Below are 55,889 nucleotides of genomic sequence, written 5' to 3'. Positions count from 1 at the left end.
TTCACTGATGAGGCCGGGCGACGCGTTGCCTCGCCACTTGTGGCGGATCAGGTCGGTTGGCAGTCGCCCATCCAGGCCCGTCGACCGGCCTGGGCCAATGCTTCCTTGCGCTGGCGCCAGTCGGGCATCCACAGGTTCATCTGGTGTTGCCAGGCTGGCCCGTGGGGCTGACCCGACGGGCGGGTGGCGTGGGCGAGTTCGTGAACGAGAACGTACTCGATCAGCTCGAGCGGTAGTCCGAATACCGGCCAGTGGAGGCTGACGAGGTGCTTGGCCGGGCTGTAGGCGCCCCAGCGGCGACGGCCGAGGCTGCGGACTTCATATCGCACGCCCTGGATGCCGCCGCGGCGTTCGTACCGCTCACCATGCTCCTTGGCCCACGTCAATCCACGGTCGCGGTAGAGCGTGATCACCGCATTACGGCTCGCCTCGAGCCGGGTGTGCGGAATGTAGAGGACGTCCGTGGCTCCCAGGTCGTGGACCACGCGCTCGGTTCGTGCAGGCGTACCGTCCTCGGTGAGCCGGAGCTGGTAGGTCCGGCCGAGCAGAGCGAACTCCTCACCATCGACGAATTCCTTGACCGCGAAATCTGGGGCGAGCTGCCGGGCTTCGGGTATGTTCTTCGCGAGCCAACTCCGGCGAACGCGGACGAAATTCGCGACTTGTTCCGGGGTGGCGTGCGGCGGCGCCAGCACCCTTACTGGTTCGCCCGGCTTGAGTTCGAGTCCGAGAGTGCTACGGCGGGGCCCGATCTCGACACGAAGGTCCCAGTCTTTCGGAAGGCCGAGGCTAGCCACCGCCTGCTCGATGTGGGCAGCCAGGTCGAAGTGTTCGGTCATCGGATGCCTTCCTGATGGGTGATGTGGTCGGCTGCGGCGACAGGAGTGGCAACGCCGGCCCGAAACAGGTCAGTTACGCCGGTCGATGCGGCGGAGGTGATCGGGCCGGGAACGCCGTAGACGCGACGCCCAGCGCCGCGGCGGTATAGGCAACGGCCACAGCACCGCTGCGGAGGCCGGCCTCTACGACGACGGTCGCCACCCCGAGGGCTGCCAGCAGCCGGCCCCGGGCTGCGAACCGGGGCCGAGTGGGCCTCGTACCGAAGGGGTACTCGCTGATCAGCAGTCCGTTGTGCGCGACCGAATCCAGCAACCGGGCATGTCCCTGGGGGTAGGCGACGTCGACGCCGCAGGCCAGGACCGCGATCGGAGGTGTGGGGCCGAGCAGTGCGCCGCAATGGGCATGGCCGTCGATGCCGTAGGCACCGCTGGCCAGGACGGTGACACCTGACCGGGACAGATCCATGCCAAGGGTCTTGGCGACGTGTTCGCCGTAGCCGGTGGCCGCGCGGCTGCCTACCACGGACACGGCCGCACATGTGCTTTCAGCCAGGCCGGCGTTGCCACGAACCCAGAGACCTAGGGGAGCACCGAGGCCGTGCTCCGACAGGCTGTGGAACCCACCATGCGGCCAGTCGGGATCGTCCGGAGTCAACAGCCGGAATCGGCCGGCGTCGATCGCCGCCAGGTCCTCAACGATACGAGGCTGGCGGTTGCAGATCTCCTGCAGGACCGCCTGCGGTGCAGCCCCGGACCGGATGCGTTCGACCGCTTCCACCGGGCCGTGTGCGACGACGAACGCACTGACAGCTGGAGCGGGCGGTTCGGTGGCGCGCAGCAGAAATGCACGAGCGGCAAGAGCGTCGGTGATGGTCATGGGGTGGCGCTCCTTGTTACGAAGCGAATAAGGACGAAACAGGACGCCGATGGGAAACCCGTGTCGGCGGAGCCCGTGTAAGCGAGAAGGAAAGGGAGGCGCAGGATCCTGCTTACTCGGCGCGGTCGTGCAGTGGGATCGGCAGCAGGTGGCCGACCAACTCAGCCCACCGGGAATCACCGGAGTGCAAGAAGGCACCTGACGCCATGAACCACCGGCCCAACGAGTCCGCCGGGCTCGCGACATGCCTGCGACGGCCGGGTGGCGAGTGTCCGAGCCGTGGGTAAGGATTTGCTGCAGAGTCAGCAGCTCTGGTACTGGCGGGCAAGCCAGTGGTCGCTGCGTCGCCGGGCCACGACGGGCCGCTCGTCACGGACGATGAACTGGGCGACGAAGCCACCGTCGTTTTCGTCGATTACGCGCACGTCGTATGTCAATGCGCAGTTGGTACACAAGGCCAGATGGACGGCGTGCACGAAATCGCCGCTGAGCCGCGAGATCCGGCCGCAGCACAGCACGATCACGTCGAGCTGGCCGACGGATGTGACGGAGGCGTAGCGGTACGCCCGTGCGCCGGGTACGAGTCGGTTGAGGTCGACGGCATCGGTGACTCTGTAGTTGACGACCTGATCGTCGTTGTGGGGGAATGGCATGGTGACGCTCTTCTCGCGCGGTTTGGTGAGCAGTTCCAGGAATCAGAAGTCCAGCGCCCAATGTATTGACAAAGCCAGCCGTCGTCCGGCGAATGCCCGGTGAGGCTAGGAAGACCGGCGCTCCTTGTGACGAGACAGTTGGAGATGGGTAGAAATCTCATCGGGCATTCCCTGTAGGGAGCAGGACTTCCTGCTGAAGCAGGTCGCCGCGTAGTGCCGCAAATCTGGAAGCCAGCGAACCGCCACGACCGTCTACCGGCTGCGCCGGGTGGACGATCGTGGCGCTCGACGATGGGACAAGCAACGCTACGACTGTCAGCGCTTGATGAAGTGAGCGTTGACAGTCGCTTCGGCTCGGGTGGGGTTTGCGGCGTCGACGACTTCGGCGAATCGGGTCCACTGGCCCCAGTCTCCGGATCTGGTTCGTGTTGAAACCTCCCTTGGGCGGCCGTCAAAGACGGCCGAAATGAGAACGGCTTTCGTCGTCTGGTTACGTAGACCGGTGACGGTGTACCTCGGCATCGTTCACTCCAGGGTATTGTCGTGTGGCGTGAAATCAGCGGGTTGCGTCACACCCGCTTCTCCCAGGGGTGCCAGCATTGGCAGGAAATACGGGGCCACCTGCAGCGCCGAGCTCCCGATATTTGGCGACATCTCGGTTGCTAGCTGGTTCAGGGCTAGCACGTAGACACTGGGGCTCATATTTCGCCGGCTGCTTCGTCTGCGTGTCGCTCCGCTCCCTTCTCGATGATCTCTTCGAAGTTGATGCCGAATGCGTCGCAGAAGTGCCATAGATCGGCCACCAGATCCTCAACCACGGTTTCGAGCGGTTGGTCATCCGACCCATGCACTTGCTCAATTCGGGCAGCTAGTGCGTGCGCTGCCCACTGCGCACGCAGCGTGTTGTCGTGCTGCACGTTCTTGGGGTCGTCGGGCCGTAGTCGCGGGTGCAAGTCGGTCGGCCGCGCAAGAATCGCCTTCACCGCGGACATCGGCGCGCCGTCGACCGGCTCGTCGGCCCACGCCAGTAGCGAACGATCTTCAGAACCCCCCACGGACGCCTCCCAGCTCGATCGTTTCTTCTGTCCATCGGCCGAGCCTGATCGCGGCCGAGGGCGGCAGCTCACGCATCGCGTCCTGCATCCTCCGTCGAAAGCCGTCTGTGTCGTGGCGCAGCAGCTGGTCATCCGGGGTGACCTGGATATCCCTGCGCAGAATGACCTCGATTCCGTTGAAAAAGAAGGACTGGACCGGCTGTCCATCTTGGGTGTAGGCGCTGATCCTGGTCAGCTCATCCATTGCGGCCATCTCCTGTGCTCGATACGGATCCAGTCAAACTCATTGCTACTCAATGTGATTTTTCCGATCAGATACGGTTTCTCGCCTAGTGCGGTGTGTTGGATGCTGCGTTGCTGCACGCGGCTCCGTGTCCTCACCGGCCTGCCAAAACGCGATCCCCGGGGCACACCACCACAAGCGGGTGGGCCGGCGCGGTGAAAGATTGCGAGCCAGTGGTGTGCAGATCTTCATGCGGAGCCAGCGAAACTGGACGACGCAAGCGGGTTGAGGGTGTGACGCGTCGGTGAGCGGCGGCTGGGTCCGAACCCGTGCGAAGCAGGTCATGTTCACCCACGGACGCAGTGGATGTGACGAGGGCTGGGATGTCGTAGAGGTGTCGTCGCCCTAGCGTGGTGGCGGTGTGGTCAACTCAGCTAGGCGGGACGCTGCGTCAGAAGAGCCCGAAAAGCCGCCAGGTGATCGGCTTGATCCGTAGGGGCCGGTTGTCGGCGTAGGACGCCATGAGGTGGCCGTGATTGGTGACGACCTGGTACGTGGTTAGCCATACGGCGAACCACGGCTCGGCTGGTGCGCCATGGCGCGCCGTTGCGTCCGGTGCCGGCATCATGGTCGAGTCGAGCTGTGGCAGGGTTGCCCGGTAGTGAGTGAGACGTCCACCGACCATTGGACAAGTCGTGACGGTGTATGCGGCGCACTGGGGATGCAGAGCCGGTTCGTTGGTGCACTGGCGCGGCAGATTGGACAGTCGCATCAACAGTACGAGGCGGTCGCCTAGCTGTTGGCCACACACTCCGCACCATCCGCGCCGAAGGGCATCTCTCATGCGAGTCCGGTCTACGGACCCGAAGAGGTATCGGCCGTCTGCGGTACGAGGGGTGATCCACGGGACTACCAAGCCGCCGACGGTCGGAAGATGTGCTAGCCACGCCGGAATCGGAGGAACGGTTGTGTCGGTCATTGTTGTGTTCCTGTGCAGAGCTTCACTTTCGTGTGCTTCCTTGTCGAAGGGGCCGAACACGGAAATCAGTGGCCCCAGAAGCTTCTCGGTCAGTGCAGTGGGATCGGCAGTCAGCGGCCTAGTAACTCCGATGCCACGAGGATCACTAGTGCGCAGGAAAGCGATCAAGGCCGGATGTCAGGGCACCAGCTGCCGGGGAACCTTCATGCCTTGCGGATTCATATGTTCGGGAAGTGCTCGCCGGGCGCCGCGCTGATCTGTCGGAGTGCCGTCCGGCAGGCCTGGAATTGGTGGTGGCGATCGTCTTGGGCGCGTTCCGTTGGCGGCTTCACAGCGACGACGTCGGCAACACTGTCCATGCGATCGCCGAGTTTCACAGGTCCGCAGGGGAGGCCGTGACCGCCCATTGCCCACCGTGACGAACCTTCTTGACTGGGCTCGCCATGGCGAGCCGTTCCCGAGCCCTTGCTGCGGTCGATGTCCATGTTGACGATGCCGTCGCCAGCTAGTCGGAGATTTCTCCGGGTACTCCCGCTGTCAGCGGTTGGTCCTTGATCGTCGACACCGTCAGGTTGAACACTCGGTCGTAGTAGTCGTGCTCGAATCCGTCCGACCAGCGCACCGAGACCCTCGCCGTGCCGTTGTACGCCGTGCCTCGCGTGACACGGACGAAGATCGCAGTCTCCCCGCGGAAACTCGTCACCTGGTCGCCGGCCTGGATCTCCCTGCCGTCCGCGTCAGTCACTCGGTACGTCGCGGCTGCCATGTCGGTCATTCCTTTCGGTTTTCGCGGAGCTAAGAAACCGCACACGCCCCAGCGAGCGGGTGTATTGCTGGCAGCTTGGGGCAGCGAGTGCTCATGGCGTCTCATTCGGGTAGATCCCGAGGACCACGCCGCTGATCGCTTCCAGGTGTACTCCGAGGGGCACGGTCCGTTCGGCGTGCTGGCGGTCGGTGAACAGCCACGGCCAGTTATAGGGGGCATCGACATCCTCCCAGTCGATCGACCAGGAGCCTGGCGAGCTGACCTCTCCATGCGTGTAGTCCCGGAGGGTCGGTCCGTCCTCTGGCATGCTCGACCGCCAAGCCTTCTTGACTTCGGCCAGCACCGCCTCCGCCAAGCGACGCGTCACCGGCCCCGGCCGCCGTACCTTGACCATTCCTCGGTCGGAACGCCGGAAGGTACGCACCTCACCGTCTGCACACTGAACCTCAAAGACCCGCCGACCCTGGTCGTCGGCCGATGGCGCGGCGTTGAGCACCACACTCCAGCCGTGCTGGTTGTTCACCCACATCATGTGCCCTGGCTCCAGGCTGGAGCCGTAGACGAGGCGCGTGTTCGTGTCGGTCATGCTGTTTCCTCCGCTTCCAGGTGTCGTCCTCGGCTCCTCAGGCCTGTCGGTGCCGCACCTTTGTTGTGAGTCGCGGCTGTTCGGTTCGTCTCCGGTCCCTCGTCGGCAAGCTCCCAGTCGTACTGGCCTGGGCCGATCCATGTGATGGAGTGTCCGCAGTATTTGCAGCGGTCGCCTTCTTCCGGAAGATCGTCGGGAACGTGGGAGTTGCCCTCCCGCCGGTAGCGTGGATGCTCAGACATTGCTCCTGCTTTCTGCGGCTTCCGGCCTTGTCGCCACCGGTGACCCGCTGCGAATCCTTAATGACCCCAGGGCTTTTATGTCTCCGCCAGAATGCCCAGCAGCCGCACCACTTCGTCAGCGCAGGCAACGAAGTACTCGAATTCGTAGGCGTCGGCCAACTCCGCTTCAGCCTCCACAGCCGCTACAACGTCGCTTTGGTGGAGGCCCGATCTGTAGTAACCGCACTCTTCGAACAGTTCTGCGGTGCTGTAGTCGTCAGCGTACTCGCCGGACAACGGAACGTGGGGATCGAAGACATCGAAGAAACCCGGGTCATCGTCCTCGTACATCCGGAGTGCCCGCCGCGCCGATTCGGCGCTTGCGTTCATATCCACCAGCCACGTCGCCTGCGCCTTGCCGTGTTGTTGACCCAACTCTTTCGCGCGCTCTTTGCAACTTTCGAAGGCGTCCACCTTCATCACTGTCATGCCCTTCCGGCTTCCAAAGCACTTCTCCGTGACAGAAGGCGCTGGACAAAACCGCAGGGTTGCCCAGCGCCAAAACTGCACGTCCGCGCCTTTCTGGAAATCTCTACACACGGGCCTGCGCGGCAGGCACATAGCAGCCGCACGACTCCACGTATTCTTCGCAGTCCACGCAGCAGCCGCAAATCTCGCAGAACCCGTAGATGTCAATCATCTCTGCGGCAGACTCGCAAAGCGGACACCCGTCGCCGAACTCGTCGAATGGATCGAGATAGCTCAGGTTTGAATACCAGACGCCGTCGTCCCAGATTCCGCACTCCTCGTTCAAGAGGTAGGAATTTTTTCGATAGCGTGGATCAACTGTCAAGATCGCGAGCTTGTTCCCTCTGCCCAGCCATTGAGTCAGGCGTCGTCGTCCCGCCCGGGTGGCGAATGACCCGAACGGACTGTTCGGCAGAAAATCTTCAGCGGCAACGCGAGTGTCGGATCTACTGTCTCCTCTTTGGGGGTGCACTTCTTTTGGCAGGATGCCGTTATGTGCAACGACAGTACGTCGATCGCCTCCCACGAAGAATGGGTGACAGTTCTGGACTCCGATAGAGCCGTGTGTGCTGAGGCGACTGTGAAACAATGCGGGGCCGTCGAGGTTCTTCTTGCGCATGCGTTCGAAGGATGCCACTAGCTGTTCGGGATCCATGCCGCGCCGGGCCACGATTCGATTGTCTGCAACAATGGCAAAACCGTGACCATCGTTGTTGAGCTGCGCGCCGTTCAAAAGTGCGTCCGTTTGCGGTGCCGCACCCTGCGGGTAGTAAGTCAGGAGGCACATGCCAGCTCCTCAAGCTCGCTCGAAAGCGGCGCATACTCGGCGTGGTCGCGGAGCCATGACACGAAAGCACGCCAAGTCCACCCGCCACGGTGTACGACATCCGAGACACGGAGAGTTCGCGTATACTCCACCGATGCCGCCGACAACCCCAACGCTGCTTTTACTTCACGCGGCTCCACCGTGCTAGCGAAAACACGAAGCTCGAATGTGTGATCATTTTGCGTGTTGATCGCACGGTATCGATCACCTTTGAAGCCCTTGGCATAGTCCTTGATATTCCTTCGATCGGACTCGTAAAAGGCTGCCCACTGCTCCGAGGTGCGGCGCGCAAGAGTTGTTACTTGCTTCGCGTTCCTGTGTAGAAATTTCATCCAGCGGTACACATGGGACGGTGAATCAAAAGCATCACGGCTGATATGGACGTGCATGCCGTTTTCGAAACCATCGGCTCCATCGTCTGCGAGATCAGAGAGCATTCGCCAGGGGAAATGGTCCATTGCCCAGGCGTAGGACATTGGATGTGTCACGATCTCGAAACCACAGTCTATTGAACAATCCTCTTTGAGGTATCCCAGACTGCCCACGTGGCGCAATGCCATTTCGGCGCAGTCCCGCTTTTCGCCGCTCGGGGTGTTGATCTCCAGCTCTAGACCAAGAAAGACTGGACCGTGGCCGTGAAACCTCGGTGCGGGTTTGTACGAGTAGCGTTCGATCAAATCGGAGCTGTCGTTGTCGTCCCTTTCGCATGCCTCGCAGAGGGATGCGTAGCGCGTCAGGTCTCCGCATCCCTCGCAATCCCAGAAGTCGGCCGCGCACGAATCGCACACGTCGGTTCCGTCGGTGGTCCACCGAAGGTCGCGGGCGAATAGACCACAGTGATCGCACCGCATGTAGACCATTCGGGCACAGTGGGCGCAAATATTGCCGCCGTCTATCGTCTCGAACGTATCTTCCGAACGTCGATCGCAGTACTCACAGACCAGGTAATCATCGGCGCAAACCGCGCACATGGTGGAGCTATCCACCAAGCACGTTTCTGAGACCTGATCACCGCATTGATCACACTCGGTACGGTCATCTATAATGGTGGCGGGCATAACAGAGCTACCTCTCTGGTATGTCAAGAGCTCTGGCAGGGACCGGAATTCCCTGTCAGGGCTCGCCTTTACGTGCGCGACGCTCAATTGTCGACGCGCGCAGTGACGCGAACGGGGCGTGAACCCGTACACCCCACGATGCAAGATTGACCATGCGGAGGAAGGTTTCGCGAACGTTCTGCGAACCCTCTCCTTGGACCTGCTAATCGTGCATGTGGGATGGCTCTCAACACTTTCCGAGCCGCGCCATCAGTTCAGGTGCGCCGCATGGCCATTGGCTAGCGCGCGAAGAGATGCCCGTTTGCTTCTCTGCCATGCGATACTCCTGTTGCGATGTTTGTTGGCCTACTGTCACTAGGCCGGTGCTATCCGCCCCCGCTGCATTCCTGTCATCCTTCGGATCACGACGTTGTCACTAGGGTCTTGGCGTGAATCACGCTCGCCTAGGTATCCCCACGGGTGCGGCGCTTTAGCGCATGGTCACGGTGCCCACACCGGCCACGCTTTTCCGTGCCGAAAATTGGCACGTCGGCCAGCCCCATTAATCTGTCCCGCTCACGCGGTGGACGCTCTGCGCGTCCGTTGACCTCTTATCGGACCCGGCTCGCTGATGCTGGCTTATGCGCTTAGGGGCGGCATTCCACCCGTGGACGGGTGGCGCAAGCACACCTAGCACTCACAAGCGCGGATCACGCCGGGAACGTGGGCTAGTCGCTCTGTTATCGCACGGCCCATGCGGGCCGCATGACTGCCCGAAGCAGTCGTTATGCCATTCAGGAACTCCGCAGTGGAATTGACTCGCAGAGCATCGTGCCCTGGTCCTCGTCAACTCCCACCGCCTCTGTCCTGTTGACATGTCTATTACACATCGAACTAGGACACTGCACAAGTTGGAATCGCTCCCGTTATATGTTCGTAACCTGGCGTGCAGAAAGCGAATGGCGCTCGCGGTTGGGGTAGCACTATGCGAGAAGATCTCAGGTGCCCCGCCTGGAGTTCATGAGGGCAAGTGCGACCGAAATTGCAGCCGGGTGCAGGTGCGTGGAGTGTCCGTGCAGGCCTGCTAACGCGCCGAGCGGGAGAACCGAAAAGGGAAGAAAAATGGCTCTTTTGGGTTATTGACAGGCGTCGCCAGGGCGGGGAATTGAATGGTGACGGCTGCGCTCGATGCTGCTCGGGTTGCCAGGTTAATCAGCGCGCAGAGTCGCCGCCTGGCTCGTGATCATCGTGTCGGATCGGATCTGGCCGGCAGAGAGTCGTCAAATAATGATGCCTATGTTGCCGTCTACTTTCGTTGTTCGAGAACTATTTGCTGCCTCTTTTTTCTTCAGTCGTCAACAGGTTCCCGTGGGGTACCGAGGCTGGGTGGGGAGAGGTAGGGGCGGCGGCGCCGCGACCAGCGACAACGCGACGCGGCGTTACTTCCTGGTTAAGAAGTAGGTGGACGGGCGCATGGGCGGGCACATGATTAGGCCGATGAGTCGACCAAAGGTTTCTGCTCATCGGCTGGCGCGAATTGATAACGTGATGATGCTGTGGGATTTTTGAGGCAACGTGAACGCCAACAAGAAGTTTCGGGCTGGTGTGCTGATGGTGATGGACGTTCGCGCTTTCAAGGATGCTGATGGTGAGATTTAGTTACGACATTGTCTCGTCCGCGTTTCGTGGGGCGCTGAAGAATAATAGACCATTGCGAATAGGTTTCTCTCATCTAAGTGGCGTGTGGTGTCCCAATGCTAGAGGCGTCTCGGAACTCCTTTAGGGCACTGTTTGCTGGTGTCGGTTCTGCAGTGTTCGGGCGAGCGTTAGTGTGCTGGGGTTTGGTCGCTCGCCGATTTCGGCGAGGTTGGTGGCAAGTAGGTGGACGGTGCGGCTGATGGCGTCGGTGAGTCCGAGTTCGGCTTGGACGCGCATGATGTCGCGGTAGATGGCTTCATTTTCGGGGTTGAGCAGGCGTGCGTGTTCGAGGAGCTGGAGTCGTCGGTGAGGGTCGCGTCCACGGTAGTGGGCGGCCATGCCGGCGAGAGCGTCGAGGACGGTGCGGTGGGCGTCTTCGCGGGGCCCGTCCAGCCACAGCGCGGACATTCCGTCGGCGAGTTCTCCGCGGTAAGTGGCCGCGATGCGTGACCACGCTTCCATTCGTTGCTCTGCGGTGGTCGCGATGTTGCGATCATGTTCGGCGTGGCGCAGCTGCCAGTAGTCGACGTCCACGCGGTCTGTGTTGAGTGCGACCGTCTCCTCGTGCTGAACGATCACGTCAGCAGCGTGGTCATCGCTGGCTTCCGAGAGGGCCTTGCGGATCTGGGAGAGACTTGCGTAGAACGCGTTATAGGGGCGGTGACCGCGGGAATCCGGCCAGAGGGCTTCACGGAGTGCCGCGCGGGTTGTGCCGTTGGGATGTAGGGCGAGGAACACCAGCAGGGCTTTGTGTTTGGGGGCCAAGGCTTGGGTGAGGTCGTGGTTCTCGCCGTCCGACGTATGCCAGGTCAGTGTGATTGGGCCGAATACCCCGAGCGTCACAGGGCGATCGTCCTGGTCGGCGTGTGTGTTTACGGGATCGGCCCGTTCGGCAGCGGTGACCATCTCAGTGGTGTTCTGTTCGTGGTCCTCTCTGCTGTTCGAAGGCGATTCTGCATGGTCGTCCGCGCCGTCAGCACTGCTGTCGTCGTGGGTGTCGACCGCGCGAGCGCCGCCTCCGGCCGCGTGCTTAGCCGTGATCTCCTGCTCTATGTGCTTGGTGTCGTTGTTCGGGTGGACCGTCGTGGTGTCGGCGAGCAGGTCGATGAGAGCGCGGGTGTCGGTGGCGTTGAGGTGGAACAGGCGAGCACCGCGCAGCTCGTCGACGGCTGGGCTTGTTGCGGAGACGAGTCCGTCTGCCAGCACGCACACGGTGGCTGCGGTCTCCCAGCTACCTAGCAGGATCCCCGCGATGCCATGTGCGGTGCCGTTGTCGAGAAGCACCTGCAGCCGTTGGCATTGCCGTTCGGCGCCGGCGACCAGCACGAGCTCCAGCTTCCCCCGCTTGCGTGTGTCGTCGGCGGTTTCTTGGTGATTGGCAAGGTACGTGGTTGCTTCGGTCAGGTCCTCGGTGATGCGCAGACGCGGTGAGGTGGGCAAGCCATCCGAGATCAGCGAGCGGGCGTCACGATCGGGAATGACGATGGTGGCGTTCGTGGTGGCAAGAAGCTGAACCAGGAGGGCGCGTGCGGCGGCCTCGGCGCCAGGACCAGTCAGGCCCAGCCCGTGGACGGCGGCGAGGTCAAGAGCACGAGCCTGGCCGTCACGAACTCCGACCTCGATGTCCCGCGCTGACGGGCCAGCCCCGGAAATGCCCGGACCGCTCTCGGGCGAAGACGTGATCGGCTCGGTCTCGACGTGGCCGGCATGGCGAGTCGAAGGCTGAGCTCCGTCGAACGCCAAGCGCAGCGCGTGCACGGATGGTGCGAGAGTCGGCAGCGGAGGGCGATCGCCACTTCCCGGCCTGTATGCCCGCATCCGGCGTCGGCGGCGCACGAGCAGGCCCAGTGCCACGGCAGCGGCCAGACTTGTGGCCACGAGCCCGCTGCTACCAACGGAGAGTGCGGTGCCAGAGGTTGTGGTGACGGCGCGTCCTGAGGGCTTTTGCCGGTCAGGTGCTGGTTCCGGCTGAGTCTTGGGATCGGTTTGCGCAGCCGCGACCTCTGGGCTGATGTGCGGCTGGGTGCGACGGTGACTTTCGGTGGTGGGGAGGGCGAGCTGCCAGCCGGAGAAGATCAGGTCGGGGTCGCGTAGGACACGTCCGTCTGGTTGTGGGTGGTGGGCGTTGAGCCGGAAGATCTCGTCCCATCGATCGGCGTTGCCGAGGTGGTGTTCGGCGATGGTGGTGAGGGTGTCGCCGGGAGCGGTCGTGACCCACTGAGCGTCCTCGGGGATGGCTGACGGGGTGGGCGCCTGGGCGGCATCAGGTGGTAGCAGGAGAACCCAGCCTGGCTGGAGGTGGCGGGGGTCGCCGACGCGGTCGGCGTTGAGGTCGAGGATTTCCCTCCAGCGGTGGGGGCTGGTGAGGTGGCGCTGGGCGAGGCCCCAGAGGGTGTCGCCGCGGGCGACGCGGTAGCGGGGGCAGTCTGGGCGCACGGTGTCGTCGACGGTGGTGGGGGTGCTGGGTTCGGGCGGCGGCGTGGGGTCGGCGTAGCCGCCCGAACCCAGCGTTGTGGTGTCCCTGCTGGGGACGGGCAGGACACCACCGGAGGGATGCTGTGGTGCGGTGACCGCGGCCCGATCGGCTGCGGGTGCCGCGGAGGCGGGCGGCCCGCTCAGGGAGATCACCATGCTCGCGAGCACAGCGGCGATCCACCCACGGGGCCCGGATTGTGGAAGGCGTTCCCGTAGGACGCGAGTTCCGTAACGCAAAAGGAGAAAGAGGTCGCTGAGGGTCCACCACATCAGGCACGCCCAGGTGATCCACCCGGTGGTGAGGATGACGAGCAGGAGCGCACCGTCGGCGCGGAGGTCTAGGCGCAGGGTGTGCCAGGTGTCTTCGGCCCAGACCGTGAGTTGGTCGCGGATCGGCGGCGCCCAGTACGAGGTGTCCAGCGCCGGCCAGGTCAGGTTGGGAATGGTGACGAGGCGGCCGGTGAGGGTCAGGATGACCGGCATCCCGGCCAGCAGGGCGAGGATCCCGAGCCCGGCGAAGACGATGCGCACCCGGCTCATGACAGGCCACTCACGCTGTGGGTGCCGGTGGCGAGTGCGGCGGTGGAGTGCCCGGTGACGGTGTGGGTGGACCACAGCAGCCCGATCTTCGCGGGCTCGGAGTAGGTGACCGTGACGCGCACGGTCGTGGCGCTATCCAGGGTGACTGTGCCGGTGTGGCTGGTGTCAGCGAGGTATCGCCGCGCGGCCGCGGTGGCGGTGTGGGCGTCGATGCTGAGGGTGGTGCCGCGGGTGTTGAGGGCTGTGAGCGCGGCGCGGGCCGCTTCGGCTGCGACGGCATCCGCGCGCGCCAGGACGCGGAGCCGGTCGGCGCCGTCGACGAGGAGCGCGAACACCAGCAGCAGGCAGGGCACCAGGACCGCAACGAGTACGCTCACTGATCCCGCATCGCCCGGGTGTCGGGTGTGGAGGCTCATGACCGGCTCCGGTACGGGTCGACAGGACTGGTGAACACCGCGCGCAACGGGATGCTGGCCGGCAGGCCCGGGATGCCGGTGAGGTCGGCCAGCGACACCGAGCACCGCAGGGTCACCGTGACAATCCCCAGGGCCCCAGGGCGGCCGAACCCGCCGGTGTCCGCGGTCACCTGGAGGCCGGCGCAGGTGAGGTTCCGCTCGGCAAGGGCGCGGGTCCCAGCACTGATTGCATTGGAATGGGCTGCGGCGGGAGTGCGGGCCAGGCTGGCGGCCCGGGCGGCGGCTGTCGCGGCGTGTTCCACGGCAAGGTCGGCGGTCACGATGCGCCCGCCTGCGATGACCAGCACTACCAGCGCCAGCAGCATCGGCATCAGGATCGCCAGCTCCACGCTGACCGAGCCCACATCAGAGAATCGGCGGCTCACGGCATCTCCCCGGGGACGGTGAAGCGTTCTTTGGCCGCGCGGGCTTCCTGCTCGACGCGCTCGAGCCCGGGAATGGGCAGGATCCGCGGTGCGGTGGCCGCGACCTGCACGCGCACCTGGCGGGCGTCGACGCTGGCGGTGACGACCGGATCACCCACGAGGCCGCCGGCTCGGTGGAGGAAGCTTGTCGCGGCGGTGTGGGCGTCACCGGTGGTTCCGGTGACCGTGCGGGCGGCCTGCACGCCGTGTTGGGCGGCCGAGTGGCAGAGGGTGCGGGTGTGCCACCACAGCCCGGCCTGCAGGACCGTGACGAGCAGGATCAGCGCCAGCGGCGCGAGCACGGCCAGCTCCACCGCCACCGACCCCGCATCCCGGTCCCCAGATTCCTGGCGGGGATGTGTGTGGCGCATAGGGGTTTTCATCGCTGACGCCCCATTAAGCTAGTGGATTTGGCCTTGGTATTTCTGGACGACTGCGGTGATGGCGGCGCCGAGCCCGAGCGCGGCTGCCAGTCCGATCGCGGTGAGCACGGCTTTTTCGGTGCTCTCCGATCCGGTGTCGTCGAAACGGGCGTGGCCCCAACGCTGCTGGGCGTTCTGTCTGGCGAGCGTTATCCAGGCCGAGAGCAGTAGTAGCGCGGTCGTGGCGTTCCGGTGGAGGTGGTGAAGGACAGACATGATGACCTCTTTCGCATTCGATGGGACTGGGTTTGCGGTGGTTAGCCGAGGAGTCGGGTGACGGCCGGGTAGAGGACCAGCAGGAGGATGCCGAGCATGAGCAGGGTGACCGGCAGGGTGAGGCGTTCGGTGCGGGTGTTGGCGTCGGCCTTGTCGGTGCTGATCGCGGCGGTGCGAAGGCTGGCGGCGTGGGTGGTCAGGCTGGTGTAGATCGCCGCACCGTCCGCGGCGGTCGCCGCCAGGTCCGCCACCGCCGCCAACTCCGGCAGCCGGATCGTGGTGCCGAGTGCGCGGAGTGCGTCCCACGGTGAGTGTCCACTGTGCTCGGCGTGAGTGAGGGTGCGATGCAGCCGGGTCAGTAGCCAGTGGTCGCCGACTGCGGCGGCCTCGCGCAACGCCGGGCCGGGCGCGTGGCCGGCAGTGCGCTGCTGGGCCACGAGGTCCAGGTAGACGGCCAGTGCCCGCTTCGCGTCCTCTCGTGCCACCGCGGCCTGGTCGCGGAGGCGTGAGACCGGCACCACGGCGCCCACGAGTCCGCCGGCGGCGACGAGCCCCACCGATACCCCGACCGGCACGCCCGCGACCGCGAGGGAAACAGCGAGCAGTGTGGCGGCGGCGAGGCTGCTCACGGCCCACCGCAGCCGCGTGGTCATGTAGTCGGCAGTAGTGCGTTCGAGAAGGCCGAGGTCGTGGGTGGGGATGCCTAGCCAGGGGTGCCGGGCGTGGTCGGCGCGGTCGGTGGCGTAGGTCACCAGGCGCGCTCGCCAGGCCCGCCACCCGGTTGCAGGGGTGGAGGCGGTGGTCCGGGTGGCGAGGTGGTCGAGCGCGGCGGATACGTCCATCGGCGCGGGTCCGGCGATCGCGCGCAGTCCGAGGGTGAGGCCGGTTCCGAGGACGATACCCAGTCCGGCGGCCAGTGTGAGTGCGGTGTTCATGAGGGTTGCCCGTCGTTGAGGTAGCGGGGCCTGGTGGGCAGTGTGGAGAGCTGGTGCATTCGCCATAGTGACAACGCGAAAATGCTTGCCACGACGGCCAGAACGCCTTGCCCGGTCCAGGTGTTGAAGGGGGTGAGGAATTCGCGGGCGAAGAGCACCAGCCCGACGACCATGGCGGTGGTGATGGCCACGAGGGTGCGCACGGTCGTGCGGGGTTTGGCGCGGTCGGCCTCGACTTCGCGGGTCGCGGCGGCGCGGGCGCGCAGCGCGGCGGCTTGGGCGTGCAGGATCTCCACCAATCCACGTCCACCGGTCCGCAGGCGCAACAGCAGCGCCAGCACGACCTCATCCACCACCGGATCACTGAACTCCGCGGCGAAGGCCCGCAGCGCTGTCTCCGGGTTGTCGGTGCGCAGCCGGTCCGCCAGACGCCGAACCGGTGCGGCCAGCGGTTCGGGGGCGGTGTCGGCGGAGCGCGCGACGGCGTGGTGCAAGCCTCCGGCGCCCGAGGTCAGCAGGTCCCCGACGCGCCTGGTCCACACCGCGAGGGCTTCCTGCAGCACGATGGCCTCTCGCGCGCCGCGGGAGGCCAGTACGACGGGCAGGCCCATGACGGCTGCGATGGCGGCTGCGGCGGCCACCGGCCACCCGGTCCCCCACCACACCACCGCCGCCACCAGCACGGCGAGCACGCCGCGCCGCCACCACCGGAGCATCCACGGCTTCACCGCAGCGTGCCGTTCGTGCGCTGTCTCCTCGCGGGAGTGCATCGGAGACGAGGGCACAAGAGCGAAGATGCTGAGCAGAACCCCAGTTCCGAACAACACTCCACACAAGACAGTGACAATGGCGATCACGTTGGCTCACTCCTCTGATCGAGGTTGTTCCATTGGCCGTCCGGCCGGTTGAAGAGGGCGTGGTCCAGGCCGTGGGCTTGCAGACGGGCCATCAGCGTCGGGCTGGGAGGGCATGTCGGGACGGCACGGCCGTCACCGGGGCGGGGCCCGAACAGAGTGGTGAGGTCCGGAATCGCGGCGTCGCCTACAGGGCCGACTTCGACGATCTCGGTCACGAAACGTTCCCGGCGGTCGGAATGGTCGCGGCGGGCGAGGTGGACGATGAGGTCCAGGGCGGAGGCCGTCCACCGGTGCGCGGCCTCCACGGACAGCGGTGGTATCGCGAGTTGCCCCAGCGCGGCGATGCGGTCCGGGACCGCTCGCGCCGATGTCGCGTGCAGGGTGCCCATGCCGCCCGTGGCGCCGTTGCCCAGCGCTCGCAGCAGCGCGGTGATCTCCCCGCCGCGGACCTCGCCGACGATGACCCGGGATGGCGAGTGCCGGAGGGTTTGTTTCAGGAGATCGTCGAGGCTGATCTCGCCGACGCCTTCGGCGTTGGCGGTGCGCGCCTCCAGCGGGGTCACCACGCGCTCGCCGTTAAGATGCAGCCCGAGTTCGTAGTCGTCCTCGACGGTCACGATGTGCTCGTGGACAGGGATTTCGGCACACAGTGCACGCAACAGCGTGGTTTTGCCGGCGAACGGGCCACCGGTCACCAGCATGTTCACTCCTGCGGCCACCGCGACAGCGAGGAAGTGCTCGAGGCCGGGGTCAAGGGTGCCGTGGCGGCGCAGATCGGTGAGGGTGGTCTGGGTGAGGCGGTGGCGTCGGATGGCGATGCGGGGCCGGTCGGTGACCTCCCGTACCGCCGCCAATCTCGCTCCCAAGAGCCCACCTGCTGGTAGTCGCAGGTTCACGATGGGCTGCGCCGGGCTGAACTCGCGGGAGGTCTGCCCGAGCCGCGCGGACATCGCCTCCACTTGCTCCAGCAGCTCAGTGTCGGAGTCGGCGACCGGGTAGGGCCAGCGTTGCAGGTGGCCGTCGGCCAGTTCCAGCCAGACCCGGTCGTGGCCGTGGATGTGGACGTTCTCCACGTCCTCCAGTTCCAGCAGCGGCTGGAGCTGGCCCAGGCCGAACACCGCGGCCAGCACCGCGTCGGCGAGCCGCTGCTCCTCGGCCACAGACAATGGCGGGTCGCCCCTGCTGGCCCGTTCATGAGCCCACGTGGTGATCTCCGCGGCCACCAGCGCCGCTCGCTCATCGGCGGTGCTGTTTCGTAGGCGGGCGGCGACTTTCTCCCGCAGCGCTTGCACGGTTGCGTTGTCCGGTATCCATCCCCAGGTCTCGTGCGAGAGCTGCAGGCGGGTGTTGCCGTTGATCTCGGTGGTCATGCCGTACCTGCCTTCAGTACGCCGTCGGCAACCGTTGTCGTGGCCGGCGGAGTGGGTGGGGTGAGGCTGCGGTGCAGCCGGAGCGCGGCCTTCCGGCTGGTGCGGACGAGGGCCGAGCGGCGGGGTGCGTGGCTGCCTGCTCCGTCGGAGAAGAACCGGGCAGCTGCCGGGTCGTCGGGAAGCTCCACACCGACGGGGATCCCCACGGCACGGGCGACACGGTCGGCTTCGCTGCTCGTGGTGGCCGACACCAGCGCTCCGAGCCGGGTGATCGGTATCAGCTCGCGCAACGTGCTGATCAAGAGCAGTGCGGCCGAGATGTGCCGGAGGCTGGGACGCATTCCCACCAGGACCAGGTCGGCTTCGGCGATCAGCGGCCAGGGCGTTGCAGGTGTCCACCGGCCGGCGTCGATGAGGACGTCGGGTCCTTCACGCGCGAGATCTCGGGTGGCACTGGCGAGTCGGCGCCAGCCGTCGTCCCCCATCGCTCCCTCCTGGGTCCGGCTCGTCACCCCAGCTAGCAACCGCACGTGATCGTGGCCAGGAATTTCCTGCACATGCCCCGCCAGTCCTTCCGAGGGCACGGAGTCCAGGTGGCGGGTGGCAGCGGCGAAGCTGACCACCCCACGCTCCGAGGACAGGCGCCCGTCGACCAGCCACTGGCCTCCCCATCCCGGCAGCAGATCACCCCCGGCAGGATCAGCGTCGACCACCAGTAGCCGGTTCGGCCAGACCATGGCCAGCGCCGCTACCGCGGTGGTGATCCCGGGTGAGCACTTCGCGGACAGCATCGTGACGAAAGCCATCACAAACTCCTTTAGACAGACGCGAAAATCGAACCCAACATGGGTTTTCAGCTGGTGGGGCCAAGCAGTTTGACGAGTGCGCCGCCAGCGGCAGCGGCATCGGCCTGATCGGCGGCCGAGGAGTCGATGAGCAGATCGACCACAACCGCACCTTCGGAGTCCGGCAGCGACGCCTGCACCACGCGAGCCCGGAACCGTGCCCCACCGGTCACGGTGTCCGTCGCACCCGAGCTCGACAGGCCCACAACCTCCACAGGGTCGTTGGGAGCCAATCCGCGTGCCGGGTACCGGCCCGGGAGCAAACGAAATCCGATCACCTACTGCCCTCTCGCGGGCACGGCTTGAGTGGTGACATCGCTGAGGGCCAAAAGCTGCCCGGCCCGCAAGTTCGCAGCGGCGATCTGCCCCACCACCCGGCCACGATCCGTATCCGCAACCACGAACCGCCGCACACCAGGATCAAGGTCCACAGTGGTCACATCAGCATCTCTGATGGGCTGACCCCACGACACGTCACGAACGAGTTGCAACATCGGCTCGCGATCCCACGCTGCCGACACAACTCCGACCGTTCCCGCGACCGACACGATGATCACACCGAGGGAAGCGCCGAGCAACCACCACCGACGTTGCCGAGGAACCCGAGGCCCACGCACCGCAGTGGTGGTCCCGTCCTTGGCGTCGCTCGAATCGGGCTTGGTGACCGCGAAGATTCCGGTACTGGACATAGACCTCTCCCCACACGTGAATACACGAACTACGAAAAAGGAAACGGCAAGAAAGCCTGTTGCTTAACGGATGCGGAGTGCTTGGGCCTCACCCACCGCGAACCTCGCCGGCGTCCGCGACGTCATCGGCGCCAGCTCACCCCCGGTGGGTGCGCTGCCGGTCCAGCCCTGCCACGTGACCCGCCACGTGATCGACCACTCCGCCGTCACCAGCGCACCAGGCTGATCGGCCGATGGCCGCTCGTACACCACATCGCAGTCCGGCGAGGCCGCATGCAGGCCGAACGACCGGTCATACGGTGTCCCCGGCCCCGCACAGGACGCGACCGACTGGCCCAGGCCGGGCGTCATCGACAACCGAACGGGCACCGCGGTGACCTCCGCCCACACCTCGCCGGCCTGCACGCGTTCTGTCTGCGGACGCCAATCTTCTGGCGCAGTCCAGAACCAGGTGTGCTCACCGACGACCGTCGCCGGACGACCATCCGGCAACCGCAGATCCGGGGAATGCCGCGGCGTCGGCAACGGCAACCGCAGCCGCCGGGCCGCCTGCTGAGCCAGAGCCGCGGGATCCGGCGGAGCCGCAGTACCCACCGGGTTCGGCGTCGAAAGTGTGGCGTTCGGCCGTGGGCAGTACCCGTCATCCAAGGGCCCGAAACACCATGTCGACAAGGGCTGGGAATTGAGCATGAACGCCGGATCCTGTGATTGCCCCGGGGCATCACACATTACGACCGGACACAACGGCACCGGCGCCGGCGACGAGGGCCCAGTCGAATGCGTGCCGGCACCCCCGGGTTTCGACGTTGCCGGTCGTCCCGGCCGTCCTGGGGCGGCAGCGGAGAGCCCGATCGAAGGTGGGGCATACCAGCCACCAATGTCGCCGGACTCCACGGCGACCTCACCATCCTGCGCCAGTCCCACGGGGGCTGCTAGGACTATCAGCACGCCCACACCGGAGAGAATGCACGGGCCGCGGACTGTGGAGCGCATCAGCATTCACCTCCCGGGAACTCGATGCGATCGACGCGCCAGACCGCATCAGGCCCTTTCGTCAACGTGGCGTGAACGAGATTGCGAGCAATGCCAACGTTCTTCGGATTCCCGGACGCGAGGTCGGCTTGACCGGCCCGGCTCGCATCCTGGCAGTCCTGCACGCTCGCTTGACCCCCGGTGATCTGCACCGACGAAACACGGGCCACGACAGCGCCGTATAGCCGAATCCCGCCTGCCAGTTGCTCGCGAGCGCGCGAGGTGATCTGGTCCGCCAGCTCCTGCCCGGCCACACGGCGCACCTCGGCGTCCCACACCCCATCGCGCTCGGTCGTAGAGTTCCAGGTGATCCGCCAGAAATCGCGATACGCGCGCTCAACCACAGCGTGTTCGTCAGAGGGCAGGCCCGGAGGCGCAACGATGCTCGGGTCAGCAGGCAGAGTGGCCGGCGGTGCTGTCGCGCAGCCGACCACGATGAACCCGACCGGGCACAGCACGGTGCGCGCGGCTACGGGCACAACACGTGTCGAGAGCATTGGTGATTGCCTCTCAGAAGGTATGGATGAGGACGGCGATCCAGCCGCCGAGGACCAGGCTCGGGCCGGCGGCGATGCGTGCGGTCCCGGATCGCAGCGTGGTGGCCCATGCCAGGCCGGCGAGTACGCCGAGGACCAGCAGCGACGCGGCGATGCCCACCAGTACAGTGCGCCACCCGATCCACCCGGTGTACACCGAGATCGCGGCGAGCAACGTGATATCGCCGTAACCCAGCCCCGTCGGAGCGATCCAGTACGCGAACGAACCGACAACCAAGACCAGCACACCGGCACAGAGCGATCGCAGCAGCGCCGCCGGCGAGGACACCGTGATCGCGTGGACGGTGAACACGACCAGGCCGCCCGCGGCCAATGCGATCACCCACGGGCGAGGCAATCGGTGACAGGCCACGTCGATCCAGGCCAGCGCCATGCTGCAGATCGCCCACCACCACCAGGCGGCGAGAACGGGATCGGCGGCGAAGCGGCACCCCACGGCGAGCGAGACAGCGCCGCTGGCAGCGCTGAACCCACCCACCGGCCAGGGGCCTGTTGACCACGCCACCCACGGCCGTACGGCCCATGCCACGAACGGGCCGACTGCGATGCCCGCGAGGACAAGAATAGCAACCACGGGCACAGAGCAGGCAAGCGTCGGTGCGTGAACAACGCCCGCCGTAGATGTGAGGCAGGGAAGAATGTGCCAGCACCACAATTTCACCTCCGAAACTGGGGACCAGGCTGTCAGGAAGTCCCGGGGGAGCCGGATTTTGTCGCAGCAGGTCCGGGGAGATCGAGCGTGACATCGGACCGCGCCTCGTGTCAGTTTTTGGCCACCGAGAACCGGCGTATGCGCCCGTTCGAGTGAAGCCTCAGCGGAACAACCATCTCTTGATGCCTGGTCGCAACAGCCCCTTGGAGTCGGGCTCCACGTCGTGAATGTGTTCCGTGCTAGGGATTTTCGATGCTGGAAGGTCCAGCGATGTTGGGCGTCCGACTCGCTCAGACGGGTGTATCTGCCCAGTGGGCGGTGCCAAAATCTGACACCGGAACCGTGCCCGTGTCACCGTGGCGAAACCCACAACGCGGAACCCTCTCCACTGAGATGGCGATTCTCCGAATGGGCTCCCGTTTCTCTTTCTTCCTGCCGTGCCATGCGCGGGAATGGAGTGATCCATCATGCGAACCGTACGACAAACCAGCAGATCACGAACGCTCTTTATCTTGCGGTGGCAAGACGGGGAGGACTGGGGCCACCTGTCGGCGGTCACCGACGCCGCCAAGCCTGTCTTCCTGGGTTTCGTCAACCGGGCCCTCGATCCGGTCTTCCACGCGCTCAGCCGTGACTGCTCGATCGGCGCCGACGGGTTCCGCGAAGTCTGGTTCACCGGACGCCTCTCCAATGCGACGCACCCGGAGAGGTGATCGGGTATGCGCCACCGCGGGATCACGATCAACGGCATCGGAGCAGTTACCGGCGACCTCATGTCCGCCGCCGACGCCATCCGCGCCGGCCACTACAGCGCACAGCAGTCGCAGCGGAACCACCAGGATTCTCTCGCTGTCGCACCAGAGTGCACCGGGCCGGAGCTCGCTATACGCGCAGGACGCCAAGCCCTCCGCGGCTTCCACCGCCGCCTGGACTTGCACCTGCACGCCACGATCCACGACCCGGGCCTGGATTTCTGGTCGCCCAACTGCTTTGTCGCCGACCAGCTCGGAGTCGACACGACCATGACCCTCGCGGTCAATGGCATGTCCAACAGCATGGTCGCCGGCCTCGAACTAGCCACCAACGTCCTCAAAGGCCAGCCCGGCCAGGCGGCACTCCTCACCGCAGGCGACACCTTCCACACGCCGCTGTTCGACCGGTGGCAAACCGATCCCGGCATCACCTACGGCGACGCCGGAGCCGCCGTCCTCCTCCAACGCGACTCCGGGAACGATGCCGTGGCCGAGCTGATCTCCACCGCCTCCTGTGCGCAACCCCAACTGGAAGGCCTCCACCGCGGAAACACCGGCTGGTACAACGGAAATACCTACAGGCGACCGATCCAGCTTCGTCAGCGAAAAGCACGCTGGCTAGCCACCCACGACGGCCCCGGCAGTCTCGAAACCCTCAACGCCGCCGCCGTCAGCACCGTCGTCAAGCAAGCACTGTATGACGCCGAAATCGAACTCGACGACCTCCGCTACCTGCTCTGCCCGCACTACGGAGCCCCGCTGACCCACCGGCACTGTCTCGCGCCGCTCGGAATCCCCGAAGAACGCAGCAGCACGTTCCTTGCTAGCCGCTATGGCCACATGGGTGCCTGCGACCAGATTGTCGGCCTGCACCACCTCCTCACCCGACGCCTCGTCGCTGCTGGAGATCACATCGCCCTGCTCGGTATCGGCGTCGGCATGACCTGGACCGCGGCCATCCTCCGCATCACCACCAACTAACCGCCTTCCGCCCGCACAACAGAACTGGCCAGGACGAATTCGCGCCCAGGAGAACCGCGCCCAAAAAGGAGAAAGGGAGAAACGAAATGAACCAAGAAAGCCAGCGTCGTCACAAGGCGGCCACGAACAGCGTGCGAGCCGCGGTTATCGCCGTAGCCCTGGGCACGCTGTCTGCTGTCGGAACAGCACTCGCAGCCACCCCCGACGACGACTGCATCGCCGGGTCATGCGGACTGCCGCACTGGGAAGAGCCGCGCCAAGGACTCCCACACCAGCACCTGCTGTGACGCACCGCTGAATCCCTCGCTATCAGCGGAATCCTGCCCACTGAGATCCGCCTTCAAGGCGTCCCGTTCAGCGAAGTTTCTCCTCTGTATTAACGAATTTCTGATCAGAGGTATGTCAACGAGAGGAATGTGTCATGCGAAAAGCGCATAGTGCTGCGGTGAACCTGGCAGCGGCAGCGGGAATCCTGATGCTGGGACTCACCGCCACGGCCCACGCGGAAGGCGCCTGCCCGCCCGGCACCGCGTTGTCCATTCAGGATGGTGCCCGCATCCACCGTGCCGCGGATCTGAAGTCACCCGTAGACGGCGTCTACTACAAGGCCCACGCCTACCGTGTGCACCAGTTCGTCGGCGGGGCGCCCACGACTCCTGAGTGGGTCAACCTGACCGACGACACCAACGGAGTCACTGGCTGGGTGCACGGCAGCGTCGCTGCCTGTCTTGGCCTGACCCCACCCTCCGCGTAGGACAGCGAAGCAGAGGCATCACGTCATTGCCGACATGTGAATCCTGGAAGGTGTACGAGAACTGGAGATTCTCAGTCATGGGACGAGCCTTGACCACCTGGCGAGGCTCGTCCCACACGTTCATGCCTGGACTTTGCCTTCCACAGGTCTGCCGTGACCGTCCATACCGCACGCGAGCTGGGATGGTGGTCGTCGACGAGAAGGTCGCCGCGTCGCACCTCGAGCTCTCGGTAACCAGTGGCAGCCAAGTGCGGGCACATGGCGCGGGCCAAGACGAGGCACCGATGGTGTAGTGCGGCGTCGGTGAGAACCTCGCCGGATTCGCTGCAGAACACCCACGCGGCCTCGTCTAACTCCAGCCCGCACACCTGGCACGCCCATGCTTCCTGGATTTCCCGGACTCGATCACTGTCGACGAGCCTGTGCCAGACCCTCCCATGGCTGACCGGTGCCACGTAGGGATGCGGCAACGGTTCGATGTCGCCGTCGACGCCATGCCCGGGCAGGCGCGGGCGTGGCCAGCCCGCACCGGGCGCCGGGACATCACGACCGCGTCGTACCTGATGGGCGTGAACTCGGGAGACGGGCAACGTAAGTCCCAGCGCCGCGGACTGCGGATTCACGCACGCCAAGCCAAGGTCAGGGTCGATCTCGTCCCACACCAGCGTTTTCCCGCAGGTAGGGCACGGGAACTCCGGCTCCATACTCAACTCCGCGCCCGTTCGGCTGGCTCTCGCGTGATCGCCCGAACGAGCATACCGGCACGTTCCGGAACACGTGGGGGTGTCAGCGGCGAGCGACGTAGACCTCTGCGATGGGCTGGCCGACGTCGACGATCGCGTCGGCTGGCGGCCCATCTTGAAGTAGAGATCGTCCAGCCTCGGTATGCGGTAAGAGGATGGGGAGGCGGTCGGTCTCGTGCTGGATCTTGCGACGGAACTCATCGGTGAACGGCAGGTCGATATACGCGAGGCCGTCGTTTCGGGGCCATGTCACCTCGATAACACCGTCGTCGGTGCGTGGAACGCACCAGGCATGCTCGGTTCCCAGCGGCATCACCGCCGGCAGCCCAAAACCCTCGACATAGATGAGGTCGTGCTTGCTTTCGGCGAGAGAGGTGGCATTGGAGTAGCACTCTCGTTCTGGCCCGTGGGTAGCACCGAACCGTTCGGGTTCGACGGTTGTGTGCCACACTCGCCCCTCGGTCAGCAGCAGCTCGGCGAAGGCGAGGAACCGGAAATGCTGTAGATGCCGTTGGGCGCCCCTCCGACCGAACTCAGCCATGACTTCCAAGAACCGAATGAGCTCGCCCATCGAACGATCAACCATGCCGCCCCACTCCGCCCATCGAGACACCTGCGATGCCGAAACGCGTGTGAACGATACCGACGGTTCGCTCACCCACGGATACCAGGCAATCTGGGCGCGTGACTCACCGGCGGTGGCAGACACGGCATTCGCCGCGTCACCAGCTATGCCGATTGGCGCTACCTGTGCTGCGGCGCCGGTCAGTTCTCGGAGTGGAACTCGCGCCCTCGGGCAAGCACGAGTTGCGGGTGTCGGAGGTGTGCGAGGCAGGTGAGGGGGTCGCCGTCGACCACGATCAGGTCGGCGGAGTATCCGGGTTGCAAGCGTCCGACGTGGTCGGTGATGCCGAGTGCTGTGGCGCTGATGGTTGTTGCCATGTCGATGGTCCGGTCGTTGGGGAAGCCGAGGTACTCGAAGAGTTCCATGGTTCCCACGAAGTCGTCGAACCAGGACCCGGGCAGGCCGGCGTCGGTGCCGATGATCAGTGGCACGCCGAGTTCGGCGAGCCAGACCAGCCGGCCGTACATCGCCTCCGTTCCCTCCGGGCCTAGCCGTTCCATGATCGAGCGCCAGTTCCCGCTCAATGCGGTGCAGGCGTAGATGCCTTTTTCTGCCATCTGCTTCGCGACGTCGTCACGGCGGTCCGGCCCGTTGGCGCTCTGCCAAGAGCAGTGCTCAACGGTGGAGACCCCGGCAGCGACCGACGCTGCGATCGCTTCGGTCCCGTGCGCGTGGGCGGCGACCGGCAGTCCGAGCTGGGAGGCTTCTTCCACGATGATCGCCAGCTCCGTGGCAGTGAATTGCGATGCCCACATCGGCGGCGAGCTCGGGGTGATCTGGCCACCGGAGGCCATGACCTTGATGACATCCGCACCCAACCTGGCGTTGTGCTGTACCAGCTGGCGGATCTCGGCTTCGCCGGAGACCGTCCCTCCGAGGAAGTGGCAGTGCCCATCGGGGATGGTCAGCGGTGCTGCTGCTGCGAGGATGCGAGGACCTGGCAGATCGTTGCGCGTGATGGCATCGCGGAGGCGGATGGACAGGCCACCGCGGTCACCGAGGTCCCGGACGGTGGTGATGCCATGTGCCAGCGCTCGTTGTGCTCGCCCGGCCATGCCGAGAAGCAGGTCCGCGTCCTTGGTCTGCTGCACCGTGTCGAGGAACTGGGGACTGGTGTCGAAGCTGAGGTGGACGTGGCTGTTGATCAGCCCGGGCAGCACGGTGGAGTTCGGAAAGTCCCGGCGCCGTGCTTGCGTGTCGGCTCGCTGCTCGACGTGGTGTCGGGGCCCCACCGCCAGAATGGTGTCGTCTTGGACCAGGACCGCGCCGTCCTGGATTCGCTGTTGGGCTGGCCCGATGAGCACCTGCTTGGCGCTGATCAGCTGCTGCACGTCATCATCCTCTCCGAGCTGTGCGAACAGTTTCGTTTCCTTGACAAGCCAGGTAGTCGGAGGCTTTTGAGCTGCGGGCTCGCTCGGCCGGACAGGACTGCTGTGCGTGGGGCCGCACTGGTCATCCTTGGTGGGATTCGAGGCGGAAGACCGCGGTCGTGCTGGTATGGGCGCGAATCTCACTGACAGCGGCGCCGGGCGTGAATGGCCATGCCATCGAGCTGGTCCCGAGCGCGTTGAGGTAGGTGTGGATGACCCGGGCCGCTTCATGGCCCTCGACGAGAACCGCGCGATACACCGGGTGTTCGTCGCGCTCAATTGCGACCTGGCCGGCGGCCAGCAGGTTGCGGACCCAATCGCGCCGGCGATGCGGGGAACACACATACCGTCGGCCATCGAGCTGGGTGACCGCGATCGGAACTGTCCGGATCTCGCCGGTGTTGCGTCCGCGGACCGCGAGAACACGCAGGGCGTAACGGCGTTCTACGTAGGCGGCGGGTTTCTGAGCCCGGATCTTGCTGATCATGAGCGCATTGCGTTGCCGTAGCCCTAGGTCTGGACCGCGCGCCGCGGCAGAACCGTCCGGGACGAAGTGCTGGTTCAAGGCCAGGAGTTCGACGACGTCGGTTTCGACGTTGTCGACGTGTGCCGGCGCGGCCACCAGGACCGCAGAGGTCGTGGTAGCGGGCAAGCCATCGTGGCGATGCCGCAACGCGTGCCGGATGGCGGTGACCTGCTGATCTGTGGGGCGGCTCGAGTCATATCCGAAGTCCGCGAGATGAGGACTGAGCTGGACCAGCCCGTCGCGGATCTCGATCACGCGACGCCAGTAGTGCCGCCGGACCCGGCGGGGAGACACACGCTCCCGCCACAGGCTGCGCGGTCGGCGATCAAGAGCATCCTTCGGGTATACCGCGTTGAGTGCCTCCCACAACGGCCGCAGCTGCCGGTAAGCACGCCGGTGCCGCCACCACACCCGGACAGTGGCCAACCGCAGCAACACCGCCGGGCAGAGGACACCCAGGACGAACACCCCACCACCGACAGCAGCCAGCTTTCCCGTCGCGTCTCGCAATGCATCGGGAAGACCTCCACCGGACCAGGACACGACGATGAGCAGCACCCGCAGCGAGCCGCTCACAGCGCGAATTCCGAGTCCAGCAGCGGCGATCCGCAAACCGACGCGCACCCGTCGACCCGACTCGGCGGCATACCGCAATGCGAACCGTGCGGCTTGCACGAGTGCATAGACGAGATAGGCCGCGCCAACGAAGTAGAAGCCGGCGATCCCGGGAATTTGCAGGTCGGTCGAGGACGAGGAGAATCTGTGATCACGCAGTTGCTCAGGAGTCGCGGCCATCGACACGATCTGGGCGATCACGACAACAGCCAGTGGGACGACTTCCCGCCATGCCCGACGCCCGACGTTCTTGTCTGCTGGGGCTGCCGAGAACAGGAAGAACAGCATCAGGAAGAAGTACCCGAACATGATCACCGCGTTCTGCAGCAGCTTCGGGACGCCGTGCTGGACAACGGAATCCGCTGCAGCTGCGTTGGCCAGCCAGCCCAGCGGATAGTTCAGCGCCATGAAGGCCAGGCACGCGGACACCATCCACAGCGCACGATCCCGCGGCGTGCGCCAGAGCCGGTGCAAGCACCACAGCAACGCGAGGCTCAGTGCCGCCGCGACGAGCCCCTCCAGGATCACAGCCAGACCAGCCGGTCACCGAGAGCGCGCTGGGCCCGGCCGGCACGCGGCGAAAGAGCGGGAAGCTGAACACATTCGACGACTGCGGCGGCCTCCAACAGCATCGTGGCCGCAATCTCCGCTTCCTGTTCCTGCAGGGTGTCGTAGGACGTGCGGCGAAGCGCTCGACGAATCACTTCTGGCGAGATGTCCGGCATCATCGTTGCCCACAACGGGTCCTCGTCCGGATCCGGTTGATGGTCGGCGAGGAGGTGCCCCAGTTCGTGCGCGATGATGTGCTGCTGATGCGCGGGAGTTGTCTCGGCCTGGTACAAGATGTAGTCGGTGTCAGGCGTGCTGCCCCACCAGCCAAACGGGCCGGGAACCGCAAACGGATACGCCACCAGCCGAATCGGTTTGCCGCGCTGTACGCTCAGCCGCCTGCAGACCTCGCCCATGTCCACCGGCTCGTCGATACCGAGACCGGCGAGATCTTGACGGAGACGTCGCCGTAGCGCCCGTTCCGCCGACCGGTACTGGCGAGACTCCCGCCACCTTCCCACAACAAGCTCACCCCCAACCAACGTCGCGGCACCCGTGCCGCGTGCGGAGATCCAGTGTCGCCGCATGGTCATCGATCGACAGCGACAAGGACGCAGCGTCACTCAGACGAGTGTTCGTCAGGTGTTTCCTTCTGGCGGCTGGCCTCGAACTCGATGAAAGCAAGCACGTTGTTCATCGACTCCGCCGACAGCTGCTCCGCACCACGTGCCAGAGCGCGAAGCTTTCCCTCGCCGAACTTCGCAAGCAACGCGTACTGCGACTTCAGCTCGCGACCACGCTCGCTGTCGGCGAAGAAGTCCAACGGCACATCGAAAAACTCCGCCAGCGTCTTCACCGTGGCATGACTGGGCTCACGGTCACCGCTGCGAAGGTTGTAGAGATGCGTCTTTGACATGCCACAGGCCTTAGCGACCTCCCGGACCGTGTACCGCTCACCGTCCTCACGCCTGACGCTGTCAAACAGAAGATCGAGCTTCTCCGCGAACGAATCCTGGCCCTCGCCCCGTTCGGCCTCCATCGACGACACCTCCTTCCACTACCTCTCCAGGGTGTCCCCCATAGCGGACTCACGCAAGCCCCCAGTTCAGTCGAGTTGACAGTATGACCTCAGCTGCTTACGTTCAGAGATCTAAGTCCTCTATAGCGGACAAGCACGGCGCGGGGCGTCCGCCCTGTACGGCGACAGGCCTACGCCCGTGCACGCCATGCGCTGATCATCGCAGCGTCTTGGCCGAACCAGCTAACCAGCGCAGAGGGCCTCCGGCCCAGGAATCAGAAGGAGTAGACGTCAAACAATGGGCCTCAAGTCCCAGCAGAGGCCGTTTAACAACAGCTGCCGCTTCTTCCTAGGTCACGTAGCCCAGGCCGGCACTGCGCCACGACCCGCGCCTCACGTTCTCGTGTTGTGCGCGCTAGCCACCGCATGTCCCGGCAAACCATGAAACACAACGACTGAAGGCGGCTGTGAACAGCGGGGGGTTCACTGTGTTTCGCGATCTAGAACGACGAGTAAACCGCCACGGACGATGCGTCAACGCCACACGCGACGAGTGGTTCCCCGAACCTGCTCGCGGCGCCGACTCTCTGAGCCGCCAACGCCAACGAGCCCGATGGGCGTGTGCCGACTGCCCAGTGCAAGCCGACTGCCTCGTCGTCGCGCTCTCGTATGAGCTCGACGAGGGCGAGAGCTGGGGCATCTGGGGCGGGGTATGCGCTCGCGACCGGCGTCAGGCCATTCGGCTGGCAACACAGCACCCAGGGTGCAGGCCGGACGCTTTTCGAATGGCACGCCGCCTGCTTGAGGAGCTTGAAGTCGCGGGGACTCGAGTTTGGATCGAATTGGGGCAGCTTGCTGAATTCGATCAACGGCCCAGCTCCGTTCGTAAGGTATTCCTCGGCTTGGTCGAGGACTTTGCGGACGCCCCCTAAGCGCAATAGCGGGCGGCGGTGAAGGCCGATCGTGCGCGGCGATCATCGTTGGTGTGGCGTTGGCCCGGGTCGGCAAACTGTTCCAGCAGTTCGAACCCAGCCCTGGTGAGGTGTGTGGTCAGCTGTTCACGCGTAAGGATGCGGCGCTGGATCACGTCGGTGTGGTGCTCGCCATTGTCGAGCACCCAGTCCCGGTACATGGTCGTCGTCTGCGTTTGGTCGTCCCAGACGACTCTGGTGGTGACCTCTGCGTGAATGGTGTCGGTGTCCACACGCGACACCGCCAGGTTTGCGGCCTCAGGCGGTGGCGGGGCGACGGGGGTGAACAGCACCAGCAACGCATTGGGCTGGGCGTGCGCGGCGAAGGTCGCGAAGGCCTCGTGCATGTCGCGGTCCGTGTGGTTGTAGGCCAGGGAGTTCCCCAAGCACAGGAGGATGTCGGCGGTGACAGATAGCCGAATGCTTCGCATGTCGCCGACTTCCACGGTCAGTCCAGGGTGCTGGTGTCGGGCGTAGTCGACCATCTCCGGTTGTAGCTCGATGCCTATGCATTCGAATCCTGCTGCAGCCAAGTGGGCGAGGTCTCGTCCGGTGCCGCAGCCGAACTCCAGGACCGTGCGGGCATCCGGCCGGTAGTCGGCAACGAGTGCCTGCACCGCCTCGACCGGAGCAGTGGCTCCGGATAGGAGCTCGTCGTACCATGACGGGTTCCGATAGAGCAGGCTGCGGCTGCGGAGATCTCCTGGTCTGGTCATGAGAACTCCCGACTGGACATGGAAGCAGGGCACCCCAGCAGGCTTCGCAGGGACAATTCGGCCATCAAGGTGTCGCACAGCATGGTCGGCAGATGTCTGCGTGTCGACGCGTCGTCGACGGTGGCGGCGAACACTGCCGGGTCGATATGTCCGGTATCAGCCAGCAGCATGCCCGTCTGCAGCAGCCGCCGTGCCAGCGGCAGGCCGTGGCATCGCAGGCCTTTCTGCATGAGGCCGAGGAAGTTCTCCGGGCGCCGCGGATGGACCACGGATTGCGGGAGGCCAGCGCGGTGCAGGCGCTGACGCAGGAACCGCTTGCCGCGTCTGAGGTGCACAGGCAGCTGCTGGCTGAATCGCACGAGCGCCGGTGTGGCCAGCGGAGCGACGGGCCACATGCCGGCGGCGAGGTAGTCCGGGTTGTGCACGGCGCTTCCAGTCAGGACCGATCTCGGCAGCACCGTGACCGGCGCCGCTCCCCCGTCGTCTTCGACCACAGTCTCTCGTGACCGAGGGCCTAACCACGGAATGCACTCGGCGCGAGCCGGCGGCAGCGTGGCCTCGTTGGGACGCAACGCTGCGAGTTCGTCCCCGCCGACTCCAGTGAAGACCACACGCACGCCGCACTGGGCGAAGTGACTGCCGACTGCGGCGAAGGCCTCGCGGTAGAACTCGCCCACGTCATGCGGCTCGCCCCTCCCCCGGATACCGCCCGGCGTGAACGGCGCGTACGCAGAGCCGTTGATCTGTTCGTCGACCAAGCCACACAGCGCCGCGATACTCGCACGCCGCCGCTGTTGATCCCTGCCCATGGCCGTGTCGTCGACGATCACGCCGGCGCTGCAGAGAGGGCCATCGTGGACCTCGCGCACCGAGAGTGCGACGTTGGCCGAGTCGCACCCTCCGGACAGCTCCACACCCACAGGGTTCCGTGTTCGCCGCGTGGCGGTGCTATCGGCGAGCAGGGCTTCGAACGCGGCGGTCACGTCCACGCCGGCTGCGATGTCGCGGGCGCGGAGCACGTGCGTTGCGGGTTCTGGGTAGGTCATCGTCAGGCCGTCGGTGGTGAAGGTCGCTCGGGCTCGTTCGGTGAGCTGCCACACCTGCGTGAAGAGGGTTTCGGTGGTGTAGGGCTGCTGCCGGGTCAGCAGACGGGCAACCGCCCGATCACACAGGTCGTCAGCCGACAGGCGGTGCCGCAGGTCGGGCAACCACCACGAGCCGTACAGGGCTGTGTCTGTGGCCGTTAGGTAGACCGGCGCTGTGCCGTAGAGGCCGGCCTCGAGTTCGGCCTTGTTCGCCGTGAGGTGAATTCTCAGGTAGTCGCCTGGCCATGTCGTTCGCTCCTGCTGGTCAAGAGAGTCTTCAGGGGGCGTGGAGGACGTGGTCAGCAGTTCACGCACGAGGAGTGTCGTCGCAGTCGGCTCGTGCTTGACGAAAACACGCAGTACGGCGACCGGTGGCGTGGCGATCCAGCTACCGCCGTACTCCCAACGGCCGTTCCGGTACGTCCATCGTCCAGGTGAGCGCAGGTCGGCAAGATGTAGCTGCATGGCCAGCATGGGTAGGCATCGCTTTCGTTCGAAGCGAGGGTGAGCCCGACAAGGCCCACCCGTCGCGCGCGAAGTCAGTTGCAGTAGTCGCCCTTGGCGTTTCCGTCCTCCGGTCCGGGTGCCTTCGTGCCGATCGCTTCGGCAGCAGAGGGCACTCCCTCAACCAGGTCTCCGCTGAACAGCTCGTCCACCTTCACCACAATCTCCTTCCATCGTTGACCTCAGCTGCGCCCGGTCGAGCACAGCCGCGCTGCCCGAAGGGCAGACACTCCACAGTTGACGCGGTGCTCGACCACCGCATCCCCTTGCCGTCTAGCGAATTTTGGCAATGCAGCATTCGCAGACCTGGCAACCGCCAGAAGGGACATCGCCGATCTCGTCAGGCCGGAGTTCGACCCCGCAGAGACACCGGGCGACACCGTTCTCGAAATCAACCGCGACGATCCCGTGTGCCTGCCGCCGCGTCAGCCCCGGATGCATATGCAGCACCCACACGATCTGCCGGTCAGTCGCCTCTTCCGCGCCCGGCTCCACCAGCGCACCTCGCGTGTGCCCCAGGGACTCCGGCGCAGCCACATCTGTCCTTCGATCTCTGGCCATGTGCTGTGACTCCTGGGGCGTCGGCGGGGCTTACGGAAAGTAAGCGTGGCACCCGACTACACACATTGACAAGAATAATTCGAATATTCGATGTATGCTCCACTCGACTGGAGCATAGCGCCGCGCCTGATCGTGCGATTCCATGAAGCGGCAGACATAATGCGCATCGGCTCGATGCCTGCGCCGACGACAGGAGTACCGATGAAGTTGAGTTTCCTCGGCACCACGAGCACGGGCGGACAGTGCCCCAACCTGTACGAAACCGACCGGGACACCTACGTCGTGCAGGGATACAAGATCACCGACCCTGAAGCCCTCGCGGCATTGCACGAACGCGGGATGCCGGCGACCGAGACCGCCGTCGAAATCCCCAAGACCCTGCTGAACTTCGCACCGAGGAACACGGCGTGAGCCGCCTCGTCCCACCGGGCCAGCCCTTCGACGACCTCTTCGCGGGCTTCGCCCACCGCGCCTGGCGCTTCGAGACCCAGCCGTCCTACCACGTCGACGCCGAGCAGCAAGCACTGCAGCGCTACCTGGACACCGGCGAGCTCGACGTCAGCTACCTGGCCGGCTGGCTCGACGGAGTACGCACAGCAACTCGACAAGGAAAGAGCTACGCCCGAGTCCGCGTGCTGACCGAACCCCTCACCGACTACCTGCGGTTCGAAATGGCCATCGCCCCCTACAACACCGCCGCCGGCGAGGACATCCGCGTCCTGTCGGCCCCCCAGGCCCGCGAACTGGCCTTACCGGACTACGACTACTGGCTGTTCGACGACAAACGGCTCGCCGTCATGCACTTCGGGCCTGCTGGCCTGCGGCACGCAGAAGTCATCACGGACCCGGCCGTCGTCGATGAACATCGCCGGTGGCAGGACTCCGCCATCCGCCACGCCAGCACACTCGAGGACTACCGCATCCTCGTAGACAGGTGAACGACTGAGGAAGCGTGACCGACTTCGACAAACGCCGACGCGAGTTCGGCGACCGATTGCGCAGACTGCGTGAACAGACCGGCTTGACCGGGCACCAGTTCGCCGAGCGCGCGCAGTGGGGCCAGCCAAAAGTCTCGAAGCTGGAGACCGGACGGCAGACACCGACCGACTCCGACATCCTCACCTGGTGCCAAATCACCGGCACCGCTGAGGACACTCGCGAGGAGCTACGCGATGCGCTGCGTGAGCTGAAGATCCGCTACGAGTCGTGGCGTCGCAGCCAGCGCGGCGGGTCGCGTGCCCGGCAAGAAGAAGGCCAGAACCTCGAACAAGCAGCATCGGTGATCAGAGCCGTCGACTTCGGAGTCGTACCAGGCCTTGCCCAGATCCCCGACTACGCCCGCGAGGTCTTCCGGCTCTACTCCGAGCTCAACGGCACCGAAGCCGACATCGACGACGCGGTCGCCGCACGCATGCGACGACAAGCCGTCCTCTACGACACCAGCAAGCGCATCGAGATCCTCGTCGCGGAAGCCGCCCTCCGCTACCCCGTCTGTCCGCCTGAGACCATGCGCTCCCAGCTCGACCGCCTGACATCACTGATCGGCATCACGCACATCCGCTTCGGCATACTCCCACTAGACCAACGACTCCCCTACATGCCCATGCACGGGTACTGGCTCCTCGACGACCTCGCACTCGTCGAGAACATCACCGCCGAAATCCGCATCACCGACGAAGACGAAGTCGCCACCTACCACACACTCACCGACCGCCTCTGGACCGCCGCAGCCGAAGGCGACGACGCCCGCGGCATCCTGCGCCGCCTGATGGAGACCTGACCAGTCCTCGCTCGGACAGTCTCCGCGCCGGATCACCTCGGCAAGCGTCATCATCGCCTTGGCCTCGGTCGCTGGACACCACGTGTTCGCCCCATCCGCGGCGGTACAGGACCGGTGACCGACTTGGATCGCCTCCGTCCCGTGCGGCCTGTGATGTTCGGGCCAGTGCGGTACTCCTGGCGCTGGCATGAGGTTGCCGCAGTGACGGCCGCGCACACCGACTCCGATCCAGCCCCGGCTCCCTGAGGGTGACCGGCGGTGTTCACCGAGGCCGCCTGCGTCGCCTTGGCCACCCTGGTGGCCGGCGGTTGGCTGACGTTCGACTCCGCCACCGTGAACTGGATCGTCACCGGCGTTGGCCTACTGGCGTCGGCCGTGTTCGCCACCTCGGTGCGTCGCCGCGTGACCTCCGTGGCAGCCGCCATAAGCGCCCAGGGCTTCAGAGAAGACCGCTCAACGTGACAAATTGGTTGATCATCAATGTTTAGGGTTATGCAACGGTTTTCCGGTTGTGCACCTCCCTTCGGGCAGTTCCTCGCCGCGAACCCGCAGCGACAGACGGCCGCCCATGTTGCTGCCCAGGAAGGCCAAGTCCTCGGCCGACCATTCGGCGTTGGGAGTTGCCACCACTTGGACCTGGTGCTCGTACAGCTCCCCGCCCATCCACCGCTGGTAGCCGCTGCTTCCCGGCTCCCGGCGGGGCAGATCTGGGTTCACGATTCCATCGCCGCTCGTTGTCGCGGAGCCCATGTTCGCCCCATTTCCTTGCTGTTTCACAGAGTTCTCAATACGTATCGTGTCAACTCGCGCATCGGGCAGACGGCCCAAGGTTGGCCGTCCCCGTTCGCCATGACGGCCTCCGCGGCGGCTTTTTCACTGCCCCAGACGAAAACAGTGCTTGGGTCGGGCCAGAAGACGAAAGGCTGCTCCGGAGATTCGCCGGAGCGCATCACGACCCATCCATCGGGCCGTCCCATGTACACGGTCGCCCTGCCCACGATGACCGGAACTGCCTGCCGCCGGAACAATCCGCGTGCCTGCCACTCGATCAATTGCCATTCGGTTTTGTCGGCATCGAAGCGCACCACCGGCCGGGGCAGCGTCTGCCTGGTCACGGCTGCACCAGCGGCGCGGACACCACGGCCACACAGGGCGCCGGCTGTTCTGGCGGCTTGTTGATTAGGTACATATACACGAAAGACGCCATGAGACAGACGGAAGCCATCAACCCATAGAACAACCGAAGAATGAAATCCTACCGTGCCGTCATTGCGTCAGCCTTTCCCCGAGGAGCTGCATCCGCGATACAGGGTGCGGGCACAGCCATTGGCCGCGCTCCCGAAGTTCCGAAACGGTCCACTGCCGGCCAAAGTTGTTCGCCAGGTGCACGAACAGGCGGGCGGTCACCAGTGCATTCCACGTAGCTCCCTGCGGTCTCAGGTGCTCCGGAATGTTCCCCGTCAACCCCAGGTGCTCCGCCAGCACCGATAGGCGCCGCTCCCGAATATCCAATGTGGATAGAACAAGTCGGAGTGTGTCGAGCGCCTCAACGGGCCGCCAGTCCGGCAGCTTCCGCGCCATCACACCTAGGCTCGTACGAACATTGTGGCCAACCGGTATGGCGTCGCCGAAGTAGGTTCGCACTGCCTCCGCGACTGCCGCGAACGGCGGACACAGCGCTACGTCAGCGTTTGAAATGCCGTGAACTTTATGCCCACGGCGACTGATCCGCTCCTTCGGGCGTACCCGCCAGGTAACCGGCCGGTCCATGATTCCATCCTCAATGGACACTGCTGAGAGCTCAACCAGGTCGGGCGGATGCGTCCGTGGGGCTGTTCCCTGCGCGTCGATCACAACGTAATTCAGTTTTACCCATGGCACATTTCCTTGTCTAAACATTGGAATCTCACCGTTTCAGTTCATCGCCAGACGAACGCGCTCACGCAGGACATCGCCCGGCAATGAGTTGACCGAGAAGAATCCAGCGCCACCCACCTCATCCGGCTGGATCTCGCCGACACGGGCCGAAGTCCAGAACAGGTAGCGAAAGTCCCAATGCCTGTGCGCCTGCTCCTGCTTCTCGGGCCGCTCCGGAATCACATGGCTATCCACGTGAATCGGCCTTGTGAAGGCCAGCTTCAGGAGTGCCGGGTGGATGCCGGTTTCCTCGTGCGCTTCCCGCTTGGCCGTATCGGACAGGCTGTGATCTCCGGCCTCGGGGTGGCCGCCCGGCTGTATCCATTGCCCAGTGGCAACGTGGTTGACCAGCAGGACGAAACCCGCATCGTTGACCACCACGGCGCTTGCGGTCACGTGGCCGCGCATTTCGGCACGGGTGGTGATGTCGATGCCCTCGGACATCAGATCCACCAGCGACTTGAGGCCCCGCACATCGTCCGGGTACCTGTCCATATAGGACTTCGCTGCCTTCCGAACATCGATGTTCGTGAGGGTCATTGCGAGACTCTTTCGGTTGGGATGGATGGGACCGGCTCGCCCGCCCCTCCATACCGGGGAGGGCGAGCCGGAGGGCTCCAGGCCGTTCGGGCCGGGGAATCCAAGAAACGACCAGGAGCCGGTCTAGGTGTCCGGCCGGGGCCTGGGGGGAGTCACCCCGGCCGGACGTGCCCGGCTGGCGGGATGGGGGGGTCCCCGCCGGGCAGCTTGGTGTCGGAGCGGGCCCGCCACGCTCGGAGGCATTCGACGCACACCCGCCAGTCCAGCGACGGCCACGGGCCGACGATCGGGCACCAGGCCATATGGCCGCATTCGGCGAGTACCACCGGGTTCCCGAGGCGTACGCCGCGCATGACCAGTCCGGCCGGCGGCTGGATGTGGCGAACCCCGAGCTTCGCGCACCCCTGGAGGTAGACAACCTCCTCCGCCGGGGCGTCGTCGGTTCCCAGGAGGTCCGACGGCAACACGCCGGTGACACGAGCAAGGTTCATCGTCAACTCCACGGGTGCGTTCCGCAGGCAGTCCAGGCACGGCTGGCCGGCCGGTCGATCGATGAATCGGGGGTCCAGGTCGAACGCGTCAAACGTCAGCCCGCAGAACACGGGGACGCGGCGCGGAGCTCGCCGAGGGTCCACTGGCGCGAGGTGCTGAAGGAGCACCGAGTTGACCTGTACGCGATCCAGGCGAAGGCGGGCGAACATCACGGTTATGCCACCTCCCGCATGGCCGGGGCCGGGCGACGCGCTCCCCCGCGTGCCCGGCACCCGGCCCGATGCCTACCGCGTGACGGGGGAATCGCGGCAGGCTGGCGCCGCAGCCTGCGGGGCGCCTGACAGGCCGCCGCTGCCTCACGTGTCGTCCGGCGGGTGCGTGCCAGACGAGACGGGCGCGTAACCCATCGGAACCGCCACACCACAGCTTGGCGACGCCACCATTCGGACTGCGCGACCCGCAGGGCGACGTTGCCCATGCCAAGGCCGAGTGCAGCCCCAATCAGGATCAGAGTCTCGGGGTACACGGCCGATCACCACCGTCCCGACCGTTCAGGATGAACACGGTGGCCCGGTTGATCACCCACGCCAGATCACCGACGCGGTTCACTTCCACGAGCCCGTACTCCCCAGCGGGAGACGAAATGCCGATACCCGACGCCGGGCCGCCGCGCTGCGCCGTGATCACCAGCTCGTACGAGCGCCCGAAAGCATCCGTGCAAGGCAAGCGCCACGACCACGTATCTACGTCGACCTCTGGAGAACCGCCGGCCGCGACGGCCCCTTTGATGGTCCGCATCCCCACGTCACTACCCTCCCGACGCCTGGTGCTCACGAGCAGTCATGGTGCTCATGAGCACCATGACTGCTCGTGAGCACCAGGCGCAATACCCCGATCGGGGCGGATCGTGATCAGAAGCCAGTTGACCAACGAATAGGATCCTGAGCATGGCCAGGAACCCCGCAGGCAGTCCCAAGGCACGCAATCTCGGCGCTGAACTGCGGAAAGCTCGCGAAGACGTGGGTATCACCGCGCTGAGGCTTGCTCAAAAACTGGAGGTATCCCGCGCACGCTTGCAGCGTTGGGAGAACGGCACGACCGTCCCGACTCCCGCCGAGGTGGCCAGCTACCTGACATACTTGAACATCAACGGCGCCGAACGGGACCGTGTGGTGCAGCTGGCCGACGAGGTGGACGCCGGCAACTGGACCACCTCGGACACCTCCGGGGCCCGCACCGAACTGACGACGCTGATCGAGACCGAGCGCACCTGTACCGAAATGGTGAACGTCGCGCCGCTGCTGATCCCTGGACTCTTGCAGACGGACGAATACATCCGCGCAGTCATGGGCGACCTGGACGACGTGGAAAACCGCGTCCACCTCCGTCTCGGCCGTCAAAGCATCTTGACGAAGCGGCGCAACGCCCCGCGGTACTCCGTGTTCATTTCCGAATGGGTGTTGCGGGAGCCAATCGGTGGCCCTGCCGTCATGGCTGACCAGCTTCGCCACATCGTTGACATGGCCAAGCGCGAGAACATCAGCGTGCGTGTCATCCCATCGGGCGCACGCACGATGCACCCCGCACACGCGGGAATGTTCGTGCTGTTCCGCTTCCCCAAGGCATCGCCGATTGTCCATCTTGAGCACTACGGCCCGGCATCGTTCCTCTACAACACGAAGGACGTTGCCATTTATGAACGTGCGGAGGAAGTCCTCCGCACTGTGGCCTTGAGCGAAGCTGAGTCGGCTTCACTCATGGCCAAGATTGCAACCGAGATGGAACAGGAAGAGGGTTAGACGTGACCACCAACCGCGTTACCGGGTGGCGCAAGTCCAGCCGGTCCGCCAAGAACACCGAATGCGTGGAGGTCGGCCGTATCGGCGACGGTGCCGCCGTCCGTGACACCAAGGACAGGGCCGCCGGGTACTTCACCGCGACCCCGGAGCAGTGGACCAACTTCGTTACCGCGATCAAGTCCGGGCGCTTCTCAGCGTGACGCGCTAGGAGTCAGCCGGCACTGCAACCGGCGCCCGTACCCCGGTAGAGGACTTACCGGGGTACGGGCGCCGGACTGTGCAGCGGGCCGCACTTCGGCAGTTGGACACGGCCCAGGAGCTCGACCTTAGCCGCTCGGCATCCCGCCGTCCGAGTTTCAACGATCGCCTCTGGCCAAGCCCGTGTGCCACTCCGGGACTCTCTGCCTATCCACCCGACCGAGGGCGGGAGTGTGCGCACAAAGTGTGCGAACACGGGATGCCGCATTGGCCGCCATTAGCGTTGAGCCTGCTCGCGATCTTGCACTGCACTTCATCCCGGACGACGACGCGGCGCACGAGCTCGTCGCGCGACTGCTCGAACCACTGCCCAGCGGCAGCGTTGTCGATGACCACCACCGACGCTACACGGCTACCTTCTGGGCCAACGGCATCCCATTGGTGGCCCGCAGCAAGGACGAAGTGGAGCGCTTCTTCACCGGCCTGGACCTGGTGGCCCCGGGCGTGATCCTGGCGCACCGATAGCACCCGACGCAAACCGCGGCTGCCATCGACGACAGCCAGGTCTACATGCACGGCGGAGTCTCCATCAAGCCGTAGCCAGCCGATCAACAGGGCTGCGGAGAAACGCCCCCATGATCGCCCTCGTGCCGCACGGCGCATAGCTGGGCCAGCACGGAACGCCCAGGTGAGGAGCCGAAAAGCATCGGCTCCCCATCGTGGCTGCCGGCTAGCACTCCGCGGAGAGAACCTTGCCGTGCTCGGCCGTGATGATCTCGGCCAGCTCGCCCTTGCGGGCGTTGAGCAGCTCGCGGAACGCGAAGATCACCGCCTGCCGCTTCGCGATCGAGTACCGCGACCAGACCTCGAAGCCCCGCTGCGCCGAGGCGACCGCCTCGTCGATCTCGGCCTCGTCGGCGAGGGCCACGTTCGCGGTAACGAGGCCGGTGGCGGGGTTGTAGACGGGGCCGGTGCGGCCGCTGGTTGATTCTCGCCGCCATCCGTCGATCCAGTGCCCGATGAGCGCTGTCTGAGTGTCGGGGCGATCGATGATGTCAGTCATGAATGTCTCCTACTTTCGATTCGTGCATCGGTGGATGACGTTGGGGTGCTCGGCTGATTCATGTTCGTGTGCCTGCTTTCCGCGGTGTGCGGTGCTGTCGGGGATGCTCTCGGGGCGCGTTGTAAACTTCCCAGGCTCGAAGCACGACAGGACTGCGGGCACCTTTGCGCAGGAACACGGCGGCGATAATCGCGGTGATCGCGGTGATCGCGGTGATCGCGGTGATCGCGGTGATCGCGGTGATCGCGGTGATCGCGGTGATCGCGGTGATCGCGGTGATCGCGGTGATCGCGGTGATCGCGGTGATCGCGGTGACGATGATCGGATACGCCAGCCCCGACAGCGAATCGTCGCCGCCGGTGGCAGCCAGCGCGATGAGCGGTGTGAACCCGCCGAACACTCCCGTCCCCAGGTGGTAGACGACGGAGATGCCCGTGTACCGGATCTGCGGCGGGAACAGGTCGACGAGGTACGCGGCGGTGGGGCCGTAGATCATGGTGACGAAGACGACCTGGAGGAAGATCGCTGCCACGACTTCCGCATACCGGCCGACAGGTGCGGCATCACGAATCCACGAGAACAGCGGCACATACGAGACGGCGGACAGGACCAGCCCGGCGACGATGAAGCGCAGCCGCCCGTATCGGTCTGAGAGCGCGCCGAACAGGACGAAGAACGGCGTGCCCAACGCCAGGGCGACGCCGACGGTGATGTTGGCGGCGAGGAACTCGACGCCGAGGTTGGTCTGCAGGAAGTACAGCGAGTAGAACTGCGCCGTGTACCACGCCACCCCCAGCCCCGCCGTGACGCCGAAGAGGACCACCGCGACCAGGGCGAGGACATGCCGGTTGCCGAGCGAGTCTTTGATCGGCGACTTCAACAGGGTGCCGGTGCGACGCATCTTCTCGAACACCGGGGACTCATGGATCTTCAACCGCACGGCGAGGGAGAAGATGACCAGCACCGCCGAGAGCAGGAACGGCACACGCCACCCCCACGCGGCGAACGCCGCCTCCCCGAGCGTGAGGCGGCAGATCACGATCACGAGGATGGAGGTGAGCAGACCGAGCGTCGCGGTGGTCTGCAGGAAGCTGGTGAGGAACCCGCTGCGCCGCGGGGGCGCGTACTCGGCGATATAGATCGCCGCCCCGCCGTACTCGCCGCCGATGGCGAGCCCCTGCAAGAGACGCAGCACCACGAGGGCCAGGGGCGCGAGCACCCCGACGGCGTCATAGGTCGGCAACAGCCCGGTGAAAGTCGTGGCGGCGCCCATCAGGATGAGGGTGGCCAGAAAGGTGCGTTTCCGGCCGAGCTTGTCGCCCATCCTGCCGAAGAACAGCGCCCCCAGAGGCCGGACGACGAACCCGGTCCCGAACGCGGCGACCGTGACCAGCAGCGCGACGACGGGTTCCCCTCGGGGAAGAAGTAGCCGGAGAAGTCGACGGCCAGGCTGCCGTAGATGTAGAAGTCGTACCACTCGACGAGGGTGCCGACGCTGGACGCGGTGACGACCTTCCGAAGGTCCGCGCGGCTCGGCGAGCGATCCCCGGCTTGCGACAGTGCAGGCTCGTTCCGACCGACCGCGGGCACGGTCTCACTCATGACCGCACCTCAGCGACACGCCCTGACGTGAAGCGGGTCAGGGAGCGCACGATGCTCTCCACGCTCTCGACCGAGCGGATGAGGCCGACGGCTTCACCGACGATGAGGTTCGCGGTGTCGAAGTCGCGGACCTCGACCGCCGTCGTGAACAGTGCGCGGACCTCACCGATCTGCTCGGTGAGGGCGCCTTCGCGTCCGTGCCACTGCGCTACGAACTCGTTGTTCAGCACCCGCCCGGAGTACACCGCCGGCCAGTCCTTGCCGCGCACGATGTCGTACACGGACTGGCGGACCGTGTCGTCGCCAGAGAGCAGGAGAGCTCGCGCCTGCGCCTCAGCGGAAATCGCCGCTTCCTCGCTGACCAGGAAGCGGGTGCCGACGACCGCACCGTCAGCGCCGAGCGCGAGCACCGCCGCGACACCACGCGCGTCGGCGATCCCCCCGGCCGCCAACAGCAGCGCATCCGAGCCGCGGTCGACGATCAGGTCGGCGATCTCGGGGACGAGGGTGAGCGTGGAACGCGTGCCGACACCGTGCCCGCCTCCTTCCCCGCCCTGCGCGACGAGGACATCCGCACCCACCTCCAGCGCATGCCGTGCATGCTCGAGGTTTCCGACCTGGCAGATCACCGGGACGCCCGCGGCATGGATGCGCTCGACGAACGGCGCGGGATCACCGAACGACAGAAACACCGCCTTCGGCTGACGTTCGAGGACGATGTCGAGCAGATGAGGCTGCGAGGCCAGGGACCAGGTGATGAAGCCGCACCCGACCCCCTCCGCAGCAAGGTCCAGGCCACCGAGCTCGCGCAGCAACCAGTCGCGGTCGCCGTACCCGCCTCCGAGCAGCCCGAGCCCGCCGGCGCGGGAGACCGCGCGGGCGAGCCTCGCGTCGGCCACGTAGTCCATCGGAGCCAGCACCACGGGGTGCTCGACGCCCAGCTGTTCCGTGAATCGTGTCGGTACAGCCATAGGAAACCTCATCTCCATTGATCGGTTCACGCGATGTTCTTCCACCGTAAGTCGGCAGTATTTCGCCGCACCAACGACTTCTTGTGCACGCTCCCATCGCTAATTGCGATACCTGAGCGGTCAGAGCCGAGCTCTTACGAGCGGGCGCGGGCGTTCTCCTGCATCCCGGCGATGATTGCGTGATTCGCCGCCCGCAGCTGGGTGATCGTCTCCTGCTGCTAGGCGCGCGCCGACGGCAGGAGACGGGTCATGGACGGCGAGATGTGCACATGCCCCGTTCCGAGGTGCAGCTGTGCCGGGACGCCCGCCTGGCGGAGGCGTTCCACGTACCGTTCGCCGTCCACGCGGAGGACGTCGAACTCGGCCACCGCGACATGGGTGGGCGGCAGCCCGGGGAGGTCGGGTGCCAGCAGTGGGGATGCCCATGCCTGCGACGCGTCGGACGGGCCAGTGAGGTAGGCGCGGGTGAAGGATCGGACATCGGCAAGCCTCAGGGGAAGGTCTTCCCCCTCGGGGCGGTGGAGACTGTGGCTGAGGTCGAGCGCGGGCACTTCGAGGAGCTCGAACCGGATGTCCGCTCTCCCGGCATCGCGCAGGGCGATCGCCGCCCCGGCCGCGATGTTCGCCCCGGACGACTGGCCTCCGACCGTGAGCGCGCCGGGGATCACGTCCAGGGTCGTCGTGATGCTCGACCACCCAGTCGATCACAGCGAGCAGGTCGAGCACGGCGGTCGGGTACGGGTGCTCGGGTACTTTCCGGTAGTCGACGGCGAAGACGACGCAGTCGGCGTGGACGGCTCGAGTCCGGCTGACCGCCTCGGAGTCTTTCTAGAACGCGGAGCCGATCACCCACCCGCCGCCGTGGAGGAACAAGTGCACGGGGTGCGGGCCGGCAGAGGCCGGGTGGTAGATCACCACCGGGACGGTGCCGTCGACCGAGCGGACCTGCGCCACCTGACGCCGCGCGACGGGCGGACCCGGAAGGGTGAACTTCTCGAAGCCCGCGTCGCTGCCAGCGTCCGACGCGGCGCGGAACGTCTCCGGTGATCGTCGTGGGCGGATGCCCGAAGTCGGTGAGGTAGGGGGTCAGGATCGGGTCGATCGGCATGACGCTGTCGGTCTCCGTTCTCTCGTGCGAATGAGGTCAGCGGACCCGGCGTACGGGCAGGATGGCGAGGCCGCCCAGGATCGCGACGCTGCCGGCGACGGCGAACAGGACCGCGTACGACCCGCCGCCGAGGAGGAGGATCAGCGGAGCGACCGCGGGGGGCGATGGCGTTGGCGAGGGTGCTGGACATGTTGAACACGGCCATGTCCTTGCCCGCGTTGTCCGGGTCAGGCAGGACGTCGGTGACCAGGGCGAGGTCGACAGCGAGGAACGCGCCGTACCCGATGCCGGCGATCCCCATCGCCAGCAGGTACCCGTTGAAACCGGTCACCAGGGACGCGATGATCAGCGCGACCCCGTACACCGCGGCGGAGGTGAGCACGAAGACCTTCCGCCGTCGGAGGAAGTCCGACAGTCGTCCCCCGGTGACGCTGGTGAGGATGGTGGTGATCGACAGCACCAGGCTGGCGAGGAAGATCTGCTGCGGCACCTCGTTCTCGCTGGAGCCGAGGTGGTTGAGCAGATAGGACGCCTGGTAGGTGGTGAGGAACCCGTACCCGGTGACGAACAGCAGCCGGCTGATCCACGCCCACGCGAAGTCCGGGTGGCGGCGCGGGTTCACCCAGAACGTCGACGCGATCTCGCCGAGCGAGAGGCGAGGCTTGGGCGCATCTTTCGCCAGGCGCCGGTCGCCGATGAGGGAGACGAAGACGACGACGCTGATCGCAGCGATGATCGGCGGGACGATGAACATCAGCAGCATGTCCGGTGCGACGAGCTGGACGACAAACGTGCCGCCGATCATCGCGACCGGAAGGGTGAGCCCGACCAGCCCGGACACCAGGCCCCGCTGCTGCACCGGGACGCGATCAGAGATTACCGCGAGCAGCGGCGTGCCGATGAAGTTGGCAGCGACGCTGTAGAGCGCGTACGACGCGATAAGCACCGGGATGTTGGGCGCCCATGCCATCGCCGCGCCGAGGATCAGGACGCCGGCGGCGCCGATCAGCAGGGAGGGGCGGCGCATCCCGATCCGCGCCGTGGTGCGGTCACTCATGCGCCCGACGATCGACATCAGCACGAACGGCAGCAGGACGCCCGCTCCGGCGACCAGGCTCAACGAGCCTGCGGCGGCCTCCCCGCCGAAGAGGTTCTGGATCTTCAGCGCCAAGGTGACAACACCGGGCATCAGGCACGCGATCCAGAAGCCCGCATACGCGAAGGCGAAGGCGCCGATGAAGCGTGCCCCACCTTGGCCTGGGTGCCCGCGCCGGTCTCGCCACGCGCGGGTGTGCCCGTGGAATACCTGGAAGCCGACGGACTCGTCCACGGCGGCTACGACATGGTCGGAGTCTCTGCCACCGCCCGCCGGGCTGCCGCAGAACTGACCGCGGCAGCAAAACGCACACTCAACGGCCTGGCCAAGTAGCCGCGCGATCCGTGGGCGCGACCCAAGCGGTCTGGGCGGGTTCGGGCGTGTGCTCAGGTGAGGGGAACACGCCCCTGATCTGCCGCGATCTCGATGAAGCGGCGCAGGAGCGCGCTGGTTCGCCGTCGGGGCCAGACGAGGTTCAAGGAGACGGGGGGCGCGTCGGCCAGGGAGACGAACACCACCCCGGTGTGCGCGTGGGTCGCGCTCGCCGACAGCGGCGTGGCGCCGACTCCTTTGCCCGCGGCGATCAGCGTGATCCACTCGTCGTAGTTGTCGCACTCGACGACGCGCTCTGGGCGGCGTGCGGCGGGCCAGAGCTCGGGGCGGGTGCTGCCGCTTTGCGTGTTGATCACGATCGGGTGTTCGCTGAGCTCGTTCCACGGCAAACGATCACGTTCTGCCAGGGGCGAACGGCTGCTGACGGCCGCCACCCGCGGCTCGTCGAACAGGGTGATAGCGGTCAGCTCAGGATCATCAACGGCATATCGGATGAACGCGACATCGACTTCTCCGTGCCGCAAGGCAGCTTTGATGTCGTCGCGTCGCATGAGCCGCCCGCTGGCACCCGTGGTCTCTTCGAACGTGGCGATGACCTCCCCCGCCCAGGGATCAGGCAAAGCCCAGGAAAACCCGATGTGCAACTCCCTCTCCCCGCGCGCTTCTGCTGTGGCGAGGTCGAGGTCCCGTAACACCCCTTGGATGCGCGTCCTGAAGGCTCGGCCGACATCGGTGAGCTCCACCGAACGTGAGGTGCGTTCCAGCAGCGTCACGTCCAGGATGCCCTCGAGCTGCTGGATGGTGCGGGTGAGCGCGGGCTGTGTGATCAGGAGCTGACGACTCGCTGCGGTGAACGAGAGCGTGTCGGCCACGGCGGCGAACGCCCGCAGGTGCCTCAACTCCACATCCATAACTGTCAAGCATAGATGATGCGGGATAGGCAATTCTCTTTCGAGGTTCGCAGTCCGTAGCGTCGAAGGTGATCAGCAAGAGAACGATGCGCCGTTTGTCGCGGGAAGTGAGACCACAGTGGGGTATCGGTCGGGCGGCGAGTGGTGGGTCGCGGTGCGGTCCGGGAGCATGCTCGCTGTTGCGGTCGGGGTGGGGCGGTTCGTGTTCACCCCGATCCTGCCGTTGATGCAGTCCCAGGCCGGAGTGAGCGCGCAGCTTGGGGCGACGCTCGCGACGGCGAACTACGCCGGCTATCTCGCCGGGGCCCTTGCGGCGATGGTCGCGCCGCGGTTGGGGCGCAGCGCGCTGGCGGTGCGGATCAGCGCGGTGTCGGTCGTCGCCTCCCTTGCCCTGATGCCACTGACTATCTCGCCGGCGGTGTGGATCGTGCTGCGCGGGATCGCCGGTGCCGGTGGCGCGGTGATGTTCGTCGCAGCCGCCACCGCGGTGCTCACCGGGGTATCGCACCGCTCCCGGCACCTGGTGGGGTGGGCCTACGGCGGCGTCGGGGCCGGGATCGCCCTGTCGGGGTCGGTGGTGCTGCTGGTCTCGCTGGTCGGTGACTGGCGGATCGCGTGGGGCGCGGCGACCGTACTCGCAGCGTCCCTGTCCGTGCTCGGCTGGAACCTGATCCGCCTGTCTCGTGCCGACGCGGTTGAGAACGCCGGTATCGCACGGGTTGAGCGCCCGCACCGGTGGTTCGTGCCGCTGGTGCTGGCGTACTTCCTCGAAGGCGTCGGCTACATCATCGCCGGCACCTTCCTGGTCGCGGCCGTCGCGGATGCAGTCCCGGGCCCTGTGGGGAAGGCCACGTGGATCATCGTGGGGCTCGCGGCGGTCCCGTCCTGCGTGCTGTGGGCGTGGCTGAGCTCCCGGATGAGCCATCCGACGCTGCTGACTGCGGCGCTCGGGCTCCAAGCCGCCGGGATCGTCCTGGCCGGCCTCGGTCTGGGGACGGTGGGGGCGGTGATCGCCGCGGTGCTGTTCGGCGGCACGTTCATGGGCGTCACCACGCTGGCGCTGGATGCCGGACGGCACTTGCAGGTGCCGGCGGCGGTCGCGATCCTCTCCGCGATCTACGCGATCGGGCAAGCGCTCGGCCCGGTCGCCGTCGCCCCGTTCCTCGCCGGCGGGTTCAGCACCGCCCTGTACGCGGCGGGCGGCGTCGTCGTCTTGGCCGCGATCGGCACGATCCTGCTGCGCATCCGCTTCCCGCACACCCTTTCCGCCATCGCACCCGCGCCGGAACGGCAACCCGTCCTGCACCGCTGAAAGAAGGAACCATCATGACTGATCGACTCCTGGACTCGCCGCTGCCGCTCGTGGCCGCACCGATGGCCGGCGGCCCCTCGACCGTGGCGCTTGCCCGTGCGGTGGCGTCGGCGGGGACGTTCCCGTTCCTCGCCGGCGGGTACAAGACCGCCGACACGCTCGCGGCGGAGATCAACGAGCTCCGCCCGCTGGGCGTCGGGTTCGGGGTCAACCTGTTCGTCCCCTCCGACGACCCGGTCGACGAGGCCGCGTTCGCCGCCTACGCCGAGGAACTCGCGGCCGAAGCCGAGGGGCACGGGCTGGAGCTCGATCCGACACCGGTGGCCGATGATGACCGGTGGGGTGAGAAGCTCGCCCTGCTCCTCGCCGACCCCGTACCGGTCGTGTCCCTGACGTTCGGACTGCCCGCCCCTGCCGACATCGCCGCGCTGCAGAAAGCGGGAACCCGGGTGCTGGCGACCGTCACGACGCCACAGGAAGCACAGCTCACCAAGAGCGCCGGTGTGGACGGCCTGGTGGTGCAGGGACCATCCGCCGGAGGCCACAGCGCGACCTTCGACCCCGCCCGCACCCTAGAGCCGATCCCGACGGCGGACCTCGTCCGCCGGGTCCTGGAGGCCGTGGATCTTCCCGTGATCGCCGCTGGCGGTGTCGACGGGCCGGACGCCGTGCGTGCCCTGCTGGACGCGGGCGCACAGGCCGTCGCGGTGGGGACGCTGCTGCTGCGCACTGACGAGGCCGGCACTTCGCCCACACACAAACGCGCCCTGGGTGATCCCGTGTTCACGGAGACCGTCCTGACCCGGGCGTTCACCGGCCGGCCCGCCCGGGCGCTGCGCAACGGGTTCATCGACCGCCACCCCGATGGGCTCGGCGCCTACCCGGCGGTGCACCACCTCACCCGTGCGCTGCGGCAGGCCGCGGGCAAAGCTGGTGACGCTGACCGGCTGCACCTGTGGGCCGGGACCGGGTGGCGAAACGCCCCGACCGGTCCCGCTGCTGACGTTATCCGCCACCTCGTTGAAGGAGTCTGACCCATGCCACTGATCGTTGTCGATGTGATCCGAGGACACGACGAAACCCGCCTCACAACCCTGCTCGACGGCATCCACGCCGCCGTGGTCGAAGCGTTCGCGGTGCCGGAGACCGACCTGTACCAGGTGCTCACCCAGCACGAGCCGTTCGAGCTGCGCGCCCTGGACACCGGCCTCGGCTACACCCGCACCCGGGACCTGACCATCATCCGAGTCATCAGCAAGGCCCGCCCCGAGACGGCAAAGCAGCGCCTGTACGAGCTCATCGCCGAGAATCTGCACGAACGCATCGGGCTCGACGGTGACGACCTCGTGGTCAGCATCGTGGAGAACGGGGCCGCGGACTGGTCCTTCGGCCGCGGGCGCGCCCAATTCCTCACCGGCGACCTGCCCGACACCGCCCCCGAGAGCACGAAGTGAGCCCGACATGACGACGACGTTCCCGGCCTGGGTCGTCCGCAAGGACGACGGTGCCAACACCGCGGCCCTCGAACAGCTCGACACCAGCACGCTCGATGACCTCGACACCACCGTGCGGGTGCGCTACTCCAGCATCAACTACAAGGACGCCCTCGCCCTTCACGGCCGCCCCGGCGTCGTGCGCTGCACCCCGCTGATCGCCGGCATCGACCTGACCGGTGAAGTCATCGAATCGCGTCACCCCCGCTGGAACACCGGCGATGTCGTCACCCTCGACGGGGCAGGGCTCGGTGAGGAGCTCCACGGCGGCCTCGCCGGGATCGCCCGCGTGAACGGTGACGACCTCGTCACAGTTCCTGCCGCGTTCACCCCGGTCCAGGCCGCGGCGATCGGCACCGCAGGGTTCACCGCTGCCCTCGCCCTCCTCGCCCTCGAGCGCCACGGCCTCACCCCAGGCGCCGGACCGGTGCTCGTCACCGGCGCAGGCGGCGGCTCAGGCAGCATCGCCGTCGCCCTGCTGCACCACTCCGGGTACGAGGTCACCGCCACGACCGGTAGGCCTGACCGGCTCCGCGCCCGGCTCACCGCGCTGGGGGCGACCGAGGTAATCGACCGTGCCGAGCTGGAGTCCCAGACCCGGCCCCTCGGACAACAGCGCTGGGCAGGGGTCATCGACTCGGCCGGCGGCAGCGTGCTCGCCGGCGCCCTCGCCGCCCTCCGCCACGGGGCGCCCGCTGCAGCGTTCGGACTCGCCGGCGGCACTCAACTGCCCACCACCGTGCTGCCATTCATCCTCCGCGGCGTGGCCCTGCTCGGCATCGACTCCGTCCGCACCGCCCCCACGCTGCGCCAACAGGCATGGGATCGCCTCGCCCGTGACCTCGACCCGGCCCATCTGGACGGCCTCACCCGGGTCGTCCCGCTCGACCAGGCCCAGACCGCCGCCGCCGCGCTCCTCGAAGGGCAAGGCACCGGCCGCACCGTCATCGACGTGACTCAAGAAGGCAGGACCCCATGACCACACCCGACGGCCAGCCCACCGGCAGCATCCGCTTCACGCTGATCGGAGGCCCCACCGCACTGCTTGACTACGCCGGCACGCGCATCCTGCTCGACCCGACGTTCAGCCCTGGCCGGGATGTTGCACCACGAGACCGACCGGCTCATGTCTACCAAGGCAGACGAGCTCGCGCAGCTCACCGCCAATCGTGACCGGCTGGAACACGAGCAGGACCGGCTCATGCAGGCCCACTACGCCGACCCGATCCCGCTCGCCGTCCTCAAGAGAGAGCAGGACCGTATCGGCGGCGAGCTCGACCTGGTGAACCGTCGACTCGACGCGCACGGTCTAGTCGACGAGGATCTTCTCGACCCAGGCGTTGCGGGTGCGGATCATGCCCTGGGCCAGGACCGTGTGGGGAGCGAAGATGTCGAAGGCGTGGAAACCACCGGGCCACACGTGCAGTTCCGCGTCGCCCGCCAGCGTTCCAAATCGCGTCGGCGTAGGCGATCGCTTCATCGCGGAAGATCTCGGCTGAACCGACGTCGATGAAGGCCGGGGGCAGACCACGCAGATCGGTGGCGCGCGCCGGAGCAGCGTAGGGCGAAACGTCGGCACCGCCTCGCGCGTCGCCGAGAAGCGCGGTCCATCCGGTCTCGTTGCTGACCCGGTCCCACACACCGATCCCGTCGAACTGGTGGGTGGAGCGAGTCAGGCCGCGATCGTCGAGCATGGGGTAGTCCAGAACCTGTCCGCACAGGTGCGGCCCGCCGCGGTCGCGCGCTGCGAGCGCGAGCCCGGCGGCCAAACCACCTCCCGAGCTGGCCCCGGCGACGAACAGACGATCCGGCCGGACGCCGAGGTGCTCGGCTGACGCGGCGACCCATTCGGCGGCGGCATAGCAATCCTCGCGCGGGACCGGGTCGGGGAACTCGGGGGCCAGCCGGTACTCGACCGCAACGAGCACCGCAAAGTCGAGATCCTCCGCAAGGCCGCCAAGTTACTCGTGGAGAACAGGCCGTGCCCGCCGGCCCACCAGTCCGGCTCCGGGTTGAGGATGTTCCCCGCTGAGGCCCACGCCCCGTCCTCCACCCGCCGGCCGCGTCGCGCAGCTCTACGCCGCGGCCCGACTGCTGCACCGCATGGAGATGGACGAGCGGCACGACTTCGCCGATGCTCACCTAGCGCACGCCCACGCCGTGCTCGGCGCCCGCTGAACGACTGGATCGCCCTTGCACGGGGCGACGCGGTGCGGTTCAGGGATTGGTGTCCTTGCGGGCGAGGGCATCGTGCCGGAGGCGTACGGAATCGGCAGGCAGCCAGCCGACGCGCGGTACACCTCCACCTCCGCTACCGCGCCGGAGCTCATTGGGCGAGACTCGATGGAACTTGCGATGCACGAGATCATCTGCTGTGGCAACGCCTTTCAGCCGTTTAACCGTGACCGGTCCTGGCAAGCCGGCGATCCCGGCGAGCCGCATGAGTTCGCCGACCAAGTCCACACTGACCGCGATGCCCATGCCGCGTGTCAGTTCGGCGTGCACGCGACGGGACCCGTAGGTCTGTCGTGAGGCGTCGTGGACCTCGCGGATCAAGCCGGTCAGCCACTGGCGGCGCATCTTCGTCGGCGGCACCGGCCGGGTCTTGTACCGGAGCGGATCCGACATCTGGCGGGCAGAACCCGCCAACCTGCGACCAAACGCCGGTGGTGGCGTGTGAGGGCGGTGACCAAGATGGGCGGTTCATCAGGCACAGCGAGGTGTCACGGACCAACGGAGGTCAGCGATGGGCAAAGCCATCGACGGGAACTCGATCGACAAGGTGCTGCGAGACGCGGTCAAATCCCAAAAGTGCCGCACGTCGCGGCGATCGCCGCCGACCGCGACGGCATCCTTTACACCGTGGACGCCGCGTTCCGCAACCAGATCGGCGACCTGGACTTCCCCGCCGAGATTCCCACCGCCGATCCGCCGATCACCGATACGCTGCGGGTGGGCCCGGGCTGGGATTCACTCGGTGATCGATGCTCTCGTTCGACGCCGGACACCCGGTCAAGGTCTGCTGCCGCGTGCTCGGGGTCAGCAGCCCCGGCTATTACCACCCGGTTACCACGTCCACCCAGTTCCGGGTCATGTCGATGACCAAGATGATCTGCACTGCCGCGGCGCTGCGCCGCCGCGCACTTCGCCGTCGAGATCGAGGGCGAACCTGCGTGCGGTGTACTGGTCCAAGCCCTGTTGGCTACCGGTGATGTCGACGATGCGGCCGGAGAGGTCCTGCAAGGACACCTGGCCTCGCGGGAACTGGCCCACCGCCGCGACGGTCACACACAAGGACGCGCTCGATCGACAGCCACGAAGTCAATGGCGGGAGCGGTTCTCGCCCCGGCGGGCCCACCGCCACTACTGGCGGCGCGTGATCGAGATCCGCGACGGTCTGGTCCAACTCGTGAGAATGCCGAGCTGACGAAGGCCAACAAGCGCATCCGGCAACTCGAAGAGCATCCCCACAGTCAAGCCCGCAGCGAGATCGGTCCGCGCCCTCGCGAGACGCACGAGGTCATGACCTCCTTGCGCTCCTCTTCACTCAGACACAGATCTCTGTGGTCGATCTCCCCGTCGACTACTTCGAGGACGCAGCTGCCGCAAGCACCGCCCTCGCACGAGTAGTCGACGGGCACGTTCTCGCGCAGCACCGCTTGCAGAAGCGACTCATCCTCAGGGACGCGAATCACCCGCTTCGACAGGACCAGCCAAGCGTCGAAAGCGTCGCCGAGCTTCTCCCCTGGTTCGGTTGTGACACCGGTAAAACTCTCGCAGCGAACGCGCGCAGGGTCGAAGTGGGATGTGGCATCGGCGATCGCGGCCATGAGACTCGGTGGACCGCAGTAGTACAGGGTGGCCTCCCGAGGCAAGTCCTCCACGAAAGCCGGCACATCAAGCCGACCACCTGCACTGGACTCGTGCAGGACCAGCTTCGCACCTGAGCGCTCCAGGACGTCCTGATAGGCAGCATCGATGCGGTTGCGTACGCAGTAGTGGACTTCGCTCGACGCTCCACAAGGCAATCCGCCCAGCAGCCCCAGCACTGCCGTGACCCCGATCCCGCCGGCGACGAACACGTGGTGCGCAGCGGCAGAGTCGATCCGCATGCCGCCTTGCGGGTAGGACACGAACACCAGATCCCCCAGCGCCAACTCGTCCTGGAACAGGACCGAGCCGCCGCGGCCACCACTCTCCCTGCGAACCGCGATGCGGTAACTGGAAAGATCGTTGGCCGACCCTATGAGCGAGTAATCCCGCCTAGTCCCGTTCTGGTGCTGTACCTGGACGTGATCTCCCGGGATGAACGGGGGGAACTCGGTTCTGTGGACCGGCTCGAAGGTCAGTTCGCGGACGTCGGACGCTGGCCACGATTCAGCCTTCAGCCGGGCGGCCATCAACAACCGCACACTCATCCGGCGTCCTTCCCCACCAAAGCCACAGGAACCTCGATCGCGTTCTCCTCACCAAGGCGAAGAGGGCGCACGACGTCCCCGGGGCGGACAGTGCCGCCACGCAGGATCTGGCAGTTGAGCCCGGAACACCCGAGAAGCGGCTCGAACACCTTCTTGTCGATCAGCCGTTCCAGGTACCTGCACGGAACGTTGAGCCGGCCGCCGTACACGATGGCTTCCCCCACGGCGAAGTACTTCTCGACCAGCGAGTTGAGGGGAACGCCGCGGGTGACGACGTTGCGCCGCAACTCGACGCCGTCGATCGGCTCACCGATGGCACGGGCAACGTCGTCGATCACCTCTTGGGCGATCAACGTGAGCTGGCGGTCAGGGTGCCACAGGTGCGAGTAGTGGCCCTTGCCGAGCGCGTACCTGTCCCCCTCCATACCCACACCGGCAACTAGCTGCGCTGCGGTCACCACGTGCATCTCGACACCCGCCGTTTCGGCGGCGAAGACAGCGCACACTTCTCCACGCCATGGTTGGTCGACAGCTTCGCCTCGTGTTGGATCGTTCATCGCGATCAGTCCTTGCACCTTCCCGATCTCGTACCCTGGGCGCGTCGCTCGATAGCGGGCCGACGCCTGATCGGCCAGCACATCGTCTGTCACCCGGTTCATGCCGGCGGGGAACAACATGTCAAGGTTTGCCCATTGGGATCTTGTCGTCCGGTCGTGCAGTGTCCCGGTTGGCAGGCACATCACTGCTGAGCGGCGAACGCGCCGTCTTGACCGCCCGCCGACTTCTGACCTCGAGCCGATTCGCCAGCAGGGTCAGCAATCCGCACAGTCCGATGTAAACAACTGCGATGACCATGTACGTCGGAATGTAGGGGAACCCGAACTCCTGGCGAGCCCCCATCTGCCGCCCCACATAGAGGAGTTCGTTGTAGGTGATGATGAAGCCGAGCGAGGTATCCTTCAACAGGATGACCAGCTGGCTGATAATCGCTGGAAGCATCGTTCGCACTGCCTGCGGTAGCAGGACCGTCCGGACGACCTGGTTCTTCCGGAAGCCGATCGCGTACGCGGCTTCTCGCTGTCCGACCGGGACCGCCACGAGGCCGGCTCGGAAGACTTCAGCGAGCACCGATCCGTTGTAGAGGGTCAGCCCGAGCACGACCGCCCACATCGGCGACAAACGGAGGTCGTACTGCAGGGACCCGTAGTAGAAGAAGAACATCAGGATCAGCATCGGAACCGCACGGAAGGTCTCCACCACCACCGTGGCCGGTGCCCGAACCCAGGCATGGTCGCTGATTCGCGCCGATGCGAACACCGCACCGAACA

At 66.0% G+C, this 55,889-nt stretch carries 65 protein-coding genes and 3 pseudogenes; 15 read left to right on the top strand and 53 right to left on the bottom strand.

What is annotated here, in order from left to right; translation table 11 throughout:
* Window positions 1-47: 47 nt before the first annotated feature.
* From E1288_RS33015 to E1288_RS32900, 24 genes are all read right to left on the bottom strand, one after another.
* Window positions 48-839 (bottom strand): M48 family metallopeptidase, encoded by a 792-nt coding sequence (locus E1288_RS33015; protein WP_132492283.1) that lies wholly within the window; start codon window positions 837-839, stop codon window positions 48-50.
* Between the two features lie 73 nt (window positions 840-912).
* Entirely contained in the window at window positions 913-1,716 is an 804-nt protein-coding gene (locus E1288_RS33010; protein ID WP_165968389.1) for a DNA-processing protein DprA, read from the bottom strand.
* A gap of 302 nt (window positions 1,717-2,018) precedes the next feature.
* The gene (locus E1288_RS33005) at window positions 2,019-2,369 is read right to left on the bottom strand and encodes a hypothetical protein (protein WP_132492279.1); all 351 of its coding nucleotides are present in this window, start codon (window positions 2,367-2,369) and stop codon (window positions 2,019-2,021) included.
* Window positions 2,370-3,067: 698 nt separating this feature from the next.
* A complete protein-coding gene (locus E1288_RS33000; RefSeq protein WP_132492277.1) occupies window positions 3,068-3,424 on the bottom strand; it encodes a hypothetical protein in 357 nt (118 codons plus the stop codon).
* The gene (locus tag E1288_RS32995) at window positions 3,411-3,668 is read right to left on the bottom strand and encodes a hypothetical protein (protein WP_132492275.1); all 258 of its coding nucleotides are present in this window, start codon (window positions 3,666-3,668) and stop codon (window positions 3,411-3,413) included. The genes E1288_RS33000 and E1288_RS32995 overlap by 14 nt, the downstream gene beginning before the upstream one ends.
* Before the next feature lie 430 nt (window positions 3,669-4,098).
* On the bottom strand, window positions 4,099-4,419 hold the full coding sequence (locus tag E1288_RS49150) for a hypothetical protein (protein WP_235883964.1): 321 nt from the start codon (window positions 4,417-4,419) through the stop codon (window positions 4,099-4,101).
* 712 nt (window positions 4,420-5,131) lie between these two features.
* The gene (locus tag E1288_RS32985) at window positions 5,132-5,392 is read right to left on the bottom strand and encodes a hypothetical protein (protein WP_132492271.1); all 261 of its coding nucleotides are present in this window, start codon (window positions 5,390-5,392) and stop codon (window positions 5,132-5,134) included.
* 91 nt (window positions 5,393-5,483) lie between these two features.
* A complete protein-coding gene (locus tag E1288_RS32980; RefSeq protein WP_132492269.1) occupies window positions 5,484-5,978 on the bottom strand; it encodes a hypothetical protein in 495 nt (164 codons plus the stop codon).
* A 317-nt stretch (window positions 5,979-6,295) separates the two neighbouring features.
* Window positions 6,296-6,673 (bottom strand): hypothetical protein, encoded by a 378-nt coding sequence (locus E1288_RS32975; RefSeq protein WP_132492267.1) that lies wholly within the window; start codon window positions 6,671-6,673, stop codon window positions 6,296-6,298.
* 118 nt (window positions 6,674-6,791) lie between these two features.
* A complete protein-coding gene (locus E1288_RS32970; protein WP_132492265.1) occupies window positions 6,792-7,514 on the bottom strand; it encodes a class II glutamine amidotransferase in 723 nt (240 codons plus the stop codon).
* Window positions 7,502-8,611: a hypothetical protein gene (locus E1288_RS32965; RefSeq protein WP_207954685.1), complete on the bottom strand. Its 1,110-nt coding sequence runs from the start codon at window positions 8,609-8,611 to the stop codon at window positions 7,502-7,504. The genes E1288_RS32970 and E1288_RS32965 overlap by 13 nt, the downstream gene beginning before the upstream one ends.
* A 1,758-nt stretch (window positions 8,612-10,369) precedes the next feature.
* Window positions 10,370-13,294 (bottom strand): LysM peptidoglycan-binding domain-containing protein, encoded by a 2,925-nt coding sequence (locus E1288_RS32960; RefSeq protein WP_165968388.1) that lies wholly within the window; start codon window positions 13,292-13,294, stop codon window positions 10,370-10,372.
* A gap of 5 nt (window positions 13,295-13,299) precedes the next feature.
* Complete coding sequence (locus E1288_RS32955; RefSeq protein ID WP_132492261.1) at window positions 13,300-13,680, bottom strand: hypothetical protein; 381 nt, start codon at window positions 13,678-13,680, stop codon at window positions 13,300-13,302.
* A gap of 35 nt (window positions 13,681-13,715) precedes the next feature.
* Window positions 13,716-14,144, bottom strand: coding sequence for a TadE family protein (locus E1288_RS32950; RefSeq protein ID WP_132492259.1), 429 nt, complete (start codon window positions 14,142-14,144; stop codon window positions 13,716-13,718).
* The gene (locus E1288_RS32945; protein ID WP_132492257.1) at window positions 14,141-14,554 is read right to left on the bottom strand and encodes a TadE family protein; all 414 of its coding nucleotides are present in this window, start codon (window positions 14,552-14,554) and stop codon (window positions 14,141-14,143) included. Before E1288_RS32945 ends, E1288_RS32950 begins: the two co-directional genes overlap by 4 nt.
* Before the next feature lie 30 nt (window positions 14,555-14,584).
* Complete coding sequence (locus E1288_RS32940) at window positions 14,585-14,821, bottom strand: hypothetical protein (protein ID WP_132492255.1); 237 nt, start codon at window positions 14,819-14,821, stop codon at window positions 14,585-14,587.
* A gap of 41 nt (window positions 14,822-14,862) precedes the next feature.
* Window positions 14,863-15,756, bottom strand: a complete 894-nt coding sequence (locus E1288_RS32935) for a pilus assembly protein TadB (protein ID WP_132492253.1) — start codon at window positions 15,754-15,756, stop codon at window positions 14,863-14,865.
* Window positions 15,753-16,526, bottom strand: coding sequence for a type II secretion system F family protein (locus E1288_RS32930; protein WP_132492251.1), 774 nt, complete (start codon window positions 16,524-16,526; stop codon window positions 15,753-15,755). The genes E1288_RS32935 and E1288_RS32930 overlap by 4 nt, the downstream gene beginning before the upstream one ends.
* Before the next feature lie 83 nt (window positions 16,527-16,609).
* On the bottom strand, window positions 16,610-17,983 hold the full coding sequence (locus tag E1288_RS32925) for a CpaF family protein (protein WP_132492249.1): 1,374 nt from the start codon (window positions 17,981-17,983) through the stop codon (window positions 16,610-16,612).
* Window positions 17,980-18,789 (bottom strand): P-loop NTPase family protein, encoded by an 810-nt coding sequence (locus tag E1288_RS32920; protein ID WP_132492247.1) that lies wholly within the window; start codon window positions 18,787-18,789, stop codon window positions 17,980-17,982. The genes E1288_RS32925 and E1288_RS32920 overlap by 4 nt, the downstream gene beginning before the upstream one ends.
* Window positions 18,790-19,106: 317 nt before the next feature.
* Entirely contained in the window at window positions 19,107-19,517 is a 411-nt protein-coding gene (locus E1288_RS32915; RefSeq protein WP_132492245.1) for an SAF domain-containing protein, read from the bottom strand.
* A gap of 63 nt (window positions 19,518-19,580) precedes the next feature.
* A complete protein-coding gene (locus E1288_RS32910; protein WP_235883963.1) occupies window positions 19,581-20,111 on the bottom strand; it encodes a hypothetical protein in 531 nt (176 codons plus the stop codon).
* A 398-nt stretch (window positions 20,112-20,509) separates the two neighbouring features.
* On the bottom strand, window positions 20,510-21,046 hold the full coding sequence (locus E1288_RS32905; RefSeq protein ID WP_132492243.1) for a hypothetical protein: 537 nt from the start codon (window positions 21,044-21,046) through the stop codon (window positions 20,510-20,512).
* A 13-nt stretch (window positions 21,047-21,059) separates the two neighbouring features.
* Complete coding sequence (locus E1288_RS32900; protein WP_132492241.1) at window positions 21,060-21,479, bottom strand: prepilin peptidase; 420 nt, start codon at window positions 21,477-21,479, stop codon at window positions 21,060-21,062.
* A 791-nt stretch (window positions 21,480-22,270) separates the two neighbouring features.
* On the opposite strand from E1288_RS32900, the gene E1288_RS32895 reads away from it, so the two are divergent.
* The 3 genes from E1288_RS32895 (at window position 22,271) to E1288_RS32885 (ending at window position 24,245) form a co-directional block, all read left to right on the top strand.
* On the top strand, window positions 22,271-22,471 hold the full coding sequence (locus E1288_RS32895; RefSeq protein WP_132492239.1) for a hypothetical protein: 201 nt from the start codon (window positions 22,271-22,273) through the stop codon (window positions 22,469-22,471).
* Between the two features lie 219 nt (window positions 22,472-22,690).
* A complete protein-coding gene (locus tag E1288_RS32890) occupies window positions 22,691-23,491 on the top strand; it encodes a ketoacyl-ACP synthase III family protein (RefSeq protein WP_207954684.1) in 801 nt (266 codons plus the stop codon).
* Between the two features lie 421 nt (window positions 23,492-23,912).
* Entirely contained in the window at window positions 23,913-24,245 is a 333-nt protein-coding gene (locus E1288_RS32885; protein WP_132492235.1) for a hypothetical protein, read from the top strand.
* Between the two features lie 786 nt (window positions 24,246-25,031).
* Here the strand turns inward: E1288_RS32885 and E1288_RS32880 are convergent.
* The 5 genes from E1288_RS32880 to E1288_RS32865 all read right to left on the bottom strand — a co-directional run bounded on the left by E1288_RS32880 (window position 25,032) and on the right by E1288_RS32865 (window position 29,712).
* The gene (locus tag E1288_RS32880) at window positions 25,032-25,646 is read right to left on the bottom strand and encodes a hypothetical protein (protein WP_132492233.1); all 615 of its coding nucleotides are present in this window, start codon (window positions 25,644-25,646) and stop codon (window positions 25,032-25,034) included.
* A gap of 107 nt (window positions 25,647-25,753) precedes the next feature.
* Window positions 25,754-26,944: an amidohydrolase family protein gene (locus tag E1288_RS32875; RefSeq protein ID WP_235883962.1), complete on the bottom strand. Its 1,191-nt coding sequence runs from the start codon at window positions 26,942-26,944 to the stop codon at window positions 25,754-25,756.
* A 121-nt stretch (window positions 26,945-27,065) separates the two neighbouring features.
* On the bottom strand, window positions 27,066-28,652 hold the full coding sequence (locus E1288_RS49145; RefSeq protein WP_235883961.1) for an MAB_1171c family putative transporter: 1,587 nt from the start codon (window positions 28,650-28,652) through the stop codon (window positions 27,066-27,068).
* Complete coding sequence (locus E1288_RS32870; protein ID WP_132492229.1) at window positions 28,649-29,095, bottom strand: ImmA/IrrE family metallo-endopeptidase; 447 nt, start codon at window positions 29,093-29,095, stop codon at window positions 28,649-28,651. Before E1288_RS32870 ends, E1288_RS49145 begins: the two co-directional genes overlap by 4 nt.
* A gap of 197 nt (window positions 29,096-29,292) precedes the next feature.
* Window positions 29,293-29,712, bottom strand: coding sequence for a helix-turn-helix domain-containing protein (locus E1288_RS32865; RefSeq protein ID WP_132492227.1), 420 nt, complete (start codon window positions 29,710-29,712; stop codon window positions 29,293-29,295).
* Window positions 29,713-30,158: 446 nt separating this feature from the next.
* Here E1288_RS32865 and E1288_RS50510 point away from each other — a divergent pair, with 446 nt between their 5' ends.
* On the top strand, window positions 30,159-30,623 hold the full coding sequence (locus E1288_RS50510; protein WP_408014185.1) for a WhiB family transcriptional regulator: 465 nt from the start codon (window positions 30,159-30,161) through the stop codon (window positions 30,621-30,623).
* On the opposite strand, the gene E1288_RS32855 is transcribed toward E1288_RS50510, so the two are convergent.
* From E1288_RS32855 to E1288_RS32845, 4 genes are all read right to left on the bottom strand, one after another.
* A complete protein-coding gene (locus tag E1288_RS32855) occupies window positions 30,620-31,378 on the bottom strand; it encodes a class I SAM-dependent methyltransferase (RefSeq protein ID WP_132492225.1) in 759 nt (252 codons plus the stop codon). The genes E1288_RS50510 and E1288_RS32855 overlap by 4 nt on opposite strands.
* The gene (locus E1288_RS32850; protein ID WP_132492223.1) at window positions 31,375-32,937 is read right to left on the bottom strand and encodes an asparagine synthase-related protein; all 1,563 of its coding nucleotides are present in this window, start codon (window positions 32,935-32,937) and stop codon (window positions 31,375-31,377) included. Before E1288_RS32850 ends, E1288_RS32855 begins: the two co-directional genes overlap by 4 nt.
* Before the next feature lie 65 nt (window positions 32,938-33,002).
* Window positions 33,003-33,125 carry a hypothetical protein gene (locus E1288_RS49920; RefSeq protein ID WP_268951970.1) on the bottom strand — a complete coding sequence of 41 codons (123 nt, stop codon included), beginning with the start codon at window positions 33,123-33,125 and terminating at the stop codon, window positions 33,003-33,005.
* Window positions 33,126-33,240: 115 nt separating this feature from the next.
* Entirely contained in the window at window positions 33,241-33,462 is a 222-nt protein-coding gene (locus tag E1288_RS32845; protein WP_132492221.1) for a hypothetical protein, read from the bottom strand.
* 267 nt (window positions 33,463-33,729) lie between these two features.
* On the opposite strand from E1288_RS32845, the gene E1288_RS32840 reads away from it, so the two are divergent.
* The 4 genes from E1288_RS32840 to E1288_RS32825 all read left to right on the top strand — a co-directional run bounded on the left by E1288_RS32840 (window position 33,730) and on the right by E1288_RS32825 (window position 35,770).
* The gene (locus tag E1288_RS32840) at window positions 33,730-33,939 is read left to right on the top strand and encodes a hypothetical protein (protein WP_132492219.1); all 210 of its coding nucleotides are present in this window, start codon (window positions 33,730-33,732) and stop codon (window positions 33,937-33,939) included.
* The gene (locus tag E1288_RS32835; RefSeq protein WP_132492217.1) at window positions 33,936-34,466 is read left to right on the top strand and encodes a DUF6879 family protein; all 531 of its coding nucleotides are present in this window, start codon (window positions 33,936-33,938) and stop codon (window positions 34,464-34,466) included. Before E1288_RS32840 ends, E1288_RS32835 begins: the two co-directional genes overlap by 4 nt.
* 14 nt (window positions 34,467-34,480) lie before the next feature.
* A complete protein-coding gene (locus E1288_RS32830) occupies window positions 34,481-35,308 on the top strand; it encodes a helix-turn-helix domain-containing protein (protein ID WP_132492215.1) in 828 nt (275 codons plus the stop codon).
* A 258-nt stretch (window positions 35,309-35,566) separates the two neighbouring features.
* The gene (locus tag E1288_RS32825) at window positions 35,567-35,770 is read left to right on the top strand and encodes a hypothetical protein (RefSeq protein ID WP_132492213.1); all 204 of its coding nucleotides are present in this window, start codon (window positions 35,567-35,569) and stop codon (window positions 35,768-35,770) included.
* A 15-nt stretch (window positions 35,771-35,785) separates the two neighbouring features.
* Here the strand turns inward: E1288_RS32825 and E1288_RS32820 are convergent, their stop codons facing one another.
* The 5 genes from E1288_RS32820 to E1288_RS32800 form a co-directional block, all read right to left on the bottom strand.
* Window positions 35,786-36,058: a hypothetical protein gene (locus E1288_RS32820; protein ID WP_132492211.1), complete on the bottom strand. Its 273-nt coding sequence runs from the start codon at window positions 36,056-36,058 to the stop codon at window positions 35,786-35,788.
* A gap of 23 nt (window positions 36,059-36,081) precedes the next feature.
* Window positions 36,082-36,423: a hypothetical protein gene (locus E1288_RS32815; RefSeq protein ID WP_132492209.1), complete on the bottom strand. Its 342-nt coding sequence runs from the start codon at window positions 36,421-36,423 to the stop codon at window positions 36,082-36,084.
* Between the two features lie 151 nt (window positions 36,424-36,574).
* Window positions 36,575-37,162, bottom strand: a complete 588-nt coding sequence (locus E1288_RS32810) for a 3'-5' exonuclease (protein WP_165968384.1) — start codon at window positions 37,160-37,162, stop codon at window positions 36,575-36,577.
* Between the two features lie 60 nt (window positions 37,163-37,222).
* Window positions 37,223-37,765, bottom strand: coding sequence for an NUDIX hydrolase (locus tag E1288_RS32805; protein WP_132492205.1), 543 nt, complete (start codon window positions 37,763-37,765; stop codon window positions 37,223-37,225).
* A gap of 152 nt (window positions 37,766-37,917) precedes the next feature.
* On the bottom strand, window positions 37,918-38,256 hold the full coding sequence (locus tag E1288_RS32800; RefSeq protein WP_132492203.1) for a hypothetical protein: 339 nt from the start codon (window positions 38,254-38,256) through the stop codon (window positions 37,918-37,920).
* A gap of 948 nt (window positions 38,257-39,204) precedes the next feature.
* On the opposite strand from E1288_RS32800, the gene E1288_RS32795 reads away from it, so the two are divergent.
* From E1288_RS32795 to E1288_RS32785, 3 genes are all read left to right on the top strand, one after another.
* On the top strand, window positions 39,205-40,056 hold the full coding sequence (locus E1288_RS32795) for a helix-turn-helix domain-containing protein (RefSeq protein ID WP_132492201.1): 852 nt from the start codon (window positions 39,205-39,207) through the stop codon (window positions 40,054-40,056).
* Between the two features lie 2 nt (window positions 40,057-40,058).
* Window positions 40,059-40,256 carry a DUF397 domain-containing protein gene (locus E1288_RS32790; RefSeq protein ID WP_132492199.1) on the top strand — a complete coding sequence of 66 codons (198 nt, stop codon included), beginning with the start codon at window positions 40,059-40,061 and terminating at the stop codon, window positions 40,254-40,256.
* Window positions 40,257-40,521: 265 nt separating this feature from the next.
* A complete protein-coding gene (locus E1288_RS32785) occupies window positions 40,522-40,779 on the top strand; it encodes an SAM-dependent methyltransferase (protein WP_165968383.1) in 258 nt (85 codons plus the stop codon).
* Between the two features lie 205 nt (window positions 40,780-40,984).
* Here the strand turns inward: E1288_RS32785 and E1288_RS32780 are convergent, their stop codons facing one another.
* The 7 genes and pseudogenes from E1288_RS32780 to E1288_RS32755 form a co-directional block, all read right to left on the bottom strand.
* Window positions 40,985-41,317 (bottom strand): aldehyde dehydrogenase family protein, encoded by a 333-nt coding sequence (locus E1288_RS32780; RefSeq protein ID WP_132492195.1) that lies wholly within the window; start codon window positions 41,315-41,317, stop codon window positions 40,985-40,987.
* A gap of 58 nt (window positions 41,318-41,375) precedes the next feature.
* On the bottom strand, window positions 41,376-42,794 hold the full coding sequence (locus E1288_RS32775; protein WP_207954683.1) for an MFS transporter: 1,419 nt from the start codon (window positions 42,792-42,794) through the stop codon (window positions 41,376-41,378).
* Window positions 42,795-42,915: 121 nt separating this feature from the next.
* Window positions 42,916-43,890 carry an NAD(P)H-dependent flavin oxidoreductase gene (locus tag E1288_RS32770; protein WP_132492193.1) on the bottom strand — a complete coding sequence of 325 codons (975 nt, stop codon included), beginning with the start codon at window positions 43,888-43,890 and terminating at the stop codon, window positions 42,916-42,918.
* Between the two features lie 218 nt (window positions 43,891-44,108).
* Window positions 44,109-44,558 (bottom strand): alpha/beta hydrolase fold domain-containing protein, encoded by a 450-nt coding sequence (locus E1288_RS32765; protein WP_268951969.1) that lies wholly within the window; start codon window positions 44,556-44,558, stop codon window positions 44,109-44,111.
* Window positions 44,559-44,571: 13 nt separating this feature from the next.
* Window positions 44,572-44,697, bottom strand: a pseudogene (locus E1288_RS50505) (alpha/beta hydrolase fold domain-containing protein); the annotation flags it as partial.
* 104 nt (window positions 44,698-44,801) lie between these two features.
* A complete protein-coding gene (locus E1288_RS32760; RefSeq protein WP_132492191.1) occupies window positions 44,802-46,328 on the bottom strand; it encodes an MFS transporter in 1,527 nt (508 codons plus the stop codon).
* Window positions 46,329-46,480: 152 nt separating this feature from the next.
* Window positions 46,481-47,338: a LysR family transcriptional regulator gene (locus E1288_RS32755; RefSeq protein WP_132492189.1), complete on the bottom strand. Its 858-nt coding sequence runs from the start codon at window positions 47,336-47,338 to the stop codon at window positions 46,481-46,483.
* Between the two features lie 118 nt (window positions 47,339-47,456).
* On the opposite strand from E1288_RS32755, the gene E1288_RS32750 reads away from it, so the two are divergent.
* The 4 genes from E1288_RS32750 to E1288_RS32735 are packed head-to-tail and all read left to right on the top strand — an operon-like array spanning window position 47,457 to window position 51,122.
* The gene (locus E1288_RS32750; protein ID WP_235883960.1) at window positions 47,457-48,650 is read left to right on the top strand and encodes a YbfB/YjiJ family MFS transporter; all 1,194 of its coding nucleotides are present in this window, start codon (window positions 47,457-47,459) and stop codon (window positions 48,648-48,650) included.
* Between the two features lie 14 nt (window positions 48,651-48,664).
* Window positions 48,665-49,684 (top strand): NAD(P)H-dependent flavin oxidoreductase, encoded by a 1,020-nt coding sequence (locus E1288_RS32745; protein ID WP_132492185.1) that lies wholly within the window; start codon window positions 48,665-48,667, stop codon window positions 49,682-49,684.
* A 3-nt stretch (window positions 49,685-49,687) separates the two neighbouring features.
* Window positions 49,688-50,104 (top strand): tautomerase family protein, encoded by a 417-nt coding sequence (locus tag E1288_RS32740; RefSeq protein WP_132492183.1) that lies wholly within the window; start codon window positions 49,688-49,690, stop codon window positions 50,102-50,104.
* A 7-nt stretch (window positions 50,105-50,111) separates the two neighbouring features.
* On the top strand, window positions 50,112-51,122 hold the full coding sequence (locus E1288_RS32735; protein WP_132492181.1) for an acrylyl-CoA reductase family protein: 1,011 nt from the start codon (window positions 50,112-50,114) through the stop codon (window positions 51,120-51,122).
* A 105-nt stretch (window positions 51,123-51,227) separates the two neighbouring features.
* On the opposite strand, the gene E1288_RS47340 is transcribed toward E1288_RS32735, so the two are convergent.
* The 8 genes and pseudogenes from E1288_RS47340 to E1288_RS32695 form a co-directional block, all read right to left on the bottom strand.
* A complete protein-coding gene (locus E1288_RS47340; RefSeq protein WP_165968382.1) occupies window positions 51,228-51,449 on the bottom strand; it encodes a hypothetical protein in 222 nt (73 codons plus the stop codon).
* A 3-nt stretch (window positions 51,450-51,452) separates the two neighbouring features.
* Window positions 51,453-51,623, bottom strand: coding sequence for a hypothetical protein (locus E1288_RS50500; protein ID WP_408014188.1), 171 nt, complete (start codon window positions 51,621-51,623; stop codon window positions 51,453-51,455).
* Window positions 51,624-51,639: 16 nt separating this feature from the next.
* Window positions 51,640-52,071, bottom strand: a pseudogene (locus tag E1288_RS32725) (alpha/beta hydrolase fold domain-containing protein); the annotation flags it as partial.
* A 394-nt stretch (window positions 52,072-52,465) separates the two neighbouring features.
* A pseudogene (locus tag E1288_RS32720) lies at window positions 52,466-52,795 on the bottom strand (IS3 family transposase); the annotation flags it as partial.
* A gap of 438 nt (window positions 52,796-53,233) precedes the next feature.
* The gene (locus tag E1288_RS47335; RefSeq protein WP_165968381.1) at window positions 53,234-53,416 is read right to left on the bottom strand and encodes a hypothetical protein; all 183 of its coding nucleotides are present in this window, start codon (window positions 53,414-53,416) and stop codon (window positions 53,234-53,236) included.
* Between the two features lie 200 nt (window positions 53,417-53,616).
* Window positions 53,617-54,561 (bottom strand): PDR/VanB family oxidoreductase, encoded by a 945-nt coding sequence (locus E1288_RS32705; RefSeq protein WP_132492173.1) that lies wholly within the window; start codon window positions 54,559-54,561, stop codon window positions 53,617-53,619.
* Window positions 54,558-55,238 carry an MOSC domain-containing protein gene (locus tag E1288_RS32700; protein WP_235883959.1) on the bottom strand — a complete coding sequence of 227 codons (681 nt, stop codon included), beginning with the start codon at window positions 55,236-55,238 and terminating at the stop codon, window positions 54,558-54,560. The genes E1288_RS32705 and E1288_RS32700 overlap by 4 nt, the downstream gene beginning before the upstream one ends.
* A gap of 1 nt (window position 55,239) precedes the next feature.
* A partial coding sequence (locus tag E1288_RS32695) for an amino acid ABC transporter permease (RefSeq protein WP_132492171.1) occupies window positions 55,240-55,889 on the bottom strand: 650 nt, incomplete at its 5' end.

It is taken from the genome of Saccharopolyspora elongata (assembly GCF_004348985.1).
GTDB classification, from domain to species: domain Bacteria; phylum Actinomycetota; class Actinomycetes; order Mycobacteriales; family Pseudonocardiaceae; genus Saccharopolyspora; species Saccharopolyspora elongata.
Note: the sequence above shows the minus strand (reverse complement) of the source record. Positions and strands in the feature narration are given on the sequence as shown.

Coding starts and splice junctions, on each gene's coding strand:
- E1288_RS33005 (WP_132492279.1), bottom strand. CDS start 2,369: ATGCCATTCCCCCACAACGACGATCAGGTCGTCAACTACAGAGTCACC.
- E1288_RS32925 (WP_132492249.1), bottom strand. CDS start 17,983: ATGACCACCGAGATCAACGGCAACACCCGCCTGCAGCTCTCGCACGAG.
- E1288_RS32820 (WP_132492211.1), bottom strand. CDS start 36,058: ATGGGCTCCGCGACAACGAGCGGCGATGGAATCGTGAACCCAGATCTG.
- E1288_RS32855 (WP_132492225.1), bottom strand. CDS start 31,378: ATGACCAGACCAGGAGATCTCCGCAGCCGCAGCCTGCTCTATCGGAAC.
- E1288_RS32920 (WP_132492247.1), bottom strand. CDS start 18,789: ATGGCTTTCGTCACGATGCTGTCCGCGAAGTGCTCACCCGGGATCACC.
- E1288_RS32700 (WP_235883959.1), bottom strand. CDS start 55,238: ATGTTGTTCCCCGCCGGCATGAACCGGGTGACAGACGATGTGCTGGCC.
- E1288_RS32805 (WP_132492205.1), bottom strand. CDS start 37,765: ATGACCCTCACGAACATCGATGTTCGGAAGGCAGCGAAGTCCTATATG.
- E1288_RS49150 (WP_235883964.1), bottom strand. CDS start 4,419: ATGCGACTGTCCAATCTGCCGCGCCAGTGCACCAACGAACCGGCTCTG.
- E1288_RS32915 (WP_132492245.1), bottom strand. CDS start 19,517: ATGTCCAGTACCGGAATCTTCGCGGTCACCAAGCCCGATTCGAGCGAC.
- E1288_RS32935 (WP_132492253.1), bottom strand. CDS start 15,756: ATGAACACCGCACTCACACTGGCCGCCGGACTGGGTATCGTCCTCGGA.
- E1288_RS32800 (WP_132492203.1), bottom strand. CDS start 38,256: ATGAACCTTGCTCGTGTCACCGGCGTGTTGCCGTCGGACCTCCTGGGA.
- E1288_RS32850 (WP_132492223.1), bottom strand. CDS start 32,937: ATGCTGGCCATGCAGCTACATCTTGCCGACCTGCGCTCACCTGGACGA.
- E1288_RS32735 (WP_132492181.1), top strand. CDS start 50,112: ATGACGACGACGTTCCCGGCCTGGGTCGTCCGCAAGGACGACGGTGCC.
- E1288_RS32980 (WP_132492269.1), bottom strand. CDS start 5,978: ATGACCGACACGAACACGCGCCTCGTCTACGGCTCCAGCCTGGAGCCA.
- E1288_RS32780 (WP_132492195.1), bottom strand. CDS start 41,317: ATGACTGACATCATCGATCGCCCCGACACTCAGACAGCGCTCATCGGG.
- E1288_RS32940 (WP_132492255.1), bottom strand. CDS start 14,821: ATGTCTGTCCTTCACCACCTCCACCGGAACGCCACGACCGCGCTACTA.
- E1288_RS32795 (WP_132492201.1), top strand. CDS start 39,205: ATGGCCAGGAACCCCGCAGGCAGTCCCAAGGCACGCAATCTCGGCGCT.
- E1288_RS32740 (WP_132492183.1), top strand. CDS start 49,688: ATGCCACTGATCGTTGTCGATGTGATCCGAGGACACGACGAAACCCGC.
- E1288_RS33010 (WP_165968389.1), bottom strand. CDS start 1,716: ATGACCATCACCGACGCTCTTGCCGCTCGTGCATTTCTGCTGCGCGCC.
- E1288_RS32900 (WP_132492241.1), bottom strand. CDS start 21,479: ATGGCGCTGGCCTGGATCGACGTGGCCTGTCACCGATTGCCTCGCCCG.
- E1288_RS32905 (WP_132492243.1), bottom strand. CDS start 21,046: ATGCTCTCGACACGTGTTGTGCCCGTAGCCGCGCGCACCGTGCTGTGC.
- E1288_RS32995 (WP_132492275.1), bottom strand. CDS start 3,668: ATGGATGAGCTGACCAGGATCAGCGCCTACACCCAAGATGGACAGCCG.
- E1288_RS32840 (WP_132492219.1), top strand. CDS start 33,730: ATGAAGTTGAGTTTCCTCGGCACCACGAGCACGGGCGGACAGTGCCCC.
- E1288_RS32985 (WP_132492271.1), bottom strand. CDS start 5,392: ATGGCAGCCGCGACGTACCGAGTGACTGACGCGGACGGCAGGGAGATC.
- E1288_RS32965 (WP_207954685.1), bottom strand. CDS start 8,611: ATGCCCGCCACCATTATAGATGACCGTACCGAGTGTGATCAATGCGGT.
- E1288_RS32945 (WP_132492257.1), bottom strand. CDS start 14,554: ATGCGCCACACACATCCCCGCCAGGAATCTGGGGACCGGGATGCGGGG.
- E1288_RS33015 (WP_132492283.1), bottom strand. CDS start 839: ATGACCGAACACTTCGACCTGGCTGCCCACATCGAGCAGGCGGTGGCT.
- E1288_RS32755 (WP_132492189.1), bottom strand. CDS start 47,338: ATGGATGTGGAGTTGAGGCACCTGCGGGCGTTCGCCGCCGTGGCCGAC.
- E1288_RS32865 (WP_132492227.1), bottom strand. CDS start 29,712: ATGGAGGCCGAACGGGGCGAGGGCCAGGATTCGTTCGCGGAGAAGCTC.
- E1288_RS32745 (WP_132492185.1), top strand. CDS start 48,665: ATGACTGATCGACTCCTGGACTCGCCGCTGCCGCTCGTGGCCGCACCG.
- E1288_RS50500 (WP_408014188.1), bottom strand. CDS start 51,623: ATGAAGCGATCGCCTACGCCGACGCGATTTGGAACGCTGGCGGGCGAC.
- E1288_RS32770 (WP_132492193.1), bottom strand. CDS start 43,890: ATGGCTGTACCGACACGATTCACGGAACAGCTGGGCGTCGAGCACCCC.
- E1288_RS32930 (WP_132492251.1), bottom strand. CDS start 16,526: ATGCACTCCCGCGAGGAGACAGCGCACGAACGGCACGCTGCGGTGAAG.
- E1288_RS32705 (WP_132492173.1), bottom strand. CDS start 54,561: ATGAGTGTGCGGTTGTTGATGGCCGCCCGGCTGAAGGCTGAATCGTGG.
- E1288_RS32885 (WP_132492235.1), top strand. CDS start 23,913: ATGCGAAAAGCGCATAGTGCTGCGGTGAACCTGGCAGCGGCAGCGGGA.
- E1288_RS32970 (WP_132492265.1), bottom strand. CDS start 7,514: ATGTGCCTCCTGACTTACTACCCGCAGGGTGCGGCACCGCAAACGGAC.